At 60.3% G+C, this 55,333-nt stretch carries 55 protein-coding genes, 8 pseudogenes and 1 riboswitch; of the genes and pseudogenes, 25 read left to right on the forward strand and 38 right to left on the reverse strand.

What is annotated here, in order from left to right:
• Positions 1-1,543 precede the first annotated feature (1,543 nt).
• On the forward strand, positions 1,544-1,795 hold the full coding sequence (locus BJ6T_RS45075) for a DUF7662 domain-containing protein (protein ID WP_014490241.1): 252 nt from the start codon (positions 1,544-1,546) through the stop codon (positions 1,793-1,795).
• Between the two features lie 1,292 nt (positions 1,796-3,087).
• Positions 3,088-3,681, forward strand: a complete 594-nt coding sequence (locus BJ6T_RS00025; protein ID WP_011082835.1) for an outer membrane protein — start codon at positions 3,088-3,090, stop codon at positions 3,679-3,681.
• Positions 3,682-4,424: 743 nt separating this feature from the next.
• Here BJ6T_RS00025 and BJ6T_RS00030 read toward each other — a convergent pair.
• The 6 genes and pseudogenes from BJ6T_RS00030 to BJ6T_RS49525 all read right to left on the reverse strand — a co-directional run bounded on the left by BJ6T_RS00030 (position 4,425) and on the right by BJ6T_RS49525 (position 11,323).
• Positions 4,425-4,682, reverse strand: a complete 258-nt coding sequence (locus BJ6T_RS00030; RefSeq protein ID WP_014490244.1) for a hypothetical protein — start codon at positions 4,680-4,682, stop codon at positions 4,425-4,427.
• Positions 4,683-4,969: 287 nt separating this feature from the next.
• A complete protein-coding gene (locus BJ6T_RS00035; RefSeq protein ID WP_014490245.1) occupies positions 4,970-6,043 on the reverse strand; it encodes a ribonucleotide-diphosphate reductase subunit beta in 1,074 nt (357 codons plus the stop codon).
• Positions 6,034-7,977: a ribonucleoside-diphosphate reductase subunit alpha gene (locus tag BJ6T_RS00040; protein WP_014490246.1), complete on the reverse strand. Its 1,944-nt coding sequence runs from the start codon at positions 7,975-7,977 to the stop codon at positions 6,034-6,036. The genes BJ6T_RS00035 and BJ6T_RS00040 overlap by 10 nt, the downstream gene beginning before the upstream one ends.
• Before the next feature lie 104 nt (positions 7,978-8,081).
• Positions 8,082-8,252: riboswitch (cobalamin riboswitch) on the reverse strand.
• Between the two features lie 125 nt (positions 8,253-8,377).
• Positions 8,378-8,524, reverse strand: a pseudogene (locus BJ6T_RS45085) (transposase); the annotation flags it as partial.
• A gap of 434 nt (positions 8,525-8,958) precedes the next feature.
• On the reverse strand, positions 8,959-9,600 hold the full coding sequence (locus BJ6T_RS00050; protein WP_043900134.1) for a GNAT family N-acetyltransferase: 642 nt from the start codon (positions 9,598-9,600) through the stop codon (positions 8,959-8,961).
• 1,267 nt (positions 9,601-10,867) lie between these two features.
• Entirely contained in the window at positions 10,868-11,323 is a 456-nt protein-coding gene (locus BJ6T_RS49525) for an ATP-binding protein (RefSeq protein ID WP_018647508.1), read from the reverse strand.
• Between BJ6T_RS49525 and BJ6T_RS48045 the strand changes: the two genes are divergently transcribed.
• From BJ6T_RS48045 to BJ6T_RS00070, 3 genes and pseudogenes are all read left to right on the forward strand, one after another.
• Positions 11,240-11,419, forward strand: a complete 180-nt coding sequence (locus tag BJ6T_RS48045) for a recombinase family protein (RefSeq protein WP_277996271.1) — start codon at positions 11,240-11,242, stop codon at positions 11,417-11,419. The two genes, BJ6T_RS49525 and BJ6T_RS48045, sit on opposite strands and share 84 nt — an antisense overlap.
• A gap of 365 nt (positions 11,420-11,784) precedes the next feature.
• Positions 11,785-11,943 (forward strand): annotated as a pseudogene (locus BJ6T_RS48050) (recombinase family protein); the annotation flags it as partial.
• A 334-nt stretch (positions 11,944-12,277) separates the two neighbouring features.
• Positions 12,278-12,811 carry a transposase gene (locus BJ6T_RS00070; protein WP_011082845.1) on the forward strand — a complete coding sequence of 178 codons (534 nt, stop codon included), beginning with the start codon at positions 12,278-12,280 and terminating at the stop codon, positions 12,809-12,811.
• Positions 12,812-13,093: 282 nt separating this feature from the next.
• Here the strand turns inward: BJ6T_RS00070 and BJ6T_RS48060 are convergent, their stop codons facing one another.
• The 3 genes and pseudogenes from BJ6T_RS48060 to BJ6T_RS45100 form a co-directional block, all read right to left on the reverse strand.
• The gene (locus BJ6T_RS48060) at positions 13,094-13,417 is read right to left on the reverse strand and encodes an ATP-binding protein (protein WP_014490252.1); all 324 of its coding nucleotides are present in this window, start codon (positions 13,415-13,417) and stop codon (positions 13,094-13,096) included.
• A pseudogene (locus BJ6T_RS49870) lies at positions 13,417-14,038 on the reverse strand (Mu transposase domain-containing protein); the annotation flags it as partial. The pseudogene BJ6T_RS49870 and the gene BJ6T_RS48060, both read right to left, overlap by 1 nt.
• A 23-nt stretch (positions 14,039-14,061) precedes the next feature.
• Positions 14,062-14,373, reverse strand: coding sequence for a hypothetical protein (locus BJ6T_RS45100; RefSeq protein WP_014490253.1), 312 nt, complete (start codon positions 14,371-14,373; stop codon positions 14,062-14,064).
• Between the two features lie 361 nt (positions 14,374-14,734).
• On the opposite strand from BJ6T_RS45100, the gene BJ6T_RS00085 reads away from it, so the two are divergent.
• Positions 14,735-15,864 (forward strand): IS3-like element ISRj2 family transposase gene (locus tag BJ6T_RS00085; protein WP_085967575.1). Its coding sequence is split into 2 segments (ribosomal slippage): positions 14,735-14,987 and positions 14,987-15,864, totalling 1,131 coding nucleotides; the frame shifts between segments, so codons are not numbered across the junction.
• A 1,270-nt stretch (positions 15,865-17,134) separates the two neighbouring features.
• Here BJ6T_RS00085 and BJ6T_RS00090 read toward each other — a convergent pair.
• Positions 17,135-18,367: a cytochrome P450 gene (locus BJ6T_RS00090; RefSeq protein WP_011082852.1), complete on the reverse strand. Its 1,233-nt coding sequence runs from the start codon at positions 18,365-18,367 to the stop codon at positions 17,135-17,137.
• Between the two features lie 125 nt (positions 18,368-18,492).
• A complete protein-coding gene (locus BJ6T_RS00095) occupies positions 18,493-20,493 on the reverse strand; it encodes a c-type cytochrome (RefSeq protein WP_011082853.1) in 2,001 nt (666 codons plus the stop codon).
• A 1,027-nt stretch (positions 20,494-21,520) separates the two neighbouring features.
• Here BJ6T_RS00095 and BJ6T_RS00100 point away from each other — a divergent pair.
• Positions 21,521-21,811: a hypothetical protein gene (locus BJ6T_RS00100; RefSeq protein ID WP_011082854.1), complete on the forward strand. Its 291-nt coding sequence runs from the start codon at positions 21,521-21,523 to the stop codon at positions 21,809-21,811.
• A 156-nt stretch (positions 21,812-21,967) separates the two neighbouring features.
• A complete protein-coding gene (locus BJ6T_RS00105) occupies positions 21,968-23,077 on the forward strand; it encodes an IS630-like element ISBj5 family transposase (protein WP_011085265.1) in 1,110 nt (369 codons plus the stop codon).
• 675 nt (positions 23,078-23,752) lie between these two features.
• On the opposite strand, the pseudogene BJ6T_RS00110 reads toward BJ6T_RS00105, so the two are convergent.
• Positions 23,753-23,977: pseudogene (locus BJ6T_RS00110) on the reverse strand (ATP-binding protein); the annotation flags it as partial.
• Between the two features lie 318 nt (positions 23,978-24,295).
• Between BJ6T_RS00110 and BJ6T_RS48070 the strand changes: the two are divergent.
• Entirely contained in the window at positions 24,296-24,721 is a 426-nt protein-coding gene (locus BJ6T_RS48070; protein WP_223153801.1) for a hypothetical protein, read from the forward strand.
• Here the strand turns inward: BJ6T_RS48070 and BJ6T_RS00115 are convergent.
• Together BJ6T_RS00115 and BJ6T_RS00125 are read right to left on the reverse strand one after the other, a co-directional pair.
• Positions 24,722-26,481 (reverse strand): annotated as a pseudogene (locus tag BJ6T_RS00115) (oleate hydratase).
• A 45-nt stretch (positions 26,482-26,526) separates the two neighbouring features.
• Complete coding sequence (locus tag BJ6T_RS00125) at positions 26,527-27,285, reverse strand: glucose 1-dehydrogenase (RefSeq protein ID WP_011082858.1); 759 nt, start codon at positions 27,283-27,285, stop codon at positions 26,527-26,529.
• 1,182 nt (positions 27,286-28,467) lie between these two features.
• Here BJ6T_RS00125 and BJ6T_RS00130 point away from each other — a divergent pair.
• From BJ6T_RS00130 to BJ6T_RS00140, 4 genes are all read left to right on the forward strand, one after another.
• A complete protein-coding gene (locus tag BJ6T_RS00130) occupies positions 28,468-29,310 on the forward strand; it encodes an acetoacetate decarboxylase family protein (protein WP_011082860.1) in 843 nt (280 codons plus the stop codon).
• 96 nt (positions 29,311-29,406) lie between these two features.
• Positions 29,407-29,694 carry a hypothetical protein gene (locus BJ6T_RS42940; protein WP_011082861.1) on the forward strand — a complete coding sequence of 96 codons (288 nt, stop codon included), beginning with the start codon at positions 29,407-29,409 and terminating at the stop codon, positions 29,692-29,694.
• A 92-nt stretch (positions 29,695-29,786) separates the two neighbouring features.
• Complete coding sequence (locus tag BJ6T_RS00135) at positions 29,787-31,367, forward strand: recombinase family protein (RefSeq protein WP_011082862.1); 1,581 nt, start codon at positions 29,787-29,789, stop codon at positions 31,365-31,367.
• A gap of 64 nt (positions 31,368-31,431) precedes the next feature.
• Positions 31,432-31,671: a recombinase family protein gene (locus BJ6T_RS00140; RefSeq protein WP_014490262.1), complete on the forward strand. Its 240-nt coding sequence runs from the start codon at positions 31,432-31,434 to the stop codon at positions 31,669-31,671.
• Between the two features lie 82 nt (positions 31,672-31,753).
• Here BJ6T_RS00140 and BJ6T_RS00145 read toward each other — a convergent pair whose 3' ends face one another.
• A complete protein-coding gene (locus tag BJ6T_RS00145) occupies positions 31,754-31,939 on the reverse strand; it encodes a hypothetical protein (protein WP_011082864.1) in 186 nt (61 codons plus the stop codon).
• Positions 31,940-32,263: 324 nt separating this feature from the next.
• Here BJ6T_RS00145 and BJ6T_RS00150 point away from each other — a divergent pair, with 324 nt between their 5' ends.
• Entirely contained in the window at positions 32,264-32,467 is a 204-nt protein-coding gene (locus BJ6T_RS00150) for a polysaccharide deacetylase family protein (RefSeq protein WP_223154120.1), read from the forward strand.
• A 179-nt stretch (positions 32,468-32,646) separates the two neighbouring features.
• Here the strand turns inward: BJ6T_RS00150 and BJ6T_RS48075 are convergent.
• Positions 32,647-32,801: pseudogene (locus tag BJ6T_RS48075) on the reverse strand (TrbI/VirB10 family protein); the annotation flags it as partial.
• A 78-nt stretch (positions 32,802-32,879) separates the two neighbouring features.
• On the opposite strand from BJ6T_RS48075, the gene tnpA reads away from it, so the two are divergent.
• From tnpA to BJ6T_RS00170, 5 genes are all read left to right on the forward strand, one after another.
• Complete coding sequence (gene tnpA / locus BJ6T_RS42950; RefSeq protein WP_011082866.1) at positions 32,880-33,305, forward strand: IS66-like element accessory protein TnpA; 426 nt, start codon at positions 32,880-32,882, stop codon at positions 33,303-33,305.
• Positions 33,302-33,658, forward strand: a complete 357-nt coding sequence (tnpB, locus tag BJ6T_RS00155; RefSeq protein WP_011082867.1) for an IS66 family insertion sequence element accessory protein TnpB — start codon at positions 33,302-33,304, stop codon at positions 33,656-33,658. Before tnpA ends, tnpB begins: the two co-directional genes overlap by 4 nt.
• Entirely contained in the window at positions 33,645-33,947 is a 303-nt protein-coding gene (locus BJ6T_RS00160; RefSeq protein ID WP_014490263.1) for a transporter substrate-binding domain-containing protein, read from the forward strand. The genes tnpB and BJ6T_RS00160 overlap by 14 nt, the downstream gene beginning before the upstream one ends.
• 12 nt (positions 33,948-33,959) lie before the next feature.
• Positions 33,960-34,316 carry an ABC transporter permease subunit gene (locus BJ6T_RS00165; RefSeq protein ID WP_011082869.1) on the forward strand — a complete coding sequence of 119 codons (357 nt, stop codon included), beginning with the start codon at positions 33,960-33,962 and terminating at the stop codon, positions 34,314-34,316.
• A 257-nt stretch (positions 34,317-34,573) separates the two neighbouring features.
• Positions 34,574-34,855 (forward strand): helix-turn-helix domain-containing protein, encoded by a 282-nt coding sequence (locus tag BJ6T_RS00170; RefSeq protein ID WP_011082870.1) that lies wholly within the window; start codon positions 34,574-34,576, stop codon positions 34,853-34,855.
• Between the two features lie 109 nt (positions 34,856-34,964).
• On the opposite strand, the gene BJ6T_RS49075 is transcribed toward BJ6T_RS00170, so the two are convergent.
• Positions 34,965-35,087, reverse strand: coding sequence for a hypothetical protein (locus BJ6T_RS49075; protein ID WP_256379488.1), 123 nt, complete (start codon positions 35,085-35,087; stop codon positions 34,965-34,967).
• A gap of 166 nt (positions 35,088-35,253) precedes the next feature.
• Here BJ6T_RS49075 and BJ6T_RS48080 point away from each other — a divergent pair, with 166 nt between their 5' ends.
• Entirely contained in the window at positions 35,254-35,493 is a 240-nt protein-coding gene (locus tag BJ6T_RS48080; RefSeq protein ID WP_011082871.1) for an AAA family ATPase, read from the forward strand.
• A gap of 328 nt (positions 35,494-35,821) precedes the next feature.
• Here the strand turns inward: BJ6T_RS48080 and BJ6T_RS00175 are convergent, their stop codons facing one another.
• The 16 genes and pseudogenes from BJ6T_RS00175 to BJ6T_RS00240 form a co-directional block, all read right to left on the reverse strand.
• Positions 35,822-36,217 (reverse strand): GFA family protein, encoded by a 396-nt coding sequence (locus tag BJ6T_RS00175; RefSeq protein ID WP_014490264.1) that lies wholly within the window; start codon positions 36,215-36,217, stop codon positions 35,822-35,824.
• A gap of 536 nt (positions 36,218-36,753) precedes the next feature.
• Positions 36,754-36,855, reverse strand: a pseudogene (locus BJ6T_RS48085) (P-type conjugative transfer ATPase TrbB); the annotation flags it as partial.
• Positions 36,852-37,238 (reverse strand): hypothetical protein, encoded by a 387-nt coding sequence (locus tag BJ6T_RS00180; protein ID WP_014490265.1) that lies wholly within the window; start codon positions 37,236-37,238, stop codon positions 36,852-36,854. The pseudogene BJ6T_RS48085 and the gene BJ6T_RS00180, both read right to left, overlap by 4 nt.
• A 60-nt stretch (positions 37,239-37,298) precedes the next feature.
• Positions 37,299-39,281, reverse strand: a complete 1,983-nt coding sequence (locus tag BJ6T_RS00185) for a conjugal transfer protein TraG (protein WP_014490266.1) — start codon at positions 39,279-39,281, stop codon at positions 37,299-37,301.
• A gap of 41 nt (positions 39,282-39,322) precedes the next feature.
• Positions 39,323-41,061 (reverse strand): annotated as a pseudogene (locus tag BJ6T_RS00190) (relaxase/mobilization nuclease domain-containing protein).
• A 468-nt stretch (positions 41,062-41,529) separates the two neighbouring features.
• Positions 41,530-42,072 (reverse strand): lytic transglycosylase domain-containing protein, encoded by a 543-nt coding sequence (locus BJ6T_RS49530; protein ID WP_014490268.1) that lies wholly within the window; start codon positions 42,070-42,072, stop codon positions 41,530-41,532.
• Positions 42,073-42,441: 369 nt separating this feature from the next.
• On the reverse strand, positions 42,442-42,777 hold the full coding sequence (locus tag BJ6T_RS00200; RefSeq protein ID WP_011082878.1) for a DUF736 domain-containing protein: 336 nt from the start codon (positions 42,775-42,777) through the stop codon (positions 42,442-42,444).
• A 34-nt stretch (positions 42,778-42,811) separates the two neighbouring features.
• On the reverse strand, positions 42,812-43,357 hold the full coding sequence (locus tag BJ6T_RS00205) for a S26 family signal peptidase (RefSeq protein WP_011082879.1): 546 nt from the start codon (positions 43,355-43,357) through the stop codon (positions 42,812-42,814).
• Positions 43,354-43,872, reverse strand: coding sequence for a DUF2840 domain-containing protein (locus tag BJ6T_RS00210; protein ID WP_011082880.1), 519 nt, complete (start codon positions 43,870-43,872; stop codon positions 43,354-43,356). Before BJ6T_RS00210 ends, BJ6T_RS00205 begins: the two co-directional genes overlap by 4 nt.
• Positions 43,859-44,125, reverse strand: a complete 267-nt coding sequence (locus BJ6T_RS00215; RefSeq protein ID WP_011082881.1) for a ribbon-helix-helix protein — start codon at positions 44,123-44,125, stop codon at positions 43,859-43,861. Before BJ6T_RS00215 ends, BJ6T_RS00210 begins: the two co-directional genes overlap by 14 nt.
• A complete protein-coding gene (gene parA / locus BJ6T_RS00220; RefSeq protein ID WP_011082882.1) occupies positions 44,122-44,760 on the reverse strand; it encodes a ParA family partition ATPase in 639 nt (212 codons plus the stop codon). Before parA ends, BJ6T_RS00215 begins: the two co-directional genes overlap by 4 nt.
• Complete coding sequence (locus BJ6T_RS00225) at positions 44,757-45,872, reverse strand: replication initiator protein A (RefSeq protein WP_014490269.1); 1,116 nt, start codon at positions 45,870-45,872, stop codon at positions 44,757-44,759. Before BJ6T_RS00225 ends, parA begins: the two co-directional genes overlap by 4 nt.
• 13 nt (positions 45,873-45,885) lie before the next feature.
• On the reverse strand, positions 45,886-46,137 hold the full coding sequence (locus tag BJ6T_RS00230) for a helix-turn-helix transcriptional regulator (RefSeq protein ID WP_014490270.1): 252 nt from the start codon (positions 46,135-46,137) through the stop codon (positions 45,886-45,888).
• A 203-nt stretch (positions 46,138-46,340) separates the two neighbouring features.
• A complete protein-coding gene (locus BJ6T_RS00235; RefSeq protein ID WP_014490271.1) occupies positions 46,341-46,856 on the reverse strand; it encodes a DUF2285 domain-containing protein in 516 nt (171 codons plus the stop codon).
• A gap of 61 nt (positions 46,857-46,917) precedes the next feature.
• Positions 46,918-47,127, reverse strand: coding sequence for a transcriptional regulator domain-containing protein (locus tag BJ6T_RS46875; RefSeq protein WP_014490272.1), 210 nt, complete (start codon positions 47,125-47,127; stop codon positions 46,918-46,920).
• Positions 47,128-47,246: 119 nt separating this feature from the next.
• Positions 47,247-47,510 carry a hypothetical protein gene (locus BJ6T_RS00240; protein ID WP_011082886.1) on the reverse strand — a complete coding sequence of 88 codons (264 nt, stop codon included), beginning with the start codon at positions 47,508-47,510 and terminating at the stop codon, positions 47,247-47,249.
• 231 nt (positions 47,511-47,741) lie between these two features.
• On the opposite strand from BJ6T_RS00240, the gene BJ6T_RS00245 reads away from it, so the two are divergent.
• Positions 47,742-47,975, forward strand: a complete 234-nt coding sequence (locus tag BJ6T_RS00245) for a helix-turn-helix domain-containing protein (protein ID WP_016841283.1) — start codon at positions 47,742-47,744, stop codon at positions 47,973-47,975.
• A 163-nt stretch (positions 47,976-48,138) separates the two neighbouring features.
• Positions 48,139-48,549 (forward strand): hypothetical protein, encoded by a 411-nt coding sequence (locus BJ6T_RS00250; RefSeq protein WP_011082888.1) that lies wholly within the window; start codon positions 48,139-48,141, stop codon positions 48,547-48,549.
• A gap of 116 nt (positions 48,550-48,665) precedes the next feature.
• Here the strand turns inward: BJ6T_RS00250 and BJ6T_RS00255 are convergent, their stop codons facing one another.
• Complete coding sequence (locus BJ6T_RS00255) at positions 48,666-48,992, reverse strand: DUF736 domain-containing protein (protein WP_011084751.1); 327 nt, start codon at positions 48,990-48,992, stop codon at positions 48,666-48,668.
• 707 nt (positions 48,993-49,699) lie between these two features.
• Between BJ6T_RS00255 and BJ6T_RS42965 the strand changes: the two genes are divergently transcribed.
• Positions 49,700-50,041, forward strand: a complete 342-nt coding sequence (locus BJ6T_RS42965) for a hypothetical protein (protein ID WP_011082890.1) — start codon at positions 49,700-49,702, stop codon at positions 50,039-50,041.
• A 31-nt stretch (positions 50,042-50,072) separates the two neighbouring features.
• Here the strand turns inward: BJ6T_RS42965 and BJ6T_RS00265 are convergent, their stop codons facing one another.
• Positions 50,073-50,279, reverse strand: coding sequence for a cold-shock protein (locus tag BJ6T_RS00265; RefSeq protein WP_014490275.1), 207 nt, complete (start codon positions 50,277-50,279; stop codon positions 50,073-50,075).
• 434 nt (positions 50,280-50,713) lie between these two features.
• Between BJ6T_RS00265 and BJ6T_RS00270 the strand changes: the two genes are divergently transcribed.
• Complete coding sequence (locus BJ6T_RS00270) at positions 50,714-51,487, forward strand: class I SAM-dependent methyltransferase (RefSeq protein WP_011082892.1); 774 nt, start codon at positions 50,714-50,716, stop codon at positions 51,485-51,487.
• A 48-nt stretch (positions 51,488-51,535) separates the two neighbouring features.
• Here BJ6T_RS00270 and BJ6T_RS00275 read toward each other — a convergent pair whose 3' ends face one another.
• The gene (locus BJ6T_RS00275; protein ID WP_014490276.1) at positions 51,536-51,958 is read right to left on the reverse strand and encodes a hypothetical protein; all 423 of its coding nucleotides are present in this window, start codon (positions 51,956-51,958) and stop codon (positions 51,536-51,538) included.
• A 295-nt stretch (positions 51,959-52,253) separates the two neighbouring features.
• Between BJ6T_RS00275 and BJ6T_RS00280 the strand changes: the two genes are divergently transcribed.
• Positions 52,254-52,922, forward strand: coding sequence for a hypothetical protein (locus BJ6T_RS00280; protein WP_011082894.1), 669 nt, complete (start codon positions 52,254-52,256; stop codon positions 52,920-52,922).
• 75 nt (positions 52,923-52,997) lie between these two features.
• On the opposite strand, the gene BJ6T_RS00285 is transcribed toward BJ6T_RS00280, so the two are convergent.
• Both BJ6T_RS00285 and BJ6T_RS00290 read right to left on the reverse strand, forming a co-directional pair.
• Entirely contained in the window at positions 52,998-53,927 is a 930-nt protein-coding gene (locus BJ6T_RS00285) for a DUF2493 domain-containing protein (protein ID WP_011082895.1), read from the reverse strand.
• Between the two features lie 326 nt (positions 53,928-54,253).
• Positions 54,254-55,312: a DUF7146 domain-containing protein gene (locus BJ6T_RS00290; protein WP_011082896.1), complete on the reverse strand. Its 1,059-nt coding sequence runs from the start codon at positions 55,310-55,312 to the stop codon at positions 54,254-54,256.
• Positions 55,313-55,333 lie beyond the last annotated feature (21 nt).

Below are 55,333 nucleotides of genomic sequence, written 5' to 3' on the forward strand. Positions count from 1 at the left end.
TTAATTAATAGTCTTTGACTGCAATACTGGGCGATATGATCCGGAAGCGCCGATAGCGGCGCCCGCTTGGCTTCTTCCCGTACTCGCGCTCCCACGTCGAAGTGTCAATCCGCACATCCGTCATGTTCGCTGATCGCCTCAAAGATTACAACCTTGCCCTAGCGACCGTGCTTCAGAGCGTCAATTCCTTCGAGCTGGTCGGGGTTGGGCTCGTCCTTGATGTTCCAACGGATATCGCAAGCCGCCGAATCTTCTCCAATCGAACAAGCGCCTCTTGGAGTAACGAGGCTCGGAATTTGCAAGTCGTCGGCGCGGGGTGGCGCTGCTCAGCCGTCCTTCGGAAATCCCTCCGTTCAATGCAGAAACACCATAGCGGCGGCACGCCTGACAGCTCTTTATTTCCGTCAGCTACAAATTCTTGTAGTTGACCCGCGCGGTGTCCTCCGGGCTGAATCGCGATCAACCCCACAGGAGAGCAAAGCTATGTCTCCACTAGAAGCAATCACCCGTTGGCTGGACTCACAAGATTTGGGCATGCAACTTGAGATCGCCGGTTTCGCGACATTCTTGGTTTTCGGGGATGATGACACTTTCACGCTCGGCGACTCGGAGCAGCTCGAGTCTCTTTACCGATGGTTGAACGAGCCAAGCTTGGCATCGGGCATCGCCGCCGAACGTGCCCTGACCTTTCGAGTGTACTTCGCTTCCTTGGCCGAGGATAGATCGACGGGCGCCGGATGGAAGCGAACCGAAGTGTTGGTGCGGAGAATTCTGAAAGACGCTACGCGAGACGGGAGGTTTGCCGCTGCCCGCAAGGCGCAAAGGATGCTTGAGCTCTTGCCCGCCCGAAAAGAGAGCTGGAATCAGGTCGTGAGATCCTGGAATGAATTGGCCGCGACGTATCTAACACACGAGGCTCTCAGTAGTTGGAGCGCCGCCGAGAAGCTCCGAGGCCTGAGGGCGATTTCAAGCACCAGCGTTCCTGTTGCTGGGCTTGGGTCGCCTCATCGAGGCGCTGCTTAATTCTGGTAAAGCCGCAATTCCCCTGTGCTGCGGGGCGAGCGTCTGCATGCACCTGTCGGATCCATGGCGGCCACGCTAGCCGCTTAAAAGCATGACAGCGCATTGAAACTGACCGTCAGGGCCACCGGAGGATATCTCCACCCGACCGGCGGCCCACTTGCGATGCTGTAGCACAAGAGCCGAAACCGGCATCTCAATGGCAGGCACGGCTTCGCGCTTTTCTTCGAACATATGCCAATGCCAGCGGGCCTAACACATCGAGATGAACGAAAGTCTCCGGATAGGCTATATCGTTTCGGTAGCTTCATTGCTCGAGAGCCGCTCAGGCCGATGTTCAGGGCCGTAAAAGGTGGTACGTCCGCCTGCCTTCGGCGCAGACGTGGCTGCTGCTCGACATGATGTCGCGGCGGCGTCAGTGCCGCTGCGAACGAAAACCGACAAATATCGGACAAAATCCGCAATTGGTGACGAAAAGTCCGGATTGGCTATATAATATGAGATCGTTGGATGGGGGAGCCCGATGTCGATCTATAACCCTTTGAGAGACAAGCTGGTCGCAAACAGCTCTGCCTCGCTCAAGATGACCTTTGCCGACATCGAGATGCTTATCGGTCGCTCCCTCCCGAAATCAGCGTATGAATATGATGCGTGGTGGGCCAACGAAGACCCCGTCAAAACAAATCACAGTCACAGCCTTGCGTGGACAGTTCCGGGGTATCAAGCCGAACCAAATCGATTGCAGCGGACAGTAACATTTCGGCGCAGGGGGTAGCATTTTCCGCAAAAGCGAATGCCTTGAACCTGGTTCGCTAATTCGACAATCGAGGATGCGTCGTGAATGAAAACGATCACGCGACACGACTAAGCCCGTATCGACAAGACATGATATTTCTTATCGCAGTAGCCTCTCCCTCCGTTGGCAGCAAGCAAGGGGCGGCCGGGCGCCGATACGCGTGCCGAGCTCGATCTTGGCGTCCCTCATCTCCGCCAGCAGAGCCACGGGATCGAGCGTGCGATAGCTCTCGAAGGCGCCGTTCGTTTGACGCCTTTGCTCAGCTTCGGATGCGCGAGAGCGCACTCAGGGATCATCGCCGCTTCGAGTTTGGGACGGAGCGGATCGGCGACCTTGCCGAACTGCGCCGTTGCAGCTTCTGCATCGAACTCGGTGACGATGAAGGCGAAGACGACACGGCGCCCGGTCTTCCAGCAACCGGCTCACGTGGCTGTTGGAGATGGGTGCCGTAGTCGGCCGCTCCGAGCGCAGTCGTTCAATACCGAACTCGGCTGGGAGTTCTGTGAGAGCTCCTGGAATAGCCAGTTCTCGGGATGTCGCTCGGCCTGTTTCGCGGCTCAAATTTCATGTATCGAAGAGGGTACTGGCCGTGATCGAGAAGGCCAGCCGCAGCAAGAAATTCTGGACTCTTAACTAGATGCGGCGCCGAGCCTTATCGCCGGCCCCTACACACGCCTCCGTCTTACTGCGGATGCATCGTCCGCCCGGAACGAAATGGATTGAATGCGGCTCGTCCGTCGAAGCTTCGCCGTAAGCGGGAACACTTGCATCCAATGGCCGACGAACGGTCGATACGGGCGGAACGAGGACACGCGGAGCAGCTGCAATCAGGAAACTGACTCGCTGTCGATGCGCTGACTCTTGTCATGCTGATGTGCTCGAAGCCGCGCAGGACGGGTAACCGCGATTAGACATTTTCGGGTCAAGCCACTTAATCAACAGTCGGCGGACAGCATCCGCGACCGACCCGACATGCACTTTGCCCATCGACCGGCCGCTCAGGCGGCGCTTGCGACCCCGTCAACTACCAACCCTTGCAGTTGATGGAGGTGGCGGAAACGTGGCAATCGTCGTCAATATCCCGTCGGGGGCGTCGAATTCGAAACTGGGATTCAGAAGAATAAAAAATTGCTAGCGGGCACGGTAGCCCTCAACACGCTGGCTGCTCCTGCCTCTGCCGTTGATCCGGCCGCGCGGCCTTACTTCAAAGCGCCTCCGGCGGTCATTCCGATCTATGATTGGAGCGGCTTCTACGTCGGCAGTGCTGGGACGTGGTCAACGCCGGCGGCGTGGTCGTCGCTCCGCCCGTTGGCATGGGGCGCCATCATGCGACGGGAGGCACGGTGGGCGGTCACATCGGCTACCGCTGGCAAATAGCGAACTCGGTGTTCGGTCTGGAGACGCAGGGCAATTGGGCCGATTTCAAGGGCTCCAACGCGAACCTTGCTTTCGCAGGCGTCCGGGATGACTCCACGCTTGATGCATTCGGCCTGTTCACGGGCCAAGTCGGCTATGCTTGGAATAACGTGCTGCTCTATGTAAGAGGTGGGGCTGCAGTCGTCCGTGACAAATACCGGGTCTCCGATTTTGCGACCGGGCTCACTATCGACAACGGCAGCGAAACTCGTTGGGGCGGCACGGTAGGGGCGGGCCTTGAATTTGGCTTTGCTCCGAACTGGTCCATCGGCGTTGAATACGACCACCTGTTCATGGGTCGTCGGGATGTGGATTTCTTTTTTTCACCCGGACTCGTGGGTGTTCCGGTGGGCACTTTTGCAGGGACTGCCCGTATCGGTCAGGACGTCGATATCGGCTTGGTCCGTGTGAACTACCGGTGGGGTGGCGTGATCGCCACGACCTATTGATCGATCTTCGCCAAAATGGCGCGGGTTCGCACCAATATCCTGAGCCGCATCGCGGCATAGAAACCTTGGCAACAGGGACTCGCATCAATAGCGCTATCGGCTTCTTGTCGGTACATCGGCTCGAGCTGGTTAGGCGTGGTTCAAAGGAATCTGGCTGATCTGGTTATGACGCAGCGCCACGGCGAGATCGCGGCGAACTCAAGCGTGCTGCCGTGGTCGAACGCCAGCCGCTTAGTGGCTGGCTGCGCCGATTTCCCGGCCCCGTGCCTCCACCTGCATCACCGTCGGCTTTCCGGCCGTCGGAGAATGATGAGGCAAAAATAGTTTTGTCGACCGTCGTAGTTAACCCGGCCCTCGCTTAGGGAGACACAGGTCATCGATTACAATCGTTCCGGTCGGCCGCAGCACGCTCATCGCACAGGCAGCGCACTGAAATGCGAGCCGAGGTGCGAGCCGGGCGCACCTTCGTGCTACGACTTGGTCGACCAGGTCGAGGCCGCACTGGCCACCTCGGACGAAAGGCCGACGAGCGGTCGAAGCGGCGCTCGTGCGAGGGTGGGACATAACGTCGACGACGTGATGGCTTGCGTCATCGTCGCTGCCGATCTCTGCGCCCGATCAGCCTGCCGAACCCCCGCTGGCGCGGATCAATTGGGAGCGCCTCGGAGAGCGGATGCAAAATCTCGAGAGGTGGATCGGCAGCGCTGAAGCGGAACTCTTGTGTTAGGACAGAAACGCGGCTGTCATCCGAGCCGCATTGCCAGCGTCTGCTCGTAGTAGATCACCTCCGCGAAGCCACGGCCGAGGAAGACCGCCAGTGGGTCGGCGACGAAATCAAACGCGAAGGGGGATGAAGAACAAATCGGTTTGCCTGATCCGACCGGGCTGCAATGAAGATGACCCCCTTTGACAGGGTTGCCCCTCTTTACAACTTCCGATTGCGTGATAGTAATCCCCTCTAGCCCTAAGAGGGGGGCGGCCGTGGCGATCATCGAGAACATTCGTCTGCTCAAGGGCGTAGCCGTGTTGCGCTGATTGACTTCATGAAGGTGGTTGACGAGACCCACCTCACCGACCTGCGGAAATACTGTAAACCCTAGCCGCCATCAGCAATGGAGCGCATGTACCGGCTTAACCCAACAAACCATCTGTGTGTCCGGCTTTGTCGCGCTGCAATCAAGACGCCACGATGAGGAGGTCCGGTTCTATGCCTTTGTCATGCTGGCGGGTGACGGCGACGACTATCGGCGCCTGCCGCTGTCAATGCCGCTAGCATGAATAAAATGGGCTAGATACGGCCGAAAGTCGCCCACACCCCGTCTTCGCCGTCCCAGCTGCCGCGGCTCGCCGCCTTGGAGTACTCCGTGGCGCGCTGCTCGAAGAAATTGGCGTGCTCGACGCCATTGAGAATCTCGACGAGCCACGGCAGCGGATGCGCCTTGAGCTGGGTGAACCCGCCCTCCTTCGCCTCGAAGAAGCCGAAGACCGGGGCAATCCGGAGTTGGGCCAGTCGCCAGTCGGCGACGTAGCGGACGTAGGCGTGGATATGCTCAGGCAGCATCCCCTCGATCTTGCCAAGGCCGAAGGCGAGCTCGACGAAGTTCTCCTCCAGCTTCACCATGGTCTTGGCTACGTCGACAATGTCGTCGCGGACGGGGCGCGTCACCGCGCCGGTTTCGCGGTGCCATTCGTGAAATAGCTTGATGATGCCCTCGCAGTGGAGACTCTCGTCGCGCACTGACCAGCTTACGATCTGTCCCATGCCGTTCATTTTGTTGTGGCGTGGGAAGTTGAGCAGCATGGCGAAGCTGGCGAACAAGGCCATGCCTTCGGTGAAGGCGCCGAACATCGCCAGGGTACGGGCGACATCCGCCACGCTGTCGACGCCGAACTCGTGCATGTAGTCCGCCTTGGCGCGCATCTGCGCATAGCCGCGGAATGCCTCGAACTCGGTCTTAGGCATACCGAGCGTCTTGAGTAGCAGGGCATAGGCGTCGATATGAACCGTCTCCATGTTAGTGAAAGCGGCCATCATCATCTGGACGGTGAGTGGCTGGAAGATCGGAATGTACCGCTTGAAATAGTTGTCGCCGACCTCGATGTCCGACTGAGTGAAGAAACGGAAGATCTGGGTGAGCAGCGCGCGCTCGCTGTCGGTGACGCGGCCCGAAGCCCAGTCGTTGAGGTCGGCGCCGAGCGGCACCTCCTCGCCCATCCAGTGGGTCTGCTGCTGGCGCTTCCAGAACTCGTAAGCCCAGGCATAGCGATCGACGTCGTAGCTGCCGGTCGAGTCAAGGAGGCCGACGCGTCCCTTGCCGATCAACGTGCGCGGATCGGCGCGCGATAGATCGATCACTGACATGCGAGGCACTCCTCATAGTCGGTGCGCTGCCGCGCCGGCTGCTGCGTCGGCGTTGCATCCCCGGCAATTTTGCCGGCGAACGCCGCGCGCGAGATCGACTTTGATCGACAGTAGTAGAGGCTCTTCACCCCACGCTTCCACGCCGTCCAGTGCAGCATGTGGAGGTCCCACTTATCGACGTCGGCCGGCAGATAGAGGTTGATCGACTGGCTCTGGCAAATCAACGCGGCGCGGTCGGCGGCAAGCTCGACGATCCAGCGCTGGTCGATCTCGAAGGCGGTGCGAAAGATCGCTTTCTCGTGCTCCGACAGGACGTCGAGATGGGCGACCGATCCGTCGTGCGCGATGATCGACTCCCAGGTCGCCGAGGTGTCGGCGCCTTTCGCGGCCAGCACCTTAGCGAGGTGCGGATTGCGCACCGAGATGGCGCCGGATAGCGTCTTGTGGGTGTAGATGTTGGCCGGGATCGGCTCAGTGCAGGCGCTGGTGCCCCCGCAGATGATGCTGATCGAGGCGGTCGGCGCGATTGCGATCTTGTGGCTGAAGCGCGCCATCACGCCGCGTTCCAGGGCATCCGGGCACGGGCCACGCTCGCGAGCGAGCGCCACGGATGCGGCGTCGGCTTCGCGACGGAGTTTTCGGAACATGTTCAGATTGAATGACTTGGCCAAGGTACCCTCCATTGGAATGCCCTTGGCCTGGAGAAACGAGTGGAAGCCCATGACGCCGAGGCCAACGGAGCGCTCGCGCAGGGCGGCGTAGCGGGCACGCTTCATTCCGTCCGGCGCCACCGTGATGAAGTGCGTGAGCACGTTGTCTAGGAAGCGCATGACGTCCTCTATGAAGCCGGGCTCCTCATTCCACTGGTCCCAGGTCTCGAGGTTGAGCGACGACAGGCAGCAAACCGCGGTGCGCTCCTCGCCGCGATGATCGATGCCGGTCGACAGGGTAATCTCGCTGCACAGGTTGGAGGTCGAGACCTCGAGGCCGAGCTCGCGCTGGTGCTTGGGGAGCGCACGGTTCACGGTGTCGATGAACAAGAGATAAGGCTCGCCGGTCTGCAGCCGGTTCTCAAGGATGCGTTGCCACAGCTGGCGGGCGTCGATCTCGCGGACGACCTCGTTAGTCTTCGGGCTGCGCAGAGCGAATGCGGTGCCGGCGCCCACGGCACACATGAACTCGTCGGTGACGTTGATGCCGTGATGTAGGTTGAGGCTCTTGCGGTTGAAGTCACCAGACGCCTTGCGGATCTCGAGGAACTCCTCGATCTCGGGATGGTGGATATCGAGATAGACCGCCGCCGAGCCGCGCCGCAACGAGCCCTGGCTGATCGCCAGCGTGAGGCCGTCCGTGACGTGGATGAACGGGATGATGCCCGAGGTGACGCCGCCCCTCGCCTTCTCGCCGATTGAGCGAACATTACCCCAGTAGGTGCCGATGCCGCCGCCATTGGAAGCAAGCCAGACGTTCTCGTTCCAGGTGCCGACGATGCCTTCGAGCGAGTCCGACACTGAGTTAAGGAAGCACGAGATCGGAAGGCCGCGCGTCGTGCCGCCGTTGGAGAGCACCGGTGTGGCCGGCATGAACCACAGCCGAGACATCGCATCATATAGACGTTGGGCATGCGCAACATTGTCCGCGAAGGCGCAAGACACTCGGGCGAACATGTCCTGGAGGCCTTCGCCGGCGAGCAGATAGCGGTCGGTCAGCGTCAGCCTACCAAACGAGGTCAGCAGGTCGTCGCGCGACCGATCGAGCGAAAGGTCAGACGGAGTTGGCGATCGCGCGGGGGGCCTCGGCAGGGGAGCCGGCAATGCTGGGGGCTGCACAAGACACAGTTCAGGTGTGGTAGGCTTTGCCTGCGCTGAGGGCTGCCGCACACTCGGCAGCTCAATGAGATGACCATACTGATCGAAATCGTAAGACGCCGACATCGGCAACCCCGTGATATTTGGGGGCTGGGACCGTGCGGACGACTTGCGAGGGGACCGGGCAAATGTCCCCGGCTGCAAGCGACCCACCGGGCACCCCGCCCGAGGACATGGGTTCTGTCGCGGTAGGTTTCCTGGCTCGCGGGTCGCTGCGGCTGTCGGCCTTCCCAGCGCTGTCGCGCTAATGCCTCGGAATAGCCGCTGCCGACACAATGGGTTCCCCCCTAACACCGTGCCACCATATATGCGAATTTAAAACCACTACGACACCACATATAGAAGCCTTTGCCCAGACTCGTCAAGACGGCACAGTCAAGTTAACCAGTTGGAGCAGCCCCGAGGTCGAGGTTCGAAATTCGCCGAGCGCCTGTCCTGAGAGCCTCACTCAAAAAACATAGATGTCTCAAGGCCTGGCCAATCGGCGAGTTAGGAGCCTCAGATGGGCGACGAGCGGCCAGGCGAGCTCGGTAGCGGCGGAACCTTCGAAGTCTTTGCAGAGATGCCCACATCTGCCGAGCCACGCAAAGGTGCGCTCGACGACCCAGCGCCTGCGATCGGCCAAGATGTGCTCAAACCTTTGGAAGTGGCGTCGCAAATTCTCCAACAGGGGAACAGCAACCCTGGACATCCTGAATGTTGGCATCGATCGGTTCGCGGTCCGCGAATTGAGTTGGGCCGGATCGGGTTTCGGTAGCCATACGCGTCTCGCCATTCATCGCTTTCTGTGGCCTTAGATCAAAAATTGTCTGGAGCCCGACCGCAAATCGATGCAGCCGCCCGTGGCAATATCCCAGCTTAGTGGATTTGACCCCGCCAGCTCTCACATCAGACGTGCCAACTTTGCCGAAGAGACGATTGGTATGCTTTTCGCAGGCCCGGCGTCCGCCTCACGTGCTCAGTTGTCTGGCCGCGAACATAAGCCGTCCTGACCGAACGCGGTCATGTCAGGTTATTGGCAATCAATCCTAACGGGATGAGGCGGAGCTATGCTTGAGTCTGGGTGACGAGCCGATCCGGCGGCGCGGCCTTGCTGGGTCGGAATGAAGCCGTTCGCAACATTGGCGTGAGCGGCGGCGAAGAACCGTGTTGTATCTCACCAACGACCTTGAAGCCGTGACGTTGGTAAAAGGGAATGTTTTCAGGGTTCGAACTTTCGAGGTAGGCAACAATGCCGTCCTCATCGCATCGTTGAAGGGCGTAGTTCATCAGCAACGTGCCAAGCCCTTTTCCGACCCAGTTCGGATCGACGGCAATGAGTGGCAGATACCAATGTGGCTCGTGGGGACGATGTTCGGCCATTCTCCGCCGCAAGTGTGCCATATCCTCGGTAATCTCCGGGCGCAGGGATAGCGCCATGATTGCATCCAATGCCTCCTCATCTTGCTGCACGTTGGGAGGCAGCCACAGGGCCGCGCCACGAATCTCTCCCGCGACGTAGGCTGTGCCATGTGCAAATGCTCGGCCCCCACAGGCGTCAATGAACTGAGGCATGCTTCTAAGGTATTGCCTTGGGTCAGGCCAGCTCCAACGCATCAACGGATCCGCGGCAAAGCCGAGCACAATTGTCCAGACAGTGCTTGCACGAATGTTTGCGTTCGCAGATCTGATATCTGATTCTTCTGTCATGAAGTCGTTTCGGGGCTCTGTTTTGGCATTGGCCTTCCAAGGAGGAGCATGGCATCGACACATCTGACGGTGAGCGGAATGGATGCACCGACGGGGACTCGCCGGGTGCATTTGGTTTCCCTTCCGAGATCTCCGCCTGTCTCAGACGGCTGACTTTGACGGCCACTTCGGACGAAGGCTCCTTGGTAGGCAATGCTTGGATCTACATATTCCTGGCGGGCTTCTGCGCTTCCACGCCCTATCTGGAACCCGCCCCGCCCTTCCCAAGGAAGCTCCGACGTTCTCAAGGTCGACACGGTTCGGCAGCCTGCAACCGTCCGCGAAGGGAATGACATGAGGACGCCTTTGATATTGCAAGTGCGAAGAAGTCAGGGCATGGCGAACATCGGGCGATGGCTGCCTGAACCGGGCTCCGGCACGAGCAAACAGCCAGCCAAGTGTCGCGCGTCGAGGTCCAGACTAGGCAAGGAATCATCACCTCGTCTCGTATTGAGCGGTTCTCGTAAGTTTCTTGGTCAAAACACATGCTAAGTGCGAAACCTCCATTGCCAACGTCGTGTCCGCGGTCACCGGCAGAGAGAGCTTTCGTCTGCGAGACTCATATGCGTAGTACAGCGGCTTTCCAATTATCGCATGTTGTCCGCGCTCCTTGATGTTCTTGTCTCGGCGCATCATCGCCGCGATTCGCGATTGTCGGATCAAGGCAACGGGACTGGATACCACGACGCTGCCGCCGTCGACCTACTGAACAACGCAACTTGGGATCGCGCGAGAGCTTTCGTGCATTGATTGATCGTCAGGCGTGTCGATCGCTCGCACAACGGCGTTAGCTCTATCGAGCGAAAACGTTGCTGTCGTGCCCTCGTCGTACTTGACGCCCAGGTCAGTTGTATCCGCCGCGATCCTTGCCATAGTGGGAAAGACAGCAGGCTGACGTAGTTGCGTGAGTAACTCTCGTAAAAGAGGTTTTTGGCCACAAGCGTTGATGGCTTCGTAGGACTTGTTCCAACTCACTCCCTGATCGGAACGGTTTGGAAGATTTCTTGGCGCTGGTATGCTTGCCACACCAGGTCCGAGATCCACGTGGTGAGTCATGTTGTTTCGTTCTGTCTTGGAAAACTGTAGTCGTCGGGGCAGCATATCAGAAGGCAATGTAGCGAAGACCTCCCCAGAATAGGTAGGGATCTATCCGCCCTTGATGCTGAGTTGGCCCGGGTTCAACCTTGAGCATAGTCTGTCGAACGCCATCCGGAACTGCCCCTTTTCGTCATGAAGAACTGCCCCCACCATCGGACGTTTGATGGTCGCTTCCGCCGGTGACGGGACGGAGGGAGGCGGAGCCGACCGGACGGCCGTCACCGGCGGTCGGCGGTTTGATGAAGCCACTCTTGGCGCGGAGTCGGTAGCTGTCGCCGCGGATCGTCAGCACGTGGCGGTGGTGCAGGAGCCGGTCGAGGATCGCGGCAAGAAGACGCGCCTCCAGTAGACGATCCACCGGAAGCGGCGGATCTGCTTTGAGGCCGTCGTCTACGTTCGCCAGTCGACGGCAGACCAGGTCATCAACAACCGCGAGAGCGAGCGCCGCTAGTACGGCTTGGCCGACCTTGCCCGGCAGCTGGGCTGGAGCGAGGTGGCCGCAATCGACGACGAACTCGGTCGCTCTGGTGGCGGCACCGCGCGTCCCGGTTTCGAGAAGCTGCTCGCCGCCATTTGCGAAGGGCAAGTTGGCGCTGTGGTCTCGAGTGAGGCCTCTCGGCTGGCGCGCAACGGCAGGATTGGCATACGCTCCTGGAGTTCTACGGGCTCGTTGGAACACTGATCGTCGATGAGGATGGCGTCGACGATCCTCGCCATCCCAACGATCGCCTTCTGCTGGCATGAAAGGCACGATGAGCGAGATGGAGCTGTCTATCGTTCGGCAACGCTCGCTTGAAGCCTTGGAGCAGAAGGCACGCAGGGGTGAGCTCTTCCTCAACGTCGCCATCGGCTATCTCAAGGTCTCCAACGATCGGATCGACAAGGACCCTGATCGGCGCATTCAGGAGGCGCTCGCACTCGTGTTCACCAAGTTTGCCGAGATGCAGACACCGCGCCAGGTCCACCTCTGCTTACGGCAGGAGCGAATCACTTTGCCCGGGGGGCGGCCATGGCCCCGAGGGCCGCCACGTCGAATGGAAGTTACCAGTGTACAATACGATCTACCACATCCTGACCAATCCCGCCTATGCTGGCGCCTATGTCTTCGGGCGCTCGGGCAGTCGGGTGACGATCGAGGCCGGCCGCAAGAGGATCGTGCGGGGCTTCCGGCGCGAGCGCAACGACTGGGAGGTTTTGATCAAGGACCACCATGAGGGCTACATTACGTGGGCGGAGTTCGAGAAGAATCAGGGCCTGATCACCGACAACGCCAACGGAAAACGCTTCATGAGTCGAGGCTCGGTTCGCAGCGGCGAAGGCCGGCTCGCGGGTTCTTCGTTGCGGCCACTGCGGCCGCAAACTTCACGTTACCTACAGCGGTACGCACAGTACTGTCGGGCGGTATCATTGCCGCGGTAGCCAGATCAACCATGGTGGAGACCCGTGCATCTCATTAGGCGGTCTGCGCGCGGATCGCGCGATCAGCGCGGAGGTCATCGCGCGGCTGCAGCCGCTGGGTATACAGGCAGCGCTGGCGGCCATGGAAGCGCGCGGCTGTGAACACGCCGACAAGCTGCGTCAGCTCGAGTTGACTCTGGAGCAGGCACGCTACGAGGCAACTCGCGCTCCTCGGCGATACGAGGCTGTCGATTCGGACAATCGCCTTGTTGCCGGCGAGCTGGAGCGGCGCTGGAACGAACGCCTGGTCGCTGTCCGCGAGCTTGAGGGCAAGCGCGACACGTTGTTGGCTACGCCGGAGATGACGTTGAGCGACATCGATCGCGATCGGTTACTTGCGCTTGATTCCGAACTCAAGAGAGCTTGGGAAAGTCCGGGTGCAACAGCTGCGACGCGCAACAGGATCATCCGAAGCTTCATCAATGAGATCGTTGTGCGCATGCGCGACGAGGTGCTGGACTTGATTGTCCACTGGCATGGCGGCGATCACACGGCATTGCAGGTGAGGAGGAACCGCACCGGCGAGCACCGCGGCGGATGTGGTCGATCTCGTTCGTGTCCTCGCGCGTCAGATGCCCGACAGCATCATCGCCGCGGTTCTCAACCGCGCCAGTAGGTCGACAGGGCGTGGCAACAGTTGGGCCCGCGTCCGCGTCCGCGTTCGCAGTCTGCGCAACCAACACGCCATCGCGGCCTACCGAGAGGACGAGCGCGCCCAGCTGCGTTGAAAGTCAGTCCTTCGACGGCTCGCCGTCTGATCGAAGAACAGAGCTTGCCTGCGCAGCAGCTGTGCAAAGGCGCACCGTGGATGGTCAAAGCGGTTGATCTGGAACATCCCCAAGTCAAGGGCGCGGCGGTTCCGGCGGCCATCGTCTGGCGATCCGGGTCAAAAAGAAACTCAACTCCAAGGGGGTAGCGAGGTGGGCAGCATGAACCTGACTCGAGCGCGCGAGCAGCAGCACGTTCTCGCCGTTGGCGATCCAACGTGACGGCGGCCAGGTCGCGGATCTGCTTCGGTCGATCGACGGCTGCGTCTATGATCCTTGCGCACGACCTCGCGCTCGCACAGTAGGATCAGCGTCTCACGCGCCGACAGGTTCACGCGCGCCGTCTCGTCGGGCAGGTTGTCGAGCTGGTCGCGGATGCCGGAGAGCTGCGAGCGCGCCAGCATGGCCCCCAGCCAATCGATTGGTGCTTCGGTGACCTTCTTTGTACGCACCATCAGAAGCTCCCTCCGATCGTAGCTTCGTATTCGGCAAGAGGACGTAACAACGAGGGCAGTGGTGAAGGCGCCGGCACTGTCGGTGTCGCGGTTGCTGGTTGGCAGACCGCGCCATCGCGACAGGCAACCCCGTCGAGGTGGGCGAACTCGACGATCCGCAGCCGGCGATCCTCCGATTGCCTGTGACCGCAACCTCGCGCATGCCATGGTGGATGCGCACCTCGCCAGCCGCGACCGTCACCGCCACGCGCTCGCTGATCAGCCGCCAGGGTACCGTAGTTGTTCGTATCGATCTCGACAGCACAATCGTTGCCGACGACGCGGGCCAGTTCGCGCGGCGATCCGAGCGACGCCGAGCGGCTTCGACCGGTGTACCTCGTCACACGCAAAGCGAGTGATCGGCGCCACGCCCGTCGTGCCGTGGATACGTACGTTCGCCACCCCGCCCTCCCACTCGGCGAGATGCGTCTCGAATGCCTCCCAGCTCGCGAAGGAATGCCCCGCGATCACGCTCTTCTTCACGTAGCGGACGCCATTCTCCGTCTTGCCCTTTGTGCGCGCCCGATACGGTGCGCAGGCGCGAGGACGGAAGCCCCAATGCTTCGCGAACGTGATGAGCTTGTCGTCAAACTGAACCGACCGGCTCACCTGTCGTGGCGCACCACGAGCGCGCGTGGATTGTCCTTCAGCACTTCCTCCGGCAAGGTCGTGAATGCGCTCTCGAGCCCAGCGAACCAGTGCTCTTGCTTTTCGGCGCGGGTCGCCACGAACACAAATGCTTTGACCTTCGCCCCGCCGATATCGACCAGACGCTCGCCGAAGTCGATCTGTAGCTGCCGCCCCGGGGGCGTCTCGAACCGGGTCGTCGCCAGAGCTTCGGCCTTCAGTGCCTGGCGGTAGGGCTGCACGGCGCGTCGCAGCGTTCGCCGGCTGACCGCCAAGCCGTTTTCGGCCAACAGGTCGTGACGGACCGCATCCGCATTGCCGCGATGTCGAATGAACCTCTCGCGCAGCCAGCCTTCAAGGCCATGACCCGCTTCGCCCGCTCAGGCGACTTGAAGGCTTCACCCACCCGCGCCACGTAGTCCTTCACCGTCTGCAGCCCAGCTGGCGCGCAATCCGCTTCAGACCTCACCCACACACCCTCAGGTGCAACATCTCCGTCACGTCATCCGGCGTATTCATCACCTGCCCCTGTGAATTACTCCACGACAAGCCTTTGATTCGTTAGAGCTGGCCCCGCAAATTCGGACAGTAGCTTGAGTGGATTTTCTGCCTGACAGCGGCGAGGATTCTTGCTGCGAATCAGGAGCGAAGATGACGAAGAAGAGCCGCCGGACGCATTCTCCGGCATTCAAGGCGAAGGTTGCTTTGGCTGCGGTCAAAGGAGACAAGACACTGGCGGAGCTGGCGCAACTGTTTGATGTTCATCCGAACCAGATCACGATCTGGAAAAACCAGCTCCTGGAAGGCGCCGCCGGCGTGTTTGGGCATGACAAGACATCGGCCGAGACGCCGGTCGATTTGAAGGCGTTGCATGCCAAGATCGGCGAGCTGGCGTTGGAAAACGATTTTTTGTCCGGCGCGCTCACCAAGGCGGGCCTGCTGAGCGCAAAGCGATGATCGACCGCGGTCATGATCTTTCTATCGTGCGCCAGGCGAAGGTCCTGAAGCTGGCTCGCAGCACGGTCTACTATGAACCTCGGCCAGTTTCGGCCGAGGACCTTGCCTTGATGCGTCGGCTCGATGAGCTGCATCTCGATTATCCCTTCGCGGGAGCGCGTATGCTGCGATCGTTGCTGCGGCGGGAGGGGGTATACGCCGGTCGCCGCCACATCGCGACGCTGATGAAGCGCATGGGGATCGAGGCGGTCTATCGTCGCCCGAACACGAGCAAGCCGGCTCCGGGTCACAAGATCTACCCGTACCTGTTGCGCGGATTGAAGATCGAGCGGCCCGACCATGCGTGGGCAATGGACATCACCTACATTCCGATGCGGCGTGGCTTCGTCTATCTCGCGGCGGTCGTCGATGTGTTCAGCCGACGGGTCCTGGCCCATCGCGTCTCGATCACAATGGAGGCGGCCTTCTGCGTCCAAGCGGTCCAGGAGGCGTTGGCGAAGCACGGCAGGCCCGAGATTTTCAACACGGATCAGGGCAGCCAGTTCACCAGCCTCGAGTTCACCGATGTGCTGCTGGACGCGAAGATCGCCATCAGCATGGACGGCAAGGGCGCCTGGCGCGACAACGTGTTTGTCGAGCGGCTCTGGCGCACGGTCAAATACGAAGAAGTTTATCTCCGCGCCTACGACAGCGTGTCCGAGGCGCGAGCGTCAATTGCCAAGTATCTGGCCTTCTACAATCAGGGACGCCCTCACTCGAGCCTTGACGGGCGCACGCCCGACGAGGCTTACTTCGGCACGCAAGCTATGGTGATGGCCGCATGACCGTCGCCGACGATTTTGTCGTCGCTCTGGTCGGGCTACGCCCTCCCGACGCAACGACAAAATCGTAAAGCCCCGCGTTCAGCATAACCCGGCAGGAATCCACTTAAATCCAGCGGGGCGCTGTCCAAACAACCGGGGCCAGCTCTGTTCCTCGTTCATTCGCTCTCTCCTCGGCTATCCAAGGAGGGGGCAATTCCTCGTGACGTCGAGGGGGCAGTTTTCGATGGCGCGCGCGACAGCGAGCCGACTTTGTTGTATCAGTCTGGCTCTGCCCTTTGGCAGAGCCAGAAAGCCAAACAAGCTCGGCCGAAGCTGTCTCGATGGGAGAACTCCAGCCATCTTGGGACGTCAAACAGCACGCGCCATGTTCGATGCGGAGCGCGTTTTCGTACGATCGCTGTCGCTACTGTCGATCAGGTTGGCAGCAGCCATGTGCACTCCACGACAACATACTCCGGAATGCTGTCCAGCGAGGACTTGCCGACGGCCCGAATTTGACGCGTCTGAATGCCAACGGGCGATCGAAGCGATTACCCCTTCTGGGAGTAAAGAGTCGGAATTCGGTGGAGGAGCTCGCCCGGACCTCAACGACGAAAAATCAATGGGGCCGCGAGACGATGCAGTCCCGCGGCCTCGCCACCGGAATTTAGTGAAAAGACAGTTTAAGTATAAAATCCCTCAGCCGGTGTTCTTTCAAGTAGAACACCGTGTTCCAACACTTGCCAATCCGGACAGCTACGGGGAAACGCGTGCAACCGCAGACCAATGCGGCCGCGAGATCGATGAAGAAGCCGGTAAAATTACGGTTCGCCTGTCCTATTCGCCTGTCATAACGGGTGCCAAGCGTCGAAAGAGTGTATCAGCGAGCAGAAGCAGCGCTCGATGCTATGCGCTGTTTGTAGTCGTCGGCGTCGTGCGTAATGGTGATCCTGCAGGTGCCGTTTGAGCGTATCATTGCTGTTGCGCTGATTGCGCGATGTTCGTGCATAACTGCCGGTTGCCGAGGCCCGCTTCAGCGTACGGCTTCCGTTCGCTTAAACCATTTCCTCGGTAAGCCAATGTAGTAGCCGCGCATGCGAAGCTCTGCCTCTCATCTATTGATGTGTTTCGCAAGCGGAACACACCACCGACACGATTGATTATTGCCTCACGCATCTCACGCGCATCGCGTGACGGAGACTTCGCGACGACCGACCTAGTGCTGACGCCAGAGGCCGCCACGCCAGCGGCCGGATCGGTACTCGCGGCTCGTTGCTGGGAAGTCCGGCCTTCAGACCGGCGTGTCGTAGGTGATGGGATAACGCTCTGGAAACGGCCCTCCTGCGTAGTCAATCTCCGCGGCGGGACGGACGCCCCGGATTTGCAGGATGCGGCGAACGATTTCCGGAACTTGGATGCGGCTGATCTGGTCGCCGAGGCAGGTGTGCATCCCGTAGCCCAGATGCATGTAGACCGACTCCGGCCGGTCGATCGCGAAGCTGGACGGCGCCGGCAGTTGCAAGCCATCGCGCATCGCCGACCGGGTCGAGATCAGCACCGTGCTGCCGGCCTTGATTGTCGTCGCGCGCAGCGAGCCCTTGGCTATCCGGTAATCGGTCCGGCAGTGGCGCACCACGAACGGATTGATCGGGTTGAAGCGCAGCGCTTCCCAGCAATAGCGATACATCAGATGGTCGTTGTTGCTGCTGGCGACGTCGATGGCCTCCTTCAGGATCCTCGGGCGCTTGAACAACTCGTCGAGCAGCTGCACGATGGCCGCCGATGTGGTCTCAATCCCGCCGACCAGTGTGCCCATCATATTGGTAATAATGCGTTCGTCGGCGAAGCCGATCGAATCGTCAAAATGGCTATTCAGCAGGCGGCTGAACACGTCCTCGAGCGGCGCCCCATTTTTCAGCTGCTCGCGCCGCTGCGGGAGCAGTTGTGTCAGATAGGCGCGCATCTCCTGCCCAGCGTCAATGTTGTCCTGGTGCACCTTCGGATCTTTGTCCAGGTTGTGAAACATGTCATATTGCGTCGCGCGCGACCAGCGGAACATCGAGGCCAGATCGGGGCCGGGAAAGCCGAAATATTCTCGGGTCAGCTGAATGGGCACCAGGCGCGACAACGTGCTGACCACCTCGATCTGGTTCTGGGTATAGATCTGCTTTTCGACAGACGCATTGGCGAGGCTGCGCACCTTCTGGCGAATTGCCGGCAGATCCTCCATGCGCATGAAGGCGCGCATGATACCCTTGTCGCGCTGGTTTATTTCGGTGCAGTCGCGGCCGAGCATGAAGGGGCCGACCGAAGGGTCCATCATTGGCGCATAGGTGACGTTGAAGATGTCGGGGCGGCTCAGCGCTTCCTGCACGTCGGGGAAGCGGGTGATGAACACCGGCCCCGCGGCGCCCAACGCCAGGTTGGGCCTGACGCGCCGGATGAATGCGAACAATGCATCCGGATGTTTGGCGATCATCCATTTCAGGAACTTCGCCGCCGGCCCCTGTTTCTGTTCCGCCATTGCTGCCGCACCCTAACTCCGAAAAGCTTCGCCTGGTCGGTCGATCCGGGCTTCCGTCCACCTTTCCCCCTGCGGGAGCGAGATGGTCTTCGCTATTGCTCCAGTTGGAGCTGACCCAATCAATTTCAGATCGACTTGAGGAACTCGATGATTGCGTTGCGCTCCTCCGGAGACAGCGCAGGGCCAATGACGCCCTCATGCTTCTCGTTCGAGAATTCGTGGCCGGTATTGCGATTGGCGGGCCTCGACGTATCGATGATGAAGTAGCCCTTGCTGTCGTAGGTCCTGCCTTCAGGAGCGACCGTCCGTGTCACGATACCGACGCGGACAGGATCGAAGCTGGGCTCACCGAGCAGGAAGACTTGTGGGCGCTCCGCAACCGGGCTGAGCAGATCGTAGATCGTCGGCACCGAGCCGTTGTGCAGGAACGGCGCAGTCGCCCATACGCCGTTCAGCGGACGCGCCTTATAGCCGAAACCTGCCGCTAGACAGTTCGGCCGATCGCCTTCGATCTCCGCTTGGACCGTCCCGGTCGACCGAAGCCATTCGTCGATGCCGGATTGGACCACGGCGCCGAGCGCAAGCGCGTAGAGTTGCATCGCATGGTCCGAGAGGTGGATCGTATCCAGCGTGTTGTCAGCCTTCCGTTGGCAGACATCGATGTCGAGGCCGAGCCCTGGGCTGCTCTGGCCCGCCCTGGCCAGTTCGCTGCCGGCGGTGTCCACGGTGCGATTGCGCAGCACGTCGCCCTGGGCCGGATCGGTGCCGATATGGCTTTGCTTGATGATCTTGACGTTGAGTACGGATTCCCTCGTCTGCTTCTCCTGCCCATCGCGACCGCGCCAGCGGATAGGGCCGAAGTTCTTCCAGAACTCCGCGTCCGGGGCCTTGCCGTGCACGATGTCCGGCGTCAGCGCTGGAAGATGGCAGCCGCTGCAATGTTTGTCGTAGAGTTGGGCTCCCACGGCGGCCTTGGCTTTGTCGATCGCAGGAAAGCTGTCGGGCCAGGCTGGCGCATTCAGTCCGGTGAAGGCTTTCGCCACCAGCGGCAGGTCCTTTCCAGCGAGCTGTTGTTCGATCCAGTGCAGATTATCGAAGGGGATGCTGCTGGCAAAACGTCCCCCCTTGGGCGGGGCGGTGAGGTTGAGCTCCGCCGAAACCCCCATCGCCTCGCCGGCATTGCGCACCAATGGCTGCATAATCGAGCCGTCGTACTGCACCCAATCGAACCATGACGATGTCCAGATGTGCGGGTAGCTGACAGGGGCGTTGAGGTTGACGTAGTTGCCGTAGCGCTTGGGGTCGAGTGCGAACACCTGGTTGCCGATGCGATTGAGCGCATCGAGGCGGGTAAACCCTTCCGTGACGTCGATCCCAGCGGGCTGATCGATCAGAGCACCAAGTATTCCATCGAGCTCCTTGGACAGTTGGACGCGTGTAAGATCGCTGTACTCGGTTCCTAAAACGCGCTTCGCGAACCGCCCGAAGCGACCGTCGAAGAAGGGTAGCTTTGCCGACAAAGCGGTCTGTGCGAGCGCAGCGCGGAGCGCATTTGTCAATTGACCGAGATCGGTCACGGCGGGGCCGCCTTCAATGACATAGCGCTTCTCTTTGAAGATCAGTTGGCCGGTATGGCACGCGGCACAGGTCAATCCAACGGCAGTCTCCTTACGCGAAAGTCCGCGGATCGACTGAAACGGCGAATATGCAAAGCCGATCGGCAAACCGTACTCATTGTTCTCGCTTTCGGCAGACTCTATGAATCCAAACCGCAGTAAATAGCGGTTGTCAGAAAACCGTTCTCGTTTGAAAAAGGGGATAGCGAAAGGCGAGTTCAGCGGCGCTTCCAGGGCGAGAAACCATGACAGCGGGATCGGTAAGGTCTGCGTGCCCTGGGCTTTATGATGGAATCGATCGGCGTCTTCGGCGTTCCAGCCCTGATCGAGCGAAACCTGCTCGCTCGCGGAAACCGGTTCAGGGAGACCAGGCGGCGTCAGAGCTTCGATTGTCGCGCCAAGCTGGGAGCTGGTCATGACTGCGATCAAAGCAATGACCACGATGATCGCCAGAAGAACAAGAAAGCGTCGCCACCAAAGGCGCCGAATTGCGCTGGTAACTGTCGACATGGCTCCCCCGTGTCAGCGAACGGCCTCCAGCAGAGAGCCGTGCAAACAGTAATACTACAACTACATGATCTTGTAGGCTTACCCCTGCTGTTGACGTCCTTGAGACGCGATCACTATTCTTTCTGACGTCACAATCGGTGGTCTGTGGAATGGGCGAACTTGACCGCATAACAAGAACATCTAGAGCGTTCGGACGAGCTCTTGTTCGAGCCGCCATCCCATCCTCGCGATCGAATTTGCAGTGACGTTGGGTCCGCTGTGGGAGATCGGGGGGCTGTAATCCGCGGGAACGCGAGCGAACGGAATTGGCCGGGCGCCTGAGGGCAATAGGCTCGCACTCGGAGATCAGGACTCCGTAGGGCGCAATGACCATGAGCATACATCCGGCCACGCCGATCACGATGATGCAGACGGCGAATTCGAGCCAAGCAACGCGGCTACCATTTAACGGCTTCGTTTGGCAAGCACGATGACGGCGCGGCTGACCTGAATTAGCAGCATCGGCGTCAGGCTGTAGCCCGCGACAATGCTCCACATCGTGAGCGTCGGTGGCAGACGTGGAAGACCTCTGTCATCGGCGGCCAGTAGAGAGGGACTGCGAGCAGAGGGCCGTACAGGCCGAGCGCAGCCAGACCCATGGATTGCGCGTGAACTCGTTGAAAACGGTACCGGAGCGGCTGCTGCGCATGGCGACGACGCGCCAGAGTTGTGCGAATGCGACGGCGAGGAATGTGGTGGTGACTATGGCCTCGCCCGTCCAGCCGGGCCGAAACCGCCAGTGTCCCCGCGGTTCTCGCGCTTACGAAGGAAGGCCTCATATCCCTCCGGGTCAACCTCCTTCAGGCGGTTCAGCGCGCGCTTAGCTTCCAGATCGGCGGACTTGCTATGACGCTGTTTGATCTTTTTACTTTTGCTTCCATCTCTGCGAGCTGTCCCGTTGCTGTTGGTACACTCTCGGGTATTGTCTCGAGCTTCGCGCTTGGTCGCGTCTCTTCGAGGCCTTCGACGCACCGATTGGGATGACGAGATGCTGCGGCTCGAATTGAACGACCTTCTCGAAGGTGGGTTTGAGCCGCTCGACGATCTGCACGAGGCCGTCCAGGCGCTGCTCGACCATCCGCGGCGGCGGCGGCGGCGGCTCCGGCGGCCTGCTGCCCGCAGGGCTGATCCAAGCGACCAAGTTTGCATCGTCGCTGTTGAAATGGTTGAAGTCGAGTCGACGTCAGCATCGTCACCTCCGGAGACGTCGGCGTCGCGGCACCGGAAGCTCTGGCAGTATTCCGAGAACGGCACGATCCCCGGCACCGACGACACCTAGCAAGGGATCGACTGCATGGCCCATCCTTCCGCGCAAACGCTCGGGTACCCACGCTAGTAGCCGTGTGCGAGCAGTAACGCCGTCGTGGTCTAGTCATCTGGAACGGAAGTTCGTGACATTAGTTGATCGCTCGGATCTCTAGAGAGGAGAGCGCTCGTGGCGAATGCAGGTGTGAAAGGCCGGCCGATCGCGCCGTTGGTGCTGAGTTCGCAGGAGCGGGCGTACTTGGAGAGGCAAGTTCGTCGTCATCGTGTAGCCCGATCGCTATCTGAGCGATGCCGCGCGATCCTGCGGTGTGCAGATGGTCTGCCAAGCAAGTCTGTGGCTGCCGAACTTGGCATCCATGAACACACCGTCGGCAAGTGGCGCCGCCGATTCTTGAAGGATCGTTGTGATGGCCTGCTTGACGAAGCCCGCCCGGGCCGCCCTCGAACCATCGACGATGATCAGGTTGCCGAGGTAATCGAGCGGACATTGCGTACGACGCCGCCCGACGCAACGCACTGGTCGATCCGCTCGATGGCTGCGGATACTGGCTTTTCTCACACCACGATCCGCCGAATGTGGACGGCGTTCGGCTTGCAGCCGCACCGCAGCCAGACATTTAAACTATCGAGCGATCCGCTATTCGTCGATAAGGTGCGCGATATTGTCGGGCTTTATCTGTCGCCGCCTAACCGAGCCGTTGTCCTCAGTGTCGATGAGAAAAGCCAGATCCAGGCACTCGATCGCGAGCAGCCGGTCTTGCCGATGATGCCTGGGGTGCCGGAACGTCGCACGCATAGCTATGTGCGGCATGGTACGACCACGCTGTTTGCCGCGCTCGATGTCGCTTCCGGCTTCGTCATTGGCAAATGCTACAAGCGCCATCGGGCGCTCGAGTTCTTGAAGTTTCTCAAAGAGATCGACGCTCAAATCCCTGAGGGGCTCGCTGTCCATATCGTCATGGACAACTACGCTACCCACAAGACCCCCAAGATTAAAGCGTGGCTCGCTCGCCGGCCGCACTATCATGTCCACTTCACGCCGACTTCCGCGTCGTGGATCAATCAGATCGAGCGCTGGTTCGCTGAACTCACCAGAAAGCAGATCCGGCGAGGTGTTCACACCTCCGTCAGGCAGCTCGAAGCCGACATCCGTACCTTCATCGAATTGCACAACAACAACCCGAAGCCCTTCAAATGGACCAAGTCCGCAGACCAGATCTTGGCTTCCGTCAAACGCTTTTGCCACAAAGCCCAGCAGACTCTATGTGGCGAACTTTAGATTCATGTGACTAGCTGCTGTTGTTAGTTGGTAAACTCACCGCCGTTTGTCGTGCTGGTGATTGCAACGCCGTTAACGCATGTTGTCAACAGCCGTTAACGTAAGCGGATCAACTTTCCGGACACGATGCAACCGCAGGCATAAATACACGTTCGTCTGCCTATTTTATAAGGCAGGCCGATCGTCGCAGCCAAAAACCTTTCCGAACATCGAATAGCGGCGAACAAGCGTAAACATCGACACGCACTGCTTTTGGCGACAATCAAAACGACCATCGACTCGTGCTCGTGACGATGACGAACGATGGTCAATCAAGCCACATCGGCATGGGATTCTGAGGAGGTGTCGCTTCTGCAATGCATGTGGAGCGCGGGCCACTCGGTGTCTGCGAGGGGTGGCGATGCGTATCTCGCAACGCCATCATCGGCAAGGTCAAGCGCATGAGAGCTCGCCGAGGCCAAGCAACGCAACAGGGACAAACGACGGCAAAGTCAGCAGCAGTCGCTATCGACTTTGATCCGGCGCTCGTGCAGGAGATGCTCGCCAAGATCGATGGCTATCACGCCGATCTCGCATCCGAACGCGGTTCGTCGATGGCGCGGTGTCGCAACATCCGCGATGTCGATCAGCAACGTCTACAAGGAAGTCAAAGCGCGGAGCTCATCGGCAACCCAACCATCGGCCGTCGCCCCGCGCGAGGGCAAGCGCCTCGAACAGCCGCGGCAGCCGCTGACAGAGCACGGAGCGGTTGTCGCGGCAGGCCTTGTGGCCCAAGGCGCAAGCAATCCAGCTCTTGCAGACGCCGGTCGGGCCGATGATGAGCAGGTTCTGATGCCGGTCGATCCACTCGCCGGCGACGAGCTTTTGGAACAGCGGCTTGTCGAGCCCGCGCGGCGCCTTCATGTCGATAGTCGATCCAGTCCCAATTGATCTTGCCGGCGTGCTGAACCAGTTCGTGCTCCATGTTGATGACCTGCTTGAGCCTGGCCCGGAACAGATCACCTTCGTCCGTCGCCTTCGGCTTCTTCGGTCGCATCGGCTCCTCCCGATACGAGCGCCGAATCATGCCGTGCGATTCGAGGGAATCTCAAACTGCAAATTGCAGGTTCCGAGCTACCGCACTGTCAAAGCCTGCAATCACAAAATCGCCGCAGCCGAAAAACAACGACTCCAGATCAGCCCCTTACCTGTTCTTCACGGACGACTAAGGAGGCACGGATGAATCGATCCATGAGTCAAAAACCAGGCGCACGCTTTACCGAGAAGCAGGGCCATTATCTGGCGTTCATCTATACCTATTCGCACATGTCCGGACGGCCACCCGCCGAATCCTGCATCCCCAGAAGCATCGAAGTCCTTGTGCCGCCAGAAAACTTGCCTATCCTAAGCTGGCCGGTATCAAACCATCAAGATCACTGTGACGAGCCACTAGCTAGTTTCGCCCTCACCTCGTGGCAAGAGGTTAATCGGATGCGTGTGGCGAGAATAACATCAAGCCGAAAGAACACCGAATTCCAGAGTACGCCTAAAGGTTGCCTGGAAGATCGGCGCGAACGTTTGATCCGCGCCTTGGCGAGTCCGAGCCGTCACGGCGCAGGACAGCGCTTCTCTATCCGAGCGAAGCCGCAGCGTCCGCTGCCTTAATCACCTCAGGTGATATTTATTGAGTAGTTCGCCAAGCTCAGTCGCTTCAATCTTTTTTAGAATGAGCTCGCGCAGGAACGCAGGTCCCGGGATCTCAATTTCATTGCCGTCGCGCAGTCTACCCATTGCTGCAAGCAGCTTGCGAATATCATAGGTCGAGTTGAATACCTCGGGCACGCCACGTTCAATCTTGAGGAGGATATACACGGCTTCCATCGCGGTCCGAACGGAGTATTCCGTCGTGAAGATACAATCCCGTTCACCCGACTCCGCGAACTGGCCGATGAAGGCGAAATTGACCGCATCTTTCGGCACAACATCTGGCCGGTCGCCCGCCTGCCGCGGCATGAAGAAGGAAGTGACGTAGGGCATCATCACCGGGACCGTCTTGGCGGCCCCAGCGGCGAGTTCCGGTATACTCGCAACCGGCACACCGAGGTGATAAAGCCATTCTTGCGTGATTTCCTCGCCCGTACAATCTTGCATCGGTTTCCTCACGTAGTCGCCGGCTTTATCGACGAATAGCGAATAGACCCAGACGACGACTTGATCGCTGGGCTGGCGCTTGAAATGCGGCTGGCGATTTGTGGTCCAACTGAGCAACCAGCTCGAATCTTTCACCGTAACGATGCCTCCTGTGACAACCTTGCCGCTGAACGGATCGCGTTTGGCGATCTTGCGGATGTATGCTGGAATGCGTTTGTCCAGGGTCGTGATCGTCGCCGATTCCCATTTGCTTGCAGGAATATTGCCGCAAAAGACATTTGGGCGTCCAAAGGCCGCATCTTTGGCCGCAATACGCCGCCACAGATCCCAGGCGGGCGCCGGTCCTTCGTTGAGCCTGGCGGCCGTGTGATGGTCCCCCATGTCCGAGTTTTCGGTCAGCGACCCGATCGTCATGAAAACAAGATCGTCGGCGCCAATAATGAGACTGCCCTCAATGCCATTCTCCAGCCAGCGGATGGCTGTGGCTTGCTTGCGGCCACGCTTTATGTCGAAATCGATATCGGTGACTCCGACCCCGTAGCGAAAGTTGACGCCTTGCGCCAACAGCCATTTGGATAACGGCAGAACGAGCGATTCATATTGATTGTATTTGGTAAACTTCAGCGTACTGAAATCCGGCAGGCCGCCGATATGGTGGATGAATCGATGCAGATAAAGTTTCATCTCGAGGGCTGAATGCCATTCTTCAAAGGCGAACATGGTCCGCCAATAGAGCCAGAAATTGCTGTTGAAGAAATCTCTTCCGAACACTTCGTCGATGCGCTTGGTCTCCATCTGCTTACGAGTGGCAAGAAAAAGGGCAATCAGCTCTTTCTGGGCCTGTTCGCTCAGTGTGAAGAGGCCATCGGTATGGGCATCCTGCCCCTGCTTCACCGTCGCCCGCCGTAGTGTGTAGTTCGGATCATCCTTGTTCAGCCAGTAAAACTCATCGAGCACGCTGGCGCCTTCAAGTTCGAGCGATGGGATCGAACGAAACAGATCCCAGAGACACTCGAAATGATCCTCCATCTCTCTACCACCTCGAATCACGAATCCCCTTTCCGGATCCTGACAACCGTCCAACGCGCCCCCGGAACCGTCTGTCGTTCGAGGATGGTGATACGGTCGCCACGCAACTGCCCGTCGCGGATCAAGAAGGCCGCGCCGGAGAGCGCAGCCAACCCCGAACCAACGAACCATGCTGTCTTGCTATCCACGCCGGCGGGTTTGCGGGGCCGAGCAAAAGCTTCGTAATTTCCACTGGTGTAATACATCGCGACATTCGATCTCGTTTGATGTGACAATCCGTCCGCTGATAGTCAGAAGATGTTTTCGACCGCCTGACCCTTCTGCGGGACGCCGATCGTCAGACCGCCATCGACGACGATTTCGGAGCCGGTAAGATAAGAGGACTCGTCGCTAAGCAGGAACAAGACTGCCTGTGACACTTCCTGCGGCTCGGCTGGCCGCGCGAGCGGAATTGGAAAACTGGAAAGATCGATGTTCTCTGTCATCCGAGTGTTGATGAAGCCCGGATGGATAGAGTTTATGCGAACGCCGGACGCGGCGGCCTCCAAGGCAGCGGACTTCGTTATGCCCCGCACGCCGAACTTGGAAGCAACATAGGCGTGAAGCCCAGGACTACCCCTCATCCCCTCGACCGACGAGATGTTGACGATCGAGCCTCCGCCCGCGCGGCGCATCGCAGGTAGGGCAGTCTGCATTCCCAAGAATACACCGGTGAGATTGACAGCCAGGGTCTTCTCCCACTGCTCGAGCGGGAACCGCTCGATGGGAGCCATACTCGCTATGCCTGCATTGTTGACGAGGCCGTGCACCGCGCCGAACTTGCCCTCCGCAGCCGCAATCGCCTGGCACCATTCCCCTGGCTGAGCGACGTCTTGACGCACATAGATCGCGGATGGGCCAAGTTCGGCCGCGAAAGTCGCTCCTTCATTGTCAAGAATATCGGTGATCACGACTTTCGCGCCCTCGGCTACCAGCAGGCGCGCATGAGCGGCCCCCATCCCTTGAGCCCCGCCGGTTACCAAAATGACTTTTTCGCTCACACGTCCCATAACTCTTGGTTCCCTCGATCAGTGGCGGTGCAGGGGTTTTCAGCATCAAAAAGGATGACGGGCGTGTTGATCAAAATGGTTGAGAACGAGCATTGAAAGTCGGGCAAGCCAAGAGTTGCGGTCTGCACCACGCCCCGGACTCTTGGCGATCTGCCCTCTGCTACGTATCATCTTTGATTCCCAAAGCCTGTGCGCAGTACCCGTGTAAATTGGCGCTAAAGCACTTCGATAACGATTTCACGTCGCGAACATGCTTCCGCCGCTCAGGCGTTAGCCATCCTTTGGATTATTGCATTGGCTTTGCCGAACTACCCCGCCTTCTAGACGCCGACAATTTGCGACCGAATTTCCTCCGGTTTCGGAGATAGGATCGGTACCCGCGAGCGGAGCGATACCGGTGCCGAACGGTGCTGAGCTCCTTGTGGATCGAAAAGTGGGGCGCAGAACGCATGAGGTTCTCCTTAGTCTTGCGAATTGGAGTATCCATTCCGTGCAATCGGCGCGCCGAGACTCTGATGGGAAGTCAGCCTCACGTGACTCTTGCACAGGCGCCGGAGGTCTTCCGACTCTCCACCGAGACGGCGATGTCAGGGCCTGCGTTTTCGACCATGCGCAGCGACAATGTTACGCTGATCTGGTTTAATCGAGGCTGTTGCGAAAACTCGTGAGAGAGCCTCATCGACTTTCTGTCCGGATACTTGATCATGTCGGGCTTTCGACATCGCGTCGTCAATCGGACAAGCGAGGAAGGCAACAGAACAAGGGTCGAAAGTTGTCGGGTCACTCGTACCCAATTTGACGTCAGCCAGTGAGCCGTATAAACCGCACGAGGTGCCTGGCATCGACGTTGCATAACGACTGATAGACAAATAGGAATCACCCACTCGCCTTGACGTCATCATCGGTGAGCAGGCTCCGCCGGAATGGATGCACAATCAGGCGCATCCGGCAGCACAGGACAGCTGCCGGCTTCTAGAATGGAAAAGGTCAAGCGTGTCGGATGTTTTCGGATCGTTTAATCCGGCGGATTGAGGTGCAAGGCGCAGAAACGGCACTGCGGCCTCGCGTAGCGAAGATCGCTATCACCGGATCGATGTGCCGCACGGACTACCGAACCCACATCGCTGCCAGCGCAGTACAGTCGCTTCAGGGGCGCTTCAACAACCGGAGAGGCGCGGTGAGATGAATAGCTCAATCTCCAACCGCGCGAATTGTTCTGAGATCAAGGAGGATGCGATGCCCGACGTCAAAGGCATTCCGCTTGATGCGCCTCTTTACCATGGGGGCAAAAATCGTGGCGGTGCGTTTCTCGGCTGCCAAGCCATAAACCTTATGTTCAGCGTGGGGCACGAGGCGAATTGTTTATTGCCGAAGGAACTAGCACCTGCAGCAAACCCTGCAATCGCCATTGTGGGGGTCGCGAGCTATCGCTCAAGCACTGTCGGGCCATACTTGGAGTGCTATTCAGGAATTCAAGTTCGTGATCCCGACGGCGAGACTGGCTACTACATCCCTTACATTTACGTGACGGTAAATGATGCAGCTCTCGCCTCGGGACGAGAGGTTCTTGGTGCTCCAAAAAAGCTGGCGCACATTAGACTGATCAGAGAAGGCGGTCTAATTCAGGGTACGCTCGAGCGTCCGAAAGGCAAGCGCCTGCTGACCCTTACCGCTCAACCAGACGAGCGCATGAGCTCGGATTCGCGGCAGATGTATTCTGCGCGGACGAATTTCTACTCGGTTCGGCAGCTGCCGCCCATCATTGAGTCCGGGAAGGGAGAGGTCACGCAACTCGTCAAATGGTGTACGGACCGAACGTTGCGACGCGACGAGCGTGGCGAAGAAGTTCTATTTACTGGACCAACCTCCCTAACTTACGACTCCCCCTCGATTATCGATCCCGTGCACAACTTGACAGTTGGCCAAGCCCTGCTCGGCACATACGAGGAGTATGACGCAAGGCTCGAGGCCATTGATATCCTTTCGGAGGAATCAAACCCGGTAAACGATGATCGACGAGCTTGAAGAATTCATCCAATCCTAAATTGCTGCCAGCGCTGTCGGTTTGCCAGCTGACGGGCGGTATGTGGGGTTCACCTCCCCGGCGACTCATTCTGGAAGATGGTCGACAAGGCCGGCTTCAAGACCCACGTCTACAACAAGAATAGCGGCAATAAGGAGAAGAAGGCCGACGTGGCGATCGCCACAGCCATGATGGATGGGCGTTCAACATCATCGACAAGGACAACGACGATATCCTGCTGGTTGCCTCGTCAGAAGCAGACGAAAGAGCTGCGCCGGACATGTCGGCTACGGGCCCAAAAGCGCAAACCCGCATTTCTCTGCAGCTCGCTTCGCCCGCCGCAACGTGCTTTCAAGAAAAACGACATAGCAGTTGACTCTTTCTGAATACACTTTCCGATGGCGCGGACTTGATGATGCGCCTAAATGGTTTGCGATGCGCAATACAGCGCGGCGCGATATAGCCGCGGGGAGGCAACATGGGGAACACCCTTGTTGTACACGCGAAACGTCTGCCTCAGTCGCAGAAAGCGCGACGGGCGGCGCAGTATGTCCGCATGTCGACGGATTACCAGCAATACTCGATTGAGAATCAGGCAGTGGTCATCGCGACCTACGCCGAACTTCACAAGCTAACCATCGTCCACACCTATCGTGACGAGGGAGAAAGCGGCCTCAGAATCGAAAACCGGGGGGGCCTTACCGAACTGGTTGAAGACGTGCAATCGGGACGCGCTGACTTCGCTCATCTGCTTGTCTTCGACGTGAGCCGATGGGGACGCTTTCAGGACGTTGACGAGAGCGCGCACTACGAGTTCATCTGCCGCAGGGCGGGCGTCGAGGTTGCTTATTGCGCGGAGCAATTCGACAATGACGGAAGCCTTCTCGCCAGCATCATGAAGAATATTAAGAGAGTGATGGCGGCTGAGTTCAGTCGGGAACTCTCCGCCAAAGTTTTCGCAGGGTCAGTCCGGCTGACGCATCGCGGCTTCAAAATGGGCGGCCCTACGGCTTACGCGTTCCAACGACGTCTCGTCGACGATCAATGCAGACCGAAGGGCATTTTAACGATCGGCCAGCGCAAATCTTTGCTTACCGACCATGTCAAGCTCATCCCCGGTGCGCCCGATCAAGTCGAGATCGTGAATTGGATTCTCCACGAATATCTCCGTCACAAATCGCAGGCCACCATTGCCCGAGAGCTCAACCAGCGAGGGATCTTGAATAGCCAGGGAAGACCGTGGCTTGGAAAGGCTGTCGGTGACCTCCTCCGGAACGAAGCTTATATCGGCGTTCTGACCTACAATCGCAAAAGCAGAAAACTTGGCGCCAAGGTGACGCGCAACCCAAGGGAGCTCTGGATCAGAAAAGAGAATGCCATCGAACCTATCGTCCATCGCGACGCATTCCGGCGCGCGCAAAAGATTATGGGTGAGGGGCGCGTCAGCATTCCCGAAGAGGAAATGTTGCTTCGGCTCCGTAAGGTCCTGATGAAGAAAGGCAAGCTTAGTAAGACGATTATCAATTCAAGTCCGGGACTGCCGTCCATGTCATCGTATGTTTTGCACTTCGGCGCGCTGCGGAACATCTACCGTCTTATTGGGTACAACGGCAATCAAGAATGGTTTGACAAATACGCGTCGCACCAACGGTGGGCCGCCCTTCAGCTTAGCAATGCTGCTCGCCTTCGAGACGCCTTCGAGAGACTTGGTCGCAGTGCCACCCTCAATGCTTCGACTGAATGTCTTCGAATCGACAATGTCGTGAATGTCGTCTTTCGGGTCGCGAGATGCCGCAACTATGAAAACCGGCCCTTGCGCTGGACGCTGCAATACCGCGTGAGGTGGCCGAAGGGATGGGTTGTCGCGGTTCGGCTGGACGAGAAGAACGAAGCGATCTTCGACTATGTCTTGATGCCCTCGGCGTGGCTCACCTTCAGTCGTCGCATGTTCTGGTTCTCAAAGGAAGTCTATAAGGGCCGCACCATAAACCGATTTGACACGTTCGAAGCGCTGTCACGCTTCCTCATCGAATGCGTCGGCAAGGAAAAGCCTTCGTGAGTCTAACACCGCAGATGAAGAAGCCGTTGAAGGCGGCAACTCGCCACGCGACATCGCAACTGCCTTGAACAAGAAAGGCGTACCCGGGCCACGTGGCGGCGCCTGGAACGCCTCGACCATTGACGGTAGCCGCAAGCGCTTGAACGGCATCCTTCAGTACGCCGGGCGGATCATCTGGAACCGCCAAAGGTTCATAAAGGTCCCGGAGACCGGCAAGCGCATCAGCCGCGAAAACCCGCGCGAGCAGTGGATGACTGCTGAGGCAAACGATCTGCACGCGCATGAAGGAAACTGGTTTCTGTGATAACCGGCGCACGGTGCCGCTCGAAGCGATTGAAGCCACGGTTCTAGAGGGGCATCGAGCAGATACTCGCGGTCTGCTGAGATCATGCGTCGGTTTCTTCCAGCTCGGCGATACGCTTGCGCAGCGCGGCGACTTGGCGGCCCAGCTTCCATATCTCGTCGCCGGCCCAGTAGGCGCCGCGCTGGGCGATTTCCTTGCGAACGTCGTCTGCTTCCGCGATCTCGCAGCGGATGACGCTGTCAAAGGCTTCGATGATCAGGTCTCGCACGGGTTATTACCACCTTTTCGGAGCGTGCCGGGGCCATCAGATGCCGGCTTTTGCCGGCCGCGTTGCTCAAATACGTAGAGCGCTCCCTACGGAGCGCTCTACGATCGTCAGTTACGCCTTCGGCAAACTGCCGGCGCGCAAGATGGCTTACGCCTGCCGTACGAGGTTTTCTGGATGCGACGATAGGAAATACCATTCGGCCATGTCAACGTTTAAGTTGTATTCTTTTGTATAACACGTATTGAGTCATTAATTATATCGACACACAAAGGTGCACCGTGTTTGAATCGCGCGATGAAGCGTAGAATCAAACCGAACTCGCAGATGGCGGACTATGAAGTCGTCCTCACCTTCGATGACGGACCGCGGCCGCCGAACACGGATAAGGTGTTGGCTGCGCTCGCACAGGAATGCGCGCGAGCCACGTTCTTTCTGGTGGGCCGATCCTCGGCGGAATTTCCCGAGCTCGTGCGGCGTATGGCCGCCCAGGGCCACACCGTAGCGCACCACAGCTGCCGATCGACGTGATAAGCAGATTGCCCATCCCGGGCCACGAAAACACCGTCTCAACAAGGATTGAGCCCGTGACCACTCCCCCAACAAGCAACCCGAGCACCGTCAATATGGCACGGCCGCGTTCGGCAACGCATGATGGATCAAGATACGCCAGACCGGGATGTCGCGTAGCGGACCGAGTTTGAGCTTCGTCATGGCGTTCCTCCCTTGCCGTAGGGTGCCAATACCAAATCGCGGGTAACGATGACCCGCACGGGGAAACCTGGCCGGATGGTCAGCGTCGGCTGGATGTTGAGCTGGCGCTGCAGATCTGCTGGCCAGTCTGGCTGATGCTGCTAGGTCGTCCAGCGACTCGGCATAGACGACGTATCGCTCCGGGGAGGACCGCCTTGTGCGGTTTGATGGAGGATGAAGACATAGGCGTATGACTGACCATATGCCTATGCCGAAGGTTTCCCGACTTGAAGTCGTCTCGACAGGCGCTCGACGTCGTTGGACATTGGAAGAAAAGCAGCGAATCGTCACCGAGAGCTATGGCGGGCCACGTCTGGTGTCGGTCACGGCACGACGTAACGGGCTGTCGACAAGCCAATTGTTCACGTGGCGCCGGTTGGCGCGGGAAGGCAAGTTGAGCGGGGATGCCGCGCCGGTGCTTGTTCCGGTTGAGATGACGCCTGCGGCGGCTCCGATCTCGAGTGGCGCGCCACAACCGGTGTCTTCACCGCCTGCGCAACGTGCACGGGCCGGCATTATCGAGATCGAGCTTGGGGGCGGCTGTCGCGTGCGCGTTGACCGGGACGTGGACGCGGAGGCGCTGCAGCGGGTTCTTGAGCTTCTGAGACGGCGATGATCCCGATCCCGAGCGGCGTCAGGGTCTGGATCGCCACCGGCCACACCGACATGCGCCGCGGGATGCAAAGCCTGGCGCTTGCGGTCCAGGAGAGCCTGAAGCGCGATCCTCATGCTGGCGATCTCTACATCTTCCGGGGTCGCCGCGGCGATCTGGTCAAGATCCTCTGGCATGACGGGCTGGGCATGTCGCTCTACGCCAAGCGCCTGGATCGCGGCAAGTTCATATGGCCTTCGGCGTCGGACGGCGCAGTATCGATCTCGGCGGCGCAGATGGGTCCAGAAACTAAAGGTCCCAAACGTGAAAATCCTAAACATCTCGAATTTTTCAGAAGGACTCTTGGCTGTCGATAGCGATCGCGCCGACGCGTTTTGTTCGGACGACGCGATCCTCTACACTTTGCGACAAAAGCCGGCTCGCGACCGTCTGGAGGTCGTCGGCCGCCCGCTCTCCTTCGAGCCGTACGGGTTAATGATGCGCCGTGACGACTCTGCGTTTCGCTTGGCTGTCAACAAGACGCTGGCCGAGCTCTTTCGCTCGGGAGAGATAACATCTCTCTACCACAAGTGGTTTGACCAATTTGGAATTCCACTGAGCGAGAAGCTCGAGACCGTTTTGCAAGCGCAAGCAGTCCCTCAATAGCGGCTGGGTCGAATGCTCTCCTACAATTGGAACTGGAGTATTCTCTTCCAGCAGCCGCAGCTTGGATGGCTGCTGGAAGGTCTGCGTCTCACAATAGTCATGGCGGTGGTGAGCTTCCTCCTAGCGCTTGCGATCGGAACCTTAGTCGGTACAGCCCGCACTGCTCGATCGAGAGCGGTGCGTGGAATAGGCTTCGTCTACACAGCTCTCTTTCGGAACGTGCCATTGCTGATCCAGATGTTCCTGTGGTTCTACGTCTTTCCGGAGCTCCTGCCCTCAAATCTTGGACGCTGGGTGAAGCGGGATTGGGCGTGCTTGTCGTCCCTTATGGCGATCGATACGTACGGTTGGTCATCTACGCTGGAATAGGACGGGATCAGATCGATGCGGTCTTGAGCGCTTTTTCGGAGATAGGCCAAAGCTTAGAGGCGAAATACCCCGATACACTGTCGACATCCTAAGCCGCGGGCATCGTGCGAAGCGCGTGGGACGCCGACTGCCCACGTGCATCGATCACGGTCCCGGCCGCGTTTGAGGCTAGATCACGTCGAGGAACACCGACCAAGAAATAATAGCGGGATTATAGCCAGTGTTTTGAGGCCTAGCACCATGGCATGAGTTGACGTATGAAAACTCGTGCGATTGTAGCCTGGAATGTGCGTCGGATTCGCGTGAATCGGGGTATCTCGCAGGAGCAATTGGCTTGGAAGGCCGGGATCGACCGCTCCTACATGAGTAGTCTTGAGCGGCAATCGAAGAACCCGACGATTGATCTTCTCGACCGCATCGCCGAAACGCTGGACGTGCAGTTGTCCGAGTTCTTTGTTCTGCCGCCCAAAGGTGCTAGGTCTCCGAAGACCTTGCCTAAAAGCCGCAAGCCAGCGGGTCCACGTCGCAAGAAAAAATAGCGAATTTCAACGGCTTCTACGTAGCCAATTGAGGGACTTAGAACACCAATTTCGCCCGACAAGCCTTCTTTGCCGGCCGAACAGGGCTGTGATTAAATTGGAGTGCGTTTCACAGCACGGGAGTGAGTGACGACTGGTTGCCGGATGCAGGTTCGCGAAATGCATTGGCGGGCGCGGTCGCATCGGAAGAGGAGACTTCGATAATCGCAATTGCCTCGACTTTTTCAACCATTTGTACGCAGCCGATTGACCACGGCAACCGGGTTCATCCCCACTGGGGCGATCTTTCGTAGTCCACGTGTGATGTGTCCGGAGGCGCAAAGGCGCGGAGATTACGCCTCATCAGGCAAGTCTATTGGAGCGCCAATTGAGCTTGAAGAATATCTGATCGATTCGCCGTGATCTCGGGATGCCCCGGCTGTGGGAAGTCCACGCTGCTGACCGAACTCGGCCGACGCGGCTACGCGACGATAGATGAGCCTGGACGCCCGGTCGTAAGGAAGGAATTGGAGTCGGGCGTTCCCGCGTTGCCCGGGACAGGTATTGAAGCGCGCCTGCACAGTGCGTTTGATCTTTCCCTTGAAAACCTGACGCGAGCGAGTGCGTTCGACGGCTGGGTTTATTCGATCGCGGCCTGATCGACGCCGCAGCGGGTCTCGAACGCGTGACAGGCGAGCCGGCGACAAGGAACTCGGACAGGCACGCCACTATCATCGACGCGTGTTCATCGCTTCCGCCTTGGCCGGCCATCCACGCGACCGATCAAGAGACGCGTCATGATTTCGAGGATGCCTGTCGAAAACGAGCATCTTCTGAAGGTTTTCCCGATGCTCGGCTATGAAGTGGCACTACTCCCAAACTCAGCGTGGTGGAAAGGGCCGATTTCGTTCTTTGAGTGCCGACGTCCAACGAACATCACCAATTATAAACACGTGCAGTCGAACGGAAAGTCCATGGCAAGGGCCGCTATGGCGAATCAATTGTCAGCCTGCTGCCGTGAATCTGCCGAACGGGCACTGAAAACGGATCGAAGTCCTTCAGGCAACGCACGTTCACTGCCCATCCGTCGAACGGCCGAATGCCGGCTTCGCGTTCTGCTGCGGTGGGCTGGCTTGGTTTGCGGAACGGCAAAATACCGCAAACCGGGCAAAAATAGTCAGCCGCAGTGAATAAACCCCAGCGATAGACCGACAACTCCTGGAGGGGCGTCAGGAGCCGGAAGTCGCCCTCGGCGACGCGATAAATCAGCGCGCCACGCTTCGAGCAGATAGAGCAGTCGCAAACCCGCACATGGTCGATATCGGCGTCGATCTCGAAACGGACGGTGCCGCAGTGACACGAGCCGGTGTACGTCTTCATCATCGGCGGTTTGTCTCTAGAAGCCCGACCGAAGATAGATCAACGGATGGGGCCTGACAAAATCTCGTTGATCCTGTTCGCAAACACATAATAGCCGCAACTCCGCCAGCAAGTCACGGGCGCGGCGCGCTGATTGGCTCCTGGCTTACTCGCTCGATTGGAGTCGAGAAGAACTCGGGTGGAAGAAATGCCAGTCGTCGCCTTGAGACACACACCGTCTAAAGATACGCCCGCTTCAATGGCGAGGTCATTGGTTAACCAGTCTGGGAAATCGAGCGTGAATGTGCGAACACTATCCGTGTCTTCGACTGAGGCAATCTTGGCAACGCTTGTACAATTGTCGCAAACACAGGATCCCCCCTCATCCCGTTGACATCACTCGCTAGGTCGCAGTCGATCCTGGCAGGCCGTCGAGGGATATAGCTCGCATCAGACGGTCGCATACGGGGCCAGGGGGTCGCCTCTGATCGAGTTGATCCAGGGGAGGGCATGCATTTCGCAGTTGAGCACGCGGGTCGCCTAACACTTTTTGGATGGTCCACGATCCGCTCGCCGTCGGCGGCGGACATCGTTCGTCCGCTATCCTCCAACCCGCCAGACAGCCAATCGATCCAGAGCCGACCGTCGGGGTTGAGCATCACTCGCCTGGGGACGAGTCAGTCTGCTGGGCATCCTCCGGGATTTCTTGCCGCAGTTTCGGCCCTTGATTGAGCCGGCGGCCCAATGCGGCAAGGAAATTATCATAACGCGCTCCGGCCTGTGCTCTCGCGGCCTTGGCGGCGGGTTCGGGGAGTGATGGTGTTGTCGTGAGCCAGAAGCGGATGAAGAGAGCGATAGTCTCGACCGAAATCCCGACATCCCGCTCAAGGCGCGCGATCCGGCGGTCGATCTGGTCAAGACGCTTGGCAGTAGCAGCCTCTCGCCGTTCATCGGCGTCCGGCGACAGAAAGGAAGCGATCGCGGCTTCCGCGATAAGCGACAGCGACTGCTCGCGCCGGGCGGCGTAGGCCGATAGCGCCTTCATGACATCAGGATCGAGATAGACCGACAGCTGAGCCTTCTTTTTGTCCCGATCATGGCTACCTCACAATCCGAGATCGTCGCCGGGATCGAGGGAGGCTTGGCGCGCCACGCCCTGCATCATGTCGTTCATGCGCCTGATCCGCGGGACATCTTCATCGAGCTCATCCACGAGGTCCGAAGCGAACTCGTTCTCGAGTGGTTCCTTATTCTCCACCGTGTCTCGATCGAGTTCCGGCTGCTGCCTGCGGTCGGCGGCCTTTGGATCTTCGTCATCCGTCTGGTCGTCGTTCAACGTCTCCAATGCCCTTGGGCGCGGCGGCAATGGCCTTGAGCTCCAATCGTCCAACCGGCCGCCATTGGATTTCGTCAGCATCGGCGGCGCCATGATGCGCTCCTGGAAACGTCTATCTTCGTAATAGCGCGCCTTCTTCGCCCGAATCGGATGGAGGCCCGACATCATGACGATCTCGTCGGAGGGCGGGAGCTGCATCATCTCGCCGGGCGTGAGCAGCGGGCGGGCGGTCTCGGACCGCGACACCATGAGGTGGCCCAGCCAAGGCGCCAGCCGGCTGCCGGCATAGTTCTTCATCGCCTTCATCTCGGTCGCCGTGCCGAGCGCGTCGCTCACGCGCTTTGCGGTGCGCTCGTCGTTGGTCGCAAAGCTGACCCGGACGTGGCAGTTGTCAAGGATCGAGTTGTTGGGCCCGTAGGCCTTCTCGATCTGGTTCAGCGACTGAGCAATCAGGAAACTCTTGATGCCGTATCCGGCCATGAAGGCCAGCGCAGACTCGAAGAAGTCGAGCCGGCCGAGCGCCGGGAATTCGTCGAGCATCAGGAGGAGCCGGCGCCGGCCGGCCTTGGCTTGCAGATCCTCGGTCAAGCGGCGGCCTATCTGGTTGAGGATCAGACGGATCAGCGGCTTGGTGCGATTGATGTCGGAGGGCGGCACGACAAGGTACAGCGTGGTCGCTCGCTCTCCGCCAACGATATCGGTAATCCGCCAGTCGCAGCACCGCGTCACCTCCGCCACCACGGGATCTCGGTAAAGGCCCAGGAACGACATGGCGGTGCTCAAGACACCGGAGCGTTCGTTGCCGGACTTGTTCAGCAACTCGCGGGCAGCGGACGCGACGACGGGATGAACACCGGCCTCGCCGAGATGCGCGGTTCGCATCATTGCGGCAAGCGTCGTCTCAATGGGCCGCTTGGGATCGGACAAGAAGGCTGCGACACCGGCGAGCGTCTTGTCTTCCTCGGCATAGAGGACGTGGAGGATCGCGCCGACCAGCAGGGCGTGACTGGTTTTCTCCCAATGGTTCCGCTTCTCGAGGCTGCCCTCCGGGTCGACCAGAATGTCGGCAATGTTCTGGACGTCGCGCACCTCCCACTCGCCGCGGCGCACCTCGAGCAACGGGTTATAGGCCGACGACTTCGCGTTGGTCGGATCGAACAGAAGGACACGGCCGTGTCGGGCGCGAAAGCCGGCAGTGAGCTGCCAGTTCTCCCCCTTGAGGTCGTGGACGATAGCCGAGCCCGGCCACGTCAAGAGCGAAGGGATGACGAGGCCGACGCCCTTGCCCGATCGCGTGGGTGCGAAGCACAGGACATGCTCCGGTCCATCATGGCGAAGATAGGTGCGCTCGAACCGGCCGAGCACCACGCCGTCGGGTCCAAGCAATCCAGTCTGCTCGATCTCCTTTGCCTTCGCCCACCGCGCGGACCCATAAGTCTCGGCATTCTTCGCTTCGCGGGCGCGCCAGACCGACATACCGATCGCGACCGCCGCAGCGATGATGCCGCCGGATGCCGCGATGAAGGCGCCCTCGGTGAAGATTGAGGGCGCGTAAGCATCGTAGGCATACCACCACCAGAAGAAGGCAGGCGGAAGGTAGAACGGAAAATGGAGCAGCTCGAACCAGGGCTGCCCGAGCTGCGGCTGAAAGCCGAGGCGCCAAGCCGTCCATTCCGTCGCGGCCCAGATCGTGAGCAGGACGATGCCGAAGACCATGATGACCTGCCCCCAAAGAATCTTGGTCGCCGACATGGCGGCCGCCCTCTCCTGACGTCGGTGATTGGAAGGATCACTCACAAGCCGAGCCCCCGGTTGCGCCCAAAACCCCAATCGATGCCGCCATCCGCGCGCGCGACGCCAGAGACATGCCGGCCGAGCTGTTTATCGAGTGAGGGCGTCCAAGGCACGAGCTGGAAGCCGAGACCGTCGTCGATCATGGCGAAGCGGCCGGAGGCGAGCGCGAAGCGCTGCCGATAGGTGCCTGCCACATACTCGCCGCTAGCCGACGGGTTGAACGGCTGACCGGTCTCGGCGGCGAGCTGCTTGCCGAGATCCTCTAACTCCCGACGGCGCAGCGTGCCGATAAGGTTTTTCGCGAACACCAGTCCACGCGCCTGGCGTTCGGCGAGCCCCTGCCCGATGAGCTGCTCGGGCCGCCGTTCCATAGCGTCGCGGACCTCGGCGCCGAAGCCGCCCTGGCCAAGCGCCACAGGGTCGCGCGCGACGGCCTGCCGATCGAGCCATGTCGCGCCGCTCGCGGTCACCTGCGCTTCGATCGAGAGATCGGAGCGGACGGCAAGCGCCACGCGACGCTGCCCTCTTGCGTCATCGAATTTGCGAAGCTCGACGATTGAGCCTGGCGCGCTGTCGCCGGCAGCGTCGAGGTCGGGCAGCCGGATGTGGTGGGTGCGGCCGTCGACCCCGTCGACCACGGCATAGGCGGTCGCCTTGAGCTCGTCGTCGAGACCGCGATCAACGAGACGCCCGATGACGGGGACGTCAAGATTTTCGCCTGATAACACGTAACTCGCGCTCCCGCGCTCGATGCCGCGTTCGGTCAAGCTGCGGTGGATACGCTTGATGATGTCGCCGCGTTCGCCGAGCTCGCGCAAGGTCGTTTCGGCGGCCTCGTCCATGGACCATTGGCCGGGCCCGAGTTGATGAGCGAGGCCAAGACTTTCCAAGTGTCGCAGCCGGCCAACCTTCAACGCATGGAATTGATCGGGCTGCTGCTCGGGACGCGGCGCAAGGTCGATAACACCGTGCTGGTTTGCATCGCGAACAAGCTGGCGATCGAGCTGCGTCCAGCGCTCGGCTCCGATCTGGCTCTCGAGCGAGCGACGAATGTCGAGATCGGAGCGCAGTCCAAGTTCCTGGGTGACCAGGTCCTGGGCGCGGGCGCGCATCCCTTCCTTGATGTAGTCGCGGGAGATGACGAGGTCTTGGCCGTCCTCTGCGACGCCGCGCACGATGATGTGGACGTGGGGGTGCTGGGTGTTCCAGTGATCGACCCCACCCAGTCGAGCTTGGTACCCAGATCCACTTCCATCTGGCCGACCAATTCGCGGGCGAAACCCTTGAGGTCGGCCATGTCAGGCGCGTCCTCGGGGGAGACGATGAAGCGGAAATGGTGGCGGTCATTCTGACAGCGCTCGGCGAAGGCCTTGGGATCGGCATCCTCGGTGCCCGGGCCGAACAGGTGGGCCTTCTCCCCGTCCCGGGTCACGCCTTCGCGCCGGAGATAGCCGAGATGCGTCGCGAGCGGCGCCGACCTCGCCCTGTGCCGGACGACCCGGGTCTTGATGGTCACCAGACGCGAGCGGCCGGTGAGCAGACGGTTTGCCCGCACGCTGGCGGCTCGGCCGCGGCCGAAGCGCGAATGACGGTGGCTGACGAGCTGGCCGGCTCGCGAAATGCCGCCGCCAGCGCGTTGAGCGGCGGCAAGCGCCTGGGCGATGAAGGGCTTGGCCCGCTGGCTCCTCGAGGAGCGGATGCGGCCGGGCCGTGGTTGAAAATCGCTGTCTTCAGCCATGGCCAGCCTCGACAATGTGCGGAATGCAGAATCCCTGCAACGGGTTGATAGTCGAGCGCACATTGCGCGCCGAAGCCGCACATTGCGGACCCGAGGAAAAATAGCAGCACAAACAACCAACCGACCGAGCCGCACATTGCGGCCTTTTATCTCGCCATCGTTCGGTCGGTACTCGCGGAAGCCCCCACTGTTTGCGAGTGTTTGCGATAGCGATCGTTACGCGAAGGGCCGAGACACCCGTAGGGTGGCTCGGTGAGGAGCGAAGCGACGAGTAGAGCGCGGGCCGAAGGCATCGCCCGTATGACTGTGTTGCAGCGTTTCGAATGCAAACCGAATGTTCGTCAAGGGGCGCCAGCGAACCTGGAAACTGACAGCTGATATCGCGAGCTGCCCGATGTGCAGCCGCCGCAACAAGGGTGCCTGCAGACGTACCGCGATCCGCGCATTGACGTTGAAGATGCCGTGCAGTCATTGCGATCGCCCCATGGCCGAGAGCGCGACGAACAGGCCCTCCGACTGCGGCGCAATCGCCGAAATATCGTGCACCGTAGTGCCGACTGAGCCGCCGTGCGCGGGTTGATCGAGCGCCGCTCGCGCGCCAGGGGACGGCCCGTCAGCGTGGTCGAAGAACAGCGGCGCCCGCGTCCAGGATGAACGAGAAGAAGCCGCGAGGAGAAGAGGTCCTGGCGCTCCCTCCGCGTCGACAAAAGGGACGATGGCCGCGACATAGGCTGTCGTCTCCGCGGGCAGTGGACGGTGTCTATCCCGAAACTCCTCGTAGCGGCCGGGACCTGCATTATAGGCCGCGAGAAAGCCCGGCGAGCCGTAACGGTCGTGCAGTTCGCGAAGAAAGGCGGCGCCGGCGAGGATGTTGTCACGGGGATCGAAGGGATCGCGCCCGAGACCATAGCGCGCGCGCATGTCCGCCCAAGTCTTGGGCATGAGTTGCATCAGGCCGAGTGCGCCTTTGGGTGAGACGGCACGCCGATCGCCATTGCTCTCGACCCGCATGACGGCTCGTATCCATGCAGCCGGAATGCCAAAGCGCTGCGCGGCCTCTGCCACATGAGATGCGTAGTGATCGCTCGCCGGTTGACTTCGTGCCGGTGCTCTCTGCCCGGACACTGCTGCCGTTGGCCCGCCAATCACCAGCAGGCCGGTAAGGAGGAGAACGGCAAGGCTCGCCCTGTCTCCGCCATCATGGCGAGGCGTCTTGCTGCCTACCGGCGGTGCGCACGGACCACCGGTTTGACCGCCGCTGTGCGTGGCGGCCGCCCGACGGTTGCGTGGACCCGAGTTATGAGAGGGCTTTTCCCCGAACAAGGGGTGGACCGTTGATGCGCCTGGTTGGCGGCACGCGCGACAGGATCCTGCATGCAATCAGTCCCGCTCGGCGCGTTGGGGCTGACGATTCCAGTTCAGCGTCCAGGCCGCTTTGTCGTTGCCCGACTGGAAGAGATTTGCGCGGATCGGCCGCGGCAGCGCCGGGTCGTCGATGACGAGCGAAACGTAATCGCCGGCCTTCTCGCCGGTCCGCTTCCAACCTGCGCCGATCTCCGGGCCATCGGCATCGCCGAGGCGGATACGGTAGTCCGGCGCGTTCTCGGCATCCGAGGATTCGGCCGGGACGAGGGTGAGAATCCGCTCGAAGAACAGCGTTTCAACGCGACCGGTGAAGCCGGACTTATCGCGCGTGAACTGGCCGATTTGTGCCATGGGAAAGCTCCTGGGTTGCTGGGTTGGAAACGGGTCAATGAGTGGCGGCGCGCCAGACGAAACGGCCGTCGGCGGCTTCGTCCGTCCAAAGCGGGACTGCGCGCGCGACGATCGAGCTGACGGGGAGCGCGCCGAAATAGCGGCCGTCCAGGCTGTCTGGGACGGTCGGGTTCATGAGAAAGACCTCGCCCGGTTCGAGGGTATGGCAACCGCTCCAACGCGGCAGCGGACGGCCGCGATGATCGTGCTCGTGTGCGGCGCCGACATCGACAGCATCGACCGTGATGGCATCGCCCGACCGGCACACGGTTTGCCCGGGCAGCGCCATCACACGCTTCAGCAGCGGCAGACCTTTTGGAAGAAAGCCGCCATCGGCAAGGAAGCTGGCGATCGGTTCCGGCAGCCGTACCGCGACCAGTTCCAAGTCGCGCAGCTCTCCGAGCGGATGCAGCGCGTAGAGCCCTATTGGCGTGCTCGCGGTAGCGTTCCAAATCAGCCGCGGCGCAGGATGAACGAGGGCCAGGGCGCCGGCGACCAGCGCCGCAAGGTAGGTCAACATGAGATAGCCGAAGCGGGTCATGGCGTGACGCTCCGGCGCTTGAGCCAGGCGATATGCTGCTCGCGCGTGTAGGCGCGCGGCACATGGTCGGCGGCGAGACGGTTGTGGAGATGCCGCCAGTATTCGGGTGCGGCGTCAGCCGGATCGATGGAGAGCGCCTCGATGGCGTCGATGGCCTGCAACACGCGCTCGACCTTCGGCCAGCTATCAACGCGCAGCAGGATTTCGCCACCGGGGCGGACGAAGGGCAGCGTCTGATAGCGCTGCCCGGCTTCCACGGCACGCACGATGTCCATGCGCGACACCACGGTGCCATAGTCGTTCGATGCCCAGCGGACGAAGCCGAAGATGCTGCCCGGCTCAAAGCTCGAGATGCTGCGGCGACGGTCGAGAATCTTCTCCTCCGCGCGGCGGCCGAAGCGCAGCCAGTGCTCGATCCGCTTCTCGATCCAGGTCAGCTCGACATGGGTGAGCGCGACATCCCGTCGATGCGAGGGCGGCACTGCACGCGGCGGCAAGGCTTCATTGTCGTTCATGACGGTTCTCCGGGGCGTCAGCGGGGAACTCTCGCGCCAGCAATTCGCGCAGCATGTCGGCGACGGTCACGCCGCGCTGGAACGCGGCGACCTTGATGCGGCCGCGCAGCGTGGGCGTGACGTCAATCGTCAGGCGCGCGGTGAATGCGGCAGCATCATTCACGCTGCGTGGCGGCGTATCACTGGCTTTGATCCAGCTCTCGGCATCGCCCGGACGCGAGGCGAAGCCGCGTTTGATAGAGCGGTCGCTCATGGCGCGAACCTCGCAACTTCTGCCGCGAGCGCGGCGATCTCGCGGGCGGCGGCGCTCTGCTCGACGAACTCGAAGACGAGCCGTCCGGACTGAGCGGCGTCGGCGAAGACAACGCGTTGGCCGATGGTGCTGGCGAGCACCGGCGGATCGTGGTCGGCGAGAGTTTCGGCAGTCTCGCGGGCGATGATCGTGCGCGCGCCGCAGCGGTTGAGCACAAAGCGAGCAGGAAGCTGCGGACGATAGATGCGAGCCTCTCGCAGCAGAGCGAGCATCTCGGCCGAGGCCCAGCCGTCGAATGGCGACGGCTGCACGGGGATCAACACGAGATCCGCCGCCAGCAGCGCCGAACGCATCAGTCCCGCGACGCGCGGCGGTCCGTCAATGACGACATGATCGGCGGTGCGTGCGATTTCCGGCGCCTCGCGGTGGAGCGTATCGCGCGCGAGGCCAACGACGCCGAATAGCCGTGCGACATTCTCCCGCGCACGCTGCTGCGACCAGTCCAATGCGGAGCCCTGGGGGTCAGCGTCGATCAGCGTCACGCGCTTTCCGCGCAGCGCCCATACGCCGGCGAGGTGCAGGGCGAGCGTGGTCTTGCCGACACCGCCTTTCTGGTTGAGCACGGCGACGATCATCGCATGCCTCCCGTCTTGCGACCTGAAAGCGGCAGAGATGGTTGGCTTGGGTGCTCGGTTGGCGGCTGAGCGCGGATGTCGGTGTTATCCGCAAGACGCGCGGCCCCACTACAACAGTTAGATTCTAAGTTAGACTCTAAGTTAGGGCAGGCGATCGTGTTTCCTGGCCAAAGCGTTAGCTGTGGTTTGCACTCCCGGAATCCCGATACCGGCACGCCCGGAGTCCCGATAGTGTGAACGCCCGAAGTCCCGAGCTGATTCACAGCGCCGTCCACAGGAGCTGTGAATGACTTCGATGGCAGGATGCGCAATAGCTCTCGGCGTTCCCTGCGTTCGATGCTCAGGCAGTAGCCTGGCAGCGGTTGACGTGCCGCGATCCGGCGGAGATCAAAGGCGAAGTCTGCAGGCTTGGCGAGGCTGCCGGATTTCTCATGGAGGTGTGCGACCTCGAACAGCCAACCTCTCGGCTGGCGGCCAGCATGCTTGCGCGCGACGCGGTAGAGCCAGCGCTCGATCCCACCAGTCAGGCTGAAATAGGCCGGATCGATCGTGAGAACGAGTGAGCGATCGATGACGCCGCGATAGAGCCAGTCGGGAAGGACGAATTCCATTCCCTGCACCCGACCGTCGCGCGTCGCGCATTCCTCCCATTCGTTGATCCATGAGAACTGGTGGCGCCGCCAATGCTCCCCCTGCCGGATGCTGGTGCGGATGACGGTCGCCTGCAGGCGGGCCAATGCCCCCTTCAAGAGCTTGTAGTCGCGGGCGCCGGTCTGCCGGCCGACTGCGGTCAGAAGCTGGTAGGGTGTGAAGCGCAGGAAGCGCGAGGTCTTCAGACCGAGGTTCTCGGCCTCGACAATCTGGCTCGCCGCCCAAATCAGCACGTCGGCATCCCAAATGGTCGCCATACCGTGCTCAGGAACTGCATAGACTTCGACACACACGTCGCCGGTCTGGTAGAGGATCGGTCTTGTTCGCTTGGCCTTGGCGAGCGAAAAGAACGGGCGCTCCATCAGGTCGCGTTGATCACGCGGGCTGGCATCACCGGTGGCGACAACGAACGGGTCGAGCTTGCTTCGCTCGCTGGGTGTGATGAGGCGACGCGACGACATGACGAGCGTTGCCTTAGCGATGCGCGTTGCCGGCGGCGCGCGCTTCGAGGTAGCGCGGATCCGACGTTGAGCTGCAGGCGGCCTGATCGGCCCAGGCTTCGAGATCGCCGATGGCGTAGACAACGCGGCCGCCGAGCTTGCGAAAAGTCGGGCCATTGCCATGGCAGCGATATTTTTCAAGCGTGCGCGGCGAGATGCCGAGGAGGCGCGCGGCCTCGGGGGTGCGCACGTAACGGGTGGCGAGTTGCGCAGGCCTGTCGAGCATGGGAGATCTCCGTCTTGCCTCGAAGTGCCGCGGCCAAGTCGCGGCATGTCCGGGCCAGAGTGGCGGAGAGTTCAGGCGTTGGGGGTGGACGAAAATTGACGTACGTTTGTGTCCCCCCATCGTCGCAACCAGGCGAAGCCAGGCGTACTACCGGGGCGCAACTAACTCATCAGGTCGATGGCTTGAAGGAATCGGGGAGCCGATCAGAGGCCGCGTAGAAGTTTCAGATAGCCGCGCTCGACCAAAGCGATTGAATCGTGAATGAGCCGGTTCGCCTTGCGGCGGGCATGAGAATCCTTCCACTCGACCGAGCGGCGCTGAGCGTGGTCGGAGGCGAGCACCTTCGCTGCCACGTCTCGCGGGCCGCCACCCAGGTCGTGGACGTCGAAGGCGTGCAGGAGCTGAATCAGTCGCCGTTTCTGAAACGACGTCAGCCGCAGCGCCGCCGGGAGAAGACCGGTGCGCTGGCCGCTGAGGCGACGCACGAAGTGTAGCGCCACGTCGGCCCGCAGTTCGCCCATGCCGTCGAGCGGCACAAGCACGGCGGGACGGCGCGCGGCCTGCTCGTCGCGCAAACTGACATGGAGCTCACCCGAGCCGTCGGCGACAACCAGCTCGCGACCGTCAGCATCTGTCCGCCCGACGATCGACAGTCCGAAAGCGTTGCGATCAATCGAATGAACGGTCTCGAAGTCCGGCGGCGCGGGCGTCAGGATCAATGTTCCCGGTGATGCCTCGGGCAGCCAAATGGCTGGTTCGGGCCAAACCGGAGAGGCGGGGTCATGGGCGACACCGCAACCTCCATCGACGTGCGAAACTGGTTCGGATGGTGTTGGGATCGGATTCGCCGCGCGCGATCTGTCGCTCAGTGCGGGCGAAGTCGCGGCGGTAGTCGGCATTGCGACGAAGGAATTCGAGGGCAAAACCCGGGCGCTCAAGACGATTCAGGCGTTCGATGGTCTCCGGCGAGCGCCAGTACTGGGTCGGCATGGTCTGTCTTCTCGTCTTTTTGTTCTGTGCCCCGCACCACGATCCCTAAAGACGCTACAAGAGACCAGACCCGGAGGTTGCATCACGCGAGATCGCAATTTGCGTGATTGGGGCGCAAATCACTGCATCCGCGGTTCCAAAAGGCCCTGATATCCGGCTTCCACCATCCATCGCGCGCGGGCGAGATGGCTATCATGGACATTTTTGGCACGATCTGGTTCGCGCGTGGGGTCGAGGCCGAAGATCACGCTGACCACCTCGCGCCAGTCGGCGCCCTCCTCTTCGGCCATCAACAACCGAACGTAGATAGCAAGATGTTTCTCGTCATAGGCGTTGACGCGATCCGTTATTGGCGGCCGGTCCTGGAATGGCGCGCCGTTCATTGCAATTGCCCCTCAGCATTGATGCAGCGATTAGAATTCATCTAAGCTCCAGAACTTTGCAAGCTGGGAAATCGTCACACTCGAATTGTGCCGTGATGCGCAGATCGCATCGCGGCGCTCCCCGGAAGCGGCACACCAGGGCCTAGCCAGACGATATGAATAGCACAGTGACGCACGAATCGGAACGATCGTTCCTGGAACGATCATTCCGATGTGAGTTCCCTTGTTGCCATGGATCTCAAGGAGGTCATGGCGGTCAATCTGCGTCGGATACGTCATGTGAAGAAAATGACGCAGGAAGAGTTGGCCGATGGCGCTGGACTAAGCGTCCGTTACGTCGGCGCAATTGAACGCGCAGATGTGTCGGCCAGCGTGACCGTGCTTGGCCGAATCGCGGAGGCGCTCGGCGTCGAAGCAACCGATCTCGTCAAGCGAACGACGGTTCATTCCCATCGGGCTCGATGACGCGACAATTTTGTGCCCCACCGCAACACCGGCACGTCGTGAATCAACTCCGCATTGCCTCACGCATAAGTTGATAGTCGGCTTTACGTAAATCTGATCTGTCTCCAAAGCGCATGCCTAGTTCAGAAACGGACGAGCATGCTGGGGAGATGGAGTAGGCCTCATGACTCTGTACGAGCACTTGCCAGCCGACATTCGCGAGACAGTGGATGCTCTGGTCACGGAACTCAGGCCGCAACCTTGGCCAACGCGGTTCTTTGCGCTGATTGGCCTGCTCGGAGAGAAGTTGGAGGCGCGGCGCGAGGCGGAGCCGTGGCATCTGATCCAACAGTGGACCGGCATAGTGACGGCAACGATGGAGCACTTGCTCCCCGACAGTTCGGTTGTCGAATGCCTGGGACTGATGAGCATTAGTTTCAACGACCAGTGGCGCGCTCAGGCGCTTGGCCAGATCGAACGGGATCCCACAGTGCTGGATCGTCTCGTCGCCATTTGTCCGGACTGGGAAGACATCGTCGAGAGCGTGATCGAGGCCAACCAAAGACGTCCAATCAAATCGGCACGCGGCCGCTGATCGGCATCGGTTACGCCCTTGCCGCTTGCGCCGTCACGGCAAACGAGGTGCCTTCGCGCTTCCTCAGCGTGGCGGTGCCCCGCCCGGGCCAGCCGGGCGGGGCATTGCGGATCGGCTCAGTCGCCGTTGCGACGGTTGGGGCGAGACCAGATCAGGCTGAAGCCCTCGCCCTCTTCATCGGCGAAGAGGTTGGCGAAGATCGGGGCGGTGAAGCTCGGATCGTCGAGCTTGAGGCCGAGATAATCGCGGCCTTCGTTGGAGCGCTTGGACCAGGCGGCCCCGATCTCGACCCGGCCGACATAGATCCGGTGGCTGGGGGCGTTGTCGCCCGAGCGGCTGGTTTCGGGGACGATGCGGACGTTCCTCGCCTGGAGCGAGAGAGTGACGATCTCGCCGTTGAACTCGTTGTTGCCGGTCTTCTTGAAGGTGCCGATGGTCGCCATGGTAGTTCTCCTTGATCTCTGTTTTCGAGCCCGCACCTTGCGGCCTCGATGGTGATCGACAGGCCGGAGGCGATCGACGGCGCACCCCGAAGGGGCTGGACAGCAAAGGAGGAACTTTCTTGTCTCGCGCGAGGAATGGCGGCGCAGCCGGCAGGGGAAGAAAGTTGTGACGCCGCTGTTGCGCCAAAGGCGGTCGAGGCTTCAGCCGTCCTTCGGCCAGATCCATCCATCGAAGAGGCCGTTGGTGCGCTCGATCCAAACAGAGCTGACATCAAGGAGAACGTGGCGATTTGGGAGCCCACCGAGAGAGCTGGCCCAACGAATCCAATGCTGCTTAGCCCTCTGTAATCGAGACGGACGGATCTCCGCTTCCGCGATCGCGCGTCGGCAGCACGCCCCATTCACGAGAGCGGCTGGCCGTAGTTGTGATCCGTCACCGTTTGGTCGATGCCGCACAACGACTGCCACGAAACTGCCACTCTGCGATGATCGGTCGTGTCTCGATGCTTGGCCGCTCTGTGTGAAGCTCACAGACTAGAATGCGAGCACGCTGGATGTCTGATCGAGTCAGCCCCTTCCAATGGACGCTGCCGGCTTGCGCCAGGCCTTCCCGCCCCTACAGGGGTTACGACAATTCGCCGCGCGGACCCAGAGGAGGATCTCGCGCAAATGATGACCGCTAAGAGCTCGAGTGAGAAGAGAACCGGATGAGCGACAAAAGCGATCTTGAAAACAGAGCCATCGAAGCGATATGGAACTATCGTGAGGCCTTCGCCGTGGTCGGCCGCCTGGAGCGAAAAGAACGTTCCGCGCATCGAGCGGTGACCAGGATACTGCCTGAATTGGGGCGCGCCTTACGCAGCCAAGACACGCGGTGTCTTAAGAATAGCATTAAGATCGGCTCGGCAGCTGTCTCGCGGCAGAACGAAGCGTGGGCCAACCTAACTGAGGCGACCGCACGTTTGGATTCAGCCCACTCGACTTTGGCCGCCCTCGAGCGCCAACTAGGATATCTTCCAAAGGTCTCAAAACCACGAGATTCAGGCTAGCTCAAAGTATGCCAGGACGTCGAGCTGCGCCTTATCCTAGGCGGAGATTTTCTGCGGCTTGTTTGCCGCTGCGGTTCATCACCAGCTCGTAGCTGACCTTCGCGCCTTCAACAAGCGAGGTATAGCCGGCCTTCTCTACCGCCGAGATGTGCACGAAAACATCGTTGCCACCGTCGTCCGGCGCAATGAACCCATAGCCTTTGGTCGGGTTGAACCACTTAACAGTCCCTAACGCCACGTCATTTGCTCCAAAAAGAAAAAACACCTTCCCATCTAAATCATTGAACGAGCCGATCGCAAGTCTCCGCGCGAAAGCGGCTCGATGGGATCCGTTGTCCCGCCCGTTCGTAGGTCTTGGACAGAAGAAATAGAGTGCCCCACTCGATGAAATGAACGAGCACGCTGAAATCGGCCGGCATTCAAGAACGACGAGGCGAAGGTCACATTTTCTTCGAAAACTCCGTGCTAACTGTCGCCTGCTTGTCGCGGCCGGATGTACGTCGTGGCATCACGGGAGCCCCGGCTTTCATGCCGGGGTTTTTCGTTTCCGGCGCGAGAAGCAGCTTGACCGGATAGGCTCGTCAAATGGCGCAGCCCACTGCGACAATTCGACTTGGATGCGTAAGAATCATCCGGAGCGGCACAGAGCGAAAAGCCGAATAGCAGGCAGATATGGCGCAGAATATCTACGACAATCCCGATTTCTTCGCTGGCTACAGCCAATTGCCCCGGCAGGTGCATGGGCTGGACGGCGCTCCTGAATGGCCGGCGATCCGGGCCATGCTGCCCGATTTGGTCGGGAAACGTGTCGTTGATCTCGGATGTGGCTTCGGCTGGGCCTCGCGCTGGATGCGCGAGCAGGGCGCGGCCTCGGTTCTGGGTCTCGATCTGTCGCAGAACATGATCGAGCGTGCCAGGGCGGACACAGCGGATACGGCCATTGAGTATCGCATCGCCGATCTCGACACACTGGACCTCCCTGAGGCGGCTTTCGACCTCGCCTACAGCGCACTGACCTTTCACTATGTTCAGGACTTTGGCCGTCTCGTACATGTGATCCGCAAAACGCTCGTTCCTGACGGGCATTTCGTCTTTACGATTGAGCATCCGATCTTCATGGCCGCGGCACATCCGCACTGGATTTCCGATGAGGAGGGCCGCAAAACCTGGCCGGTCAATCGATATTCCGTCGAGGGCGAACGTCGGACGGACTGGTTTGCCAAGGGCGTTCTGAAATACCACAGGACACTTGGCACTACCTTGAATACGCTGATCGGCGCAGGCCTTCAAATTCGGCGGATCGAGGAGTTTGCCCCAACACGCGAGCAGATCCAGCAGATGCCGCAATTGGCCGAAGAACTCGAACGCCCCATGATGCTGATTGTATCTGCGTCCACATCGATCGGCGGTAAGCTTCGAAGCCTTCGTGATATCCGGCCGGATTAGGTTCCTGCCGGGCCCGCCCCGGTATTGATATCAGCCCGGCGTCAAGCGCTATCTTGCCGGCCCGTCTGCGGCCATGCCGGTGAAGCGAGCCAAGGCCGTGATGCTGACCGCAACGGCCCCGGCGATCGCGAAGACCGTTTGCCAGGTGGGCGAAGACATCGCCATCTGGGCGATTCCATGCGTCGCGCTGTAACCGGCGACGGTCGCGGGCGCGACATAGAGGATGATGATTAAGAGCCGCAGCCAAGCCCATGTCACGAGGGCGAGCGCGAGTTGGCCGATGCCGAAGGTTACGGCGCCAGCCGCGAACGCAACCGCGATTCCGCCCAGAGCGCCAGCCCCTGTGTGGAAGGCCCGAAGACCAATCGTCACGCCGGCGAAGACGGGCACCGCGAAGACCGCAAGCGTGAAGAGTAGCCAGGCGAAGAAGCCTATGGCGAGGAAAATAAGCAGTGGTCCCAAGGCAATCATGGTGGTGGGCTCCGTGAGATAGGGGTCTGACGGTCGCGCCTTCCACCACCACCACGGCGCAAACGCAGTATAGCAGCAAATGCCAGCGACCGGAATCGTCACAAATCCGGTTGCGGGCGAATGACAAAATGACCATATTGAGCGTCAGGAGCCGATCGCCCGGGCTGCAAGCGACCCAAAAGGCGGCATCTCGATTTCCCAATCGAACACCCGAACGGCAACCATTCTGCCGGCGCGCGGTGGTCATGAAGCGCTTGTGACTGCCACTAAGACGCCGGTGTGAAATGGATTTGCCATGTCTACCATCCAAAAGAAGTGCGCAGACTTTCTGCGTATGACCTTCAACGATCTGGCCGGCGGCAAGCTCGGATCAGGTCACGCCCACGAGATCGTGGCTGCGTATTTCGGCTATGGTACCGCGGCGGCTCTAAGGGCCGAGCCGAAGTATCAGCTTGCGGCTTTGGATAAAGCCGCGATCCTGATGCCTGATCTGCGCTTGATGGATCAGCGCGTGCAGCACCTCAATGGTCTCCCTGCAGGTCTACCCAATGTTGACGAGCTGGCTTCGCTGCTCTCGAGCTTTCTTAACGCAAACGGCTACTTTTCAGGTGAGGTTTGGTACACCCGAGATCTCGAGGAGTATATCGATGTATCCTTCATTCAAGAAGATCCCATGATGATCGAGGACGCTCTCTCGGGTGAGATGGCTATGACGAATGCTTTTTTTGACGAGCTTTACATAGACAAAGTAAGCCTAGACGTCGGAGACGATGTGCTCGTGGCAAATGTCTCAGGTTCTCTCAATGGAGAGAACGATCCGGATAAGCCGTTCCACGGGGATTCGATCGCTTTCACGACGATGATAACATTTGAGCGTGTGGCCGGTCGAACCGGCTATATGCGGCCGGAGCTGGAGACGTCGGGCGCCATTGATGACTCACATTACTATGATCAGGACGCCTGAGGGCAGCTAGGCATTTCATGGCACGATTGGGCTCTCATTTCGTCTGTCGTTCTGCACGACAAGGTACGGCGGCGCTCACGAGCCGCCGTACCTCCAGACCGGGATGCCTAGCTTCTTCGCTTTGTCAGCGAGATTGTCTTGGATGCCGGTGCCAGGAAAGTGCATCACGCCGATGGGTAGCGTCTCCAGCATCGCATCGTTGCGTTTGAACGGCGCGGCCTTGGCGTGCTTTGTCCAGTCGGGCTTGAAGGCGATCTGCGGGACCTTGCGATTGTCGGCCCACTTGGCGGCAATCAGCTCGGCGCCCTTGGGCGATCCGCCGTGCAGCAGCACCATGTCCGGGTGCTTGGCGTGCACCTGGTCGAGCTTAGCCCAAATTAGCCGGTAGTCGTTGAAGTCGAGTCCACCGGTGAGCGCGACTTTCGGTCCGCGTGGCATGAGCACCTGATTTTCGGCGCGCTTCTTCGCGGCCAGGAAATCGCGGCTGTCGATCATCGCTGACGTCAGATTGCGGTGGTTGACCTTCGATCCGTTGCGCGGCCGCCATGCGGAATGGGCGTGGCGTTCGAACTCGTCGGCGGCCTGGTCGCGCATCAGCTCGAAGGCGTTGCGTCGCTCGATCAGCGTTTGCCCTTCTGCCGTCAGACGCTCCAGCTCGACGGATTTGATTTCGCTGCCGTCCTGCTCCCGCTGCGAGCGCTGCTGGGCCAGCTCGTTATCGTCGAGCTCGCGCTCGATCCTGTCGATCGCACGATGGAAGACGTTTACCATCGACCAGAGCAGGTCGTCGAGGTCGGGCTCAAGACGGGTATCGGACAGCGCCACCACCAGGGCATCGAAGATGTCGGCGACGCTGCCGGCGAGGATTCGCGCTTCAGGAAGCCCCCGGGGATCGGGATCATCGTGGAAGGGACGGTAGCCATGGAGCTGGAGTTCCTGGAGGACCTGGTCGGTCGGGGATGAGCTGTGGTGCGGCTCGAAATCGTTGTCGTGGTCGGCGGTCATTGCGGTTTTCCCTCGTCGGATCGACCGCGCCCATCGCGGCCTTCATGGCGACGAAAGCGGCAGGCGGAACGGACTTGCACCCGCAGCGCAGCGGAGGGCCGGAGCCTTGGCGGAGGACCGAAGGGGGCCGACTATTTTGTCTCGCGATGTAAAGGCGGCTCTGCCGCCGACGGAAAATAGTCGGCCCACGAGGTTGCCGGTCCGGGCCGCCTGCCGCCCGATCGCCCTCTCAGAAGGCCGTGGGGCAGTCCTCTGGCGCCGAGGGGAAACACGTTCACCGACCGTGCGGTAACGAAGCGGCCGCGTCGCCCCTCATCCCGTTTCGGCTATGCCGCCAGCTCCATAAAGCGCGCGACGTCCTGCGCCGCGATCTGTACGCGGCTTGCGGCCCGAAGGGCGTCAAATCCGAGCAGGCGAAGATCCTCGTTGAAGTCGCCAAGCTGTGGCGAGATCACGATTGCCTCGATGCCGGCCTCCTGCGCCCGATCCATCAAGGTCGCCATGGCGCCGTCACCGGCAGGATCGTCGTCCCGGGCGATGTAGAGCCGGCGGAGCGTATCCGGAAGAAGGACGGCGGAGAGATGCGCTGCCGAGAGAGCTGCGACCATCGGCATGGTCGGCAGGGCGCAGCGGAGCGACAGCATCGTCTCGATGCCCTCACCGGCCGCCATGACTTCACCAGCGACGCCAAATCGAACAGCGTGACCAAGCAGGTCGCCCATCGCCCGCTTTGGCGTGTCGATTGGCGCCTTGCCCAGCGTCGCCTCGCTGAAACCATGCGGGTCGAGCCAGGTGCGGTGTACGCCAGCCAGCTCGCCGGACAGATCGGTGACGGCGGCGATCATCGCCGGCCAGGTCTCGGTCGGGCTGTGGTCGTCGGGCCGGTAGTAGCAACGTGGGTGAAAGCGCAGGCTTCCGGTTTCGTGCAAAGACGTAATGCCGCGATTGCGGAGATACGCTTCTATGAGTGTGCGTTCGATCGGCTGCGACATGGCAAAGAGCCGACGAGCGGCCTCCGGCGATCCTCGTGCCGCGCTGGAATTGCGGAGCCGCGGCTGATTGGGCTCGGGCTCTGGATGCGGCAAGCTGAGAAACAAGCGCGCCTCGTCGAGGACGTTCTTGAAGTCGACCAGGCGGCAACTCTCGCGAATGACATCGAGCAAATCGCCATGTTCCCCGGTGGCGGCATCGGTCCATTTGCCGGCGGCTCCCTTCGCCGACTGCTTGAGCCGCACGAACATTGAGCGGCCAGGCGTATTGCGGACGTCGCCGACGAGCCAATAGCTACCTTCCCGTCGTCCGGCAGAGAGGTAGTGACGGCACACGGACTCAGCCTGCCGGCCGAGACGCCGTGCGAGATCGTGTGCGTTATCGGCCATCGTCATCCCCAAAAAGAAAAGGTCCGC

Origin of the sequence: Bradyrhizobium japonicum USDA 6 (assembly GCF_000284375.1) — a bacterium.
GTDB classification, from domain to species: domain Bacteria; phylum Pseudomonadota; class Alphaproteobacteria; order Rhizobiales; family Xanthobacteraceae; genus Bradyrhizobium; species Bradyrhizobium japonicum.

Excerpts from the sequence above, each read along its gene's own strand:
- BJ6T_RS45075 (WP_014490241.1), top strand. The coding sequence starts at position 1,544 with ATGTCGATCTATAACCCTTTGAGAGACAAGCTGGTCGCAAACAGCTCT.
- BJ6T_RS00030 (WP_014490244.1), bottom strand. The coding sequence starts at position 4,682 with ATGTTCTCGATGATCGCCACGGCCGCCCCCCTCTTAGGGCTAGAGGGG.
- BJ6T_RS00035 (WP_014490245.1), bottom strand. The coding sequence starts at position 6,043 with ATGTCAGTGATCGATCTATCGCGCGCCGATCCGCGCACGTTGATCGGC.
- BJ6T_RS00040 (WP_014490246.1), bottom strand. The coding sequence starts at position 7,977 with ATGTCGGCGTCTTACGATTTCGATCAGTATGGTCATCTCATTGAGCTG.
- BJ6T_RS00050 (WP_043900134.1), bottom strand. The coding sequence starts at position 9,600 with ATGACAGAAGAATCAGATATCAGATCTGCGAACGCAAACATTCGTGCA.
- BJ6T_RS00070 (WP_011082845.1), top strand. The coding sequence starts at position 12,278 with ATGGAAGCGCGCGGCTGTGAACACGCCGACAAGCTGCGTCAGCTCGAG.
- BJ6T_RS48060 (WP_014490252.1), bottom strand. The coding sequence starts at position 13,417 with ATGGTGCGTACAAAGAAGGTCACCGAAGCACCAATCGATTGGCTGGGG.
- BJ6T_RS00090 (WP_011082852.1), bottom strand. The coding sequence starts at position 18,367 with ATGGCGGAACAGAAACAGGGGCCGGCGGCGAAGTTCCTGAAATGGATG.
- BJ6T_RS00095 (WP_011082853.1), bottom strand. The coding sequence starts at position 20,493 with ATGTCGACAGTTACCAGCGCAATTCGGCGCCTTTGGTGGCGACGCTTT.
- BJ6T_RS00100 (WP_011082854.1), top strand. The coding sequence starts at position 21,521 with ATGCTGCGGCTCGAATTGAACGACCTTCTCGAAGGTGGGTTTGAGCCG.
- BJ6T_RS48070 (WP_223153801.1), top strand. The coding sequence starts at position 24,296 with ATGAATCGATCCATGAGTCAAAAACCAGGCGCACGCTTTACCGAGAAG.
- BJ6T_RS00125 (WP_011082858.1), bottom strand. The coding sequence starts at position 27,285 with ATGGGACGTGTGAGCGAAAAAGTCATTTTGGTAACCGGCGGGGCTCAA.
- BJ6T_RS00130 (WP_011082860.1), top strand. The coding sequence starts at position 28,468 with ATGAATAGCTCAATCTCCAACCGCGCGAATTGTTCTGAGATCAAGGAG.
- BJ6T_RS42940 (WP_011082861.1), top strand. The coding sequence starts at position 29,407 with ATGGTCGACAAGGCCGGCTTCAAGACCCACGTCTACAACAAGAATAGC.
- BJ6T_RS00135 (WP_011082862.1), top strand. The coding sequence starts at position 29,787 with ATGGGGAACACCCTTGTTGTACACGCGAAACGTCTGCCTCAGTCGCAG.
- BJ6T_RS00150 (WP_223154120.1), top strand. The coding sequence starts at position 32,264 with ATGGCGGACTATGAAGTCGTCCTCACCTTCGATGACGGACCGCGGCCG.
- tnpA (WP_011082866.1), top strand. The coding sequence starts at position 32,880 with ATGACTGACCATATGCCTATGCCGAAGGTTTCCCGACTTGAAGTCGTC.
- tnpB (WP_011082867.1), top strand. The coding sequence starts at position 33,302 with ATGATCCCGATCCCGAGCGGCGTCAGGGTCTGGATCGCCACCGGCCAC.
- BJ6T_RS00165 (WP_011082869.1), top strand. The coding sequence starts at position 33,960 with ATGCTCTCCTACAATTGGAACTGGAGTATTCTCTTCCAGCAGCCGCAG.
- BJ6T_RS00170 (WP_011082870.1), top strand. The coding sequence starts at position 34,574 with ATGAAAACTCGTGCGATTGTAGCCTGGAATGTGCGTCGGATTCGCGTG.
- BJ6T_RS49075 (WP_256379488.1), bottom strand. The coding sequence starts at position 35,087 with ATGGTTGAAAAAGTCGAGGCAATTGCGATTATCGAAGTCTCCTCTTCC.
- BJ6T_RS00175 (WP_014490264.1), bottom strand. The coding sequence starts at position 36,217 with ATGATGAAGACGTACACCGGCTCGTGTCACTGCGGCACCGTCCGTTTC.
- BJ6T_RS00180 (WP_014490265.1), bottom strand. The coding sequence starts at position 37,238 with ATGAAGGCGCTATCGGCCTACGCCGCCCGGCGCGAGCAGTCGCTGTCG.
- BJ6T_RS00185 (WP_014490266.1), bottom strand. The coding sequence starts at position 39,281 with ATGTCGGCGACCAAGATTCTTTGGGGGCAGGTCATCATGGTCTTCGGC.
- BJ6T_RS49530 (WP_014490268.1), bottom strand. The coding sequence starts at position 42,072 with ATGCGGGTCGAGAGCAATGGCGATCGGCGTGCCGTCTCACCCAAAGGC.
- BJ6T_RS00200 (WP_011082878.1), bottom strand. The coding sequence starts at position 42,777 with ATGGCACAAATCGGCCAGTTCACGCGCGATAAGTCCGGCTTCACCGGT.
- BJ6T_RS00205 (WP_011082879.1), bottom strand. The coding sequence starts at position 43,357 with ATGACCCGCTTCGGCTATCTCATGTTGACCTACCTTGCGGCGCTGGTC.
- BJ6T_RS00210 (WP_011082880.1), bottom strand. The coding sequence starts at position 43,872 with ATGAACGACAATGAAGCCTTGCCGCCGCGTGCAGTGCCGCCCTCGCAT.
- BJ6T_RS00215 (WP_011082881.1), bottom strand. The coding sequence starts at position 44,125 with ATGAGCGACCGCTCTATCAAACGCGGCTTCGCCTCGCGTCCGGGCGAT.
- parA (WP_011082882.1), bottom strand. The coding sequence starts at position 44,760 with ATGATCGTCGCCGTGCTCAACCAGAAAGGCGGTGTCGGCAAGACCACG.
- BJ6T_RS00225 (WP_014490269.1), bottom strand. The coding sequence starts at position 45,872 with ATGTCGTCGCGTCGCCTCATCACACCCAGCGAGCGAAGCAAGCTCGAC.
- BJ6T_RS00230 (WP_014490270.1), bottom strand. The coding sequence starts at position 46,137 with ATGCTCGACAGGCCTGCGCAACTCGCCACCCGTTACGTGCGCACCCCC.
- BJ6T_RS46875 (WP_014490272.1), bottom strand. The coding sequence starts at position 47,127 with ATGCCGACCCAGTACTGGCGCTCGCCGGAGACCATCGAACGCCTGAAT.
- BJ6T_RS00240 (WP_011082886.1), bottom strand. The coding sequence starts at position 47,510 with ATGAACGGCGCGCCATTCCAGGACCGGCCGCCAATAACGGATCGCGTC.
- BJ6T_RS00245 (WP_016841283.1), top strand. The coding sequence starts at position 47,742 with ATGGATCTCAAGGAGGTCATGGCGGTCAATCTGCGTCGGATACGTCAT.
- BJ6T_RS00250 (WP_011082888.1), top strand. The coding sequence starts at position 48,139 with ATGACTCTGTACGAGCACTTGCCAGCCGACATTCGCGAGACAGTGGAT.
- BJ6T_RS00255 (WP_011084751.1), bottom strand. The coding sequence starts at position 48,992 with ATGGCGACCATCGGCACCTTCAAGAAGACCGGCAACAACGAGTTCAAC.
- BJ6T_RS42965 (WP_011082890.1), top strand. The coding sequence starts at position 49,700 with ATGAGCGACAAAAGCGATCTTGAAAACAGAGCCATCGAAGCGATATGG.
- BJ6T_RS00270 (WP_011082892.1), top strand. The coding sequence starts at position 50,714 with ATGGCGCAGAATATCTACGACAATCCCGATTTCTTCGCTGGCTACAGC.
- BJ6T_RS00275 (WP_014490276.1), bottom strand. The coding sequence starts at position 51,958 with ATGATTGCCTTGGGACCACTGCTTATTTTCCTCGCCATAGGCTTCTTC.
- BJ6T_RS00280 (WP_011082894.1), top strand. The coding sequence starts at position 52,254 with ATGTCTACCATCCAAAAGAAGTGCGCAGACTTTCTGCGTATGACCTTC.
- BJ6T_RS00285 (WP_011082895.1), bottom strand. The coding sequence starts at position 53,927 with ATGACCGCCGACCACGACAACGATTTCGAGCCGCACCACAGCTCATCC.
- BJ6T_RS00290 (WP_011082896.1), bottom strand. The coding sequence starts at position 55,312 with ATGACGATGGCCGATAACGCACACGATCTCGCACGGCGTCTCGGCCGG.